57 protein-coding genes (1 of these 57 cut by a window edge) are annotated in these 55,063 nt (G+C 70.6%); 19 read left to right on the plus strand and 38 right to left on the minus strand.

All coding sequences use genetic code 11. The features are described from left to right. Both FXF51_RS32420 and FXF51_RS32425 read right to left on the minus strand, forming a co-directional pair. The coding region (locus FXF51_RS32420; protein ID WP_148438503.1) for a questin oxidase family protein at nucleotides 1–1,118 on the minus strand (1,118 nt) is incomplete at its 3' end. Nucleotides 1,119–1,301: 183 nt separating this feature from the next. Beyond that, complete coding sequence (locus FXF51_RS32425; RefSeq protein ID WP_411268397.1) at nucleotides 1,302–1,805, minus strand: SMI1/KNR4 family protein; 504 nt, start codon at nucleotides 1,803–1,805, stop codon at nucleotides 1,302–1,304. Nucleotides 1,806–1,892: 87 nt separating this feature from the next. Between FXF51_RS32425 and FXF51_RS32430 the strand changes: the two genes are divergently transcribed. Both FXF51_RS32430 and FXF51_RS32435 read left to right on the plus strand, forming a co-directional pair. Then, complete coding sequence (locus FXF51_RS32430) at nucleotides 1,893–2,411, plus strand: SigE family RNA polymerase sigma factor (RefSeq protein WP_148438505.1); 519 nt, start codon at nucleotides 1,893–1,895, stop codon at nucleotides 2,409–2,411. Continuing rightward, complete coding sequence (locus tag FXF51_RS32435) at nucleotides 2,408–3,619, plus strand: hypothetical protein (RefSeq protein WP_148438506.1); 1,212 nt, start codon at nucleotides 2,408–2,410, stop codon at nucleotides 3,617–3,619. The genes FXF51_RS32430 and FXF51_RS32435 overlap by 4 nt, the downstream gene beginning before the upstream one ends. Here FXF51_RS32435 and FXF51_RS32440 read toward each other — a convergent pair. Then, nucleotides 3,589–3,855 (minus strand): Txe/YoeB family addiction module toxin, encoded by a 267-nt coding sequence (locus FXF51_RS32440; protein ID WP_148438507.1) that lies wholly within the window; start codon nucleotides 3,853–3,855, stop codon nucleotides 3,589–3,591. The genes FXF51_RS32435 and FXF51_RS32440 overlap by 31 nt on opposite strands. After that, entirely contained in the window at nucleotides 3,852–4,103 is a 252-nt protein-coding gene (locus FXF51_RS32445) for a type II toxin-antitoxin system prevent-host-death family antitoxin (RefSeq protein ID WP_316247652.1), read from the minus strand. Before FXF51_RS32445 ends, FXF51_RS32440 begins: the two co-directional genes overlap by 4 nt. Before the next feature lie 65 nt (nucleotides 4,104–4,168). Here FXF51_RS32445 and FXF51_RS62895 point away from each other — a divergent pair, with 65 nt between their 5' ends. Together FXF51_RS62895 and FXF51_RS32450 are read left to right on the plus strand one after the other, a co-directional pair. Continuing rightward, on the plus strand, nucleotides 4,169–4,300 hold the full coding sequence (locus FXF51_RS62895) for a hypothetical protein (protein ID WP_262379993.1): 132 nt from the start codon (nucleotides 4,169–4,171) through the stop codon (nucleotides 4,298–4,300). 84 nt (nucleotides 4,301–4,384) lie between these two features. Next, nucleotides 4,385–4,759, plus strand: coding sequence for a hypothetical protein (locus FXF51_RS32450; protein ID WP_148438509.1), 375 nt, complete (start codon nucleotides 4,385–4,387; stop codon nucleotides 4,757–4,759). A 91-nt stretch (nucleotides 4,760–4,850) separates the two neighbouring features. On the opposite strand, the gene FXF51_RS32455 is transcribed toward FXF51_RS32450, so the two are convergent. The 4 genes from FXF51_RS32455 to FXF51_RS32470 all read right to left on the minus strand — a co-directional run bounded on the left by FXF51_RS32455 (nucleotide 4,851) and on the right by FXF51_RS32470 (nucleotide 7,774). Further along, nucleotides 4,851–5,621, minus strand: coding sequence for a trypsin-like peptidase domain-containing protein (locus tag FXF51_RS32455; protein WP_148438510.1), 771 nt, complete (start codon nucleotides 5,619–5,621; stop codon nucleotides 4,851–4,853). 303 nt (nucleotides 5,622–5,924) lie between these two features. Continuing rightward, the gene (locus FXF51_RS32460) at nucleotides 5,925–6,494 is read right to left on the minus strand and encodes a hypothetical protein (protein ID WP_222871566.1); all 570 of its coding nucleotides are present in this window, start codon (nucleotides 6,492–6,494) and stop codon (nucleotides 5,925–5,927) included. Between the two features lie 380 nt (nucleotides 6,495–6,874). After that, on the minus strand, nucleotides 6,875–7,306 hold the full coding sequence (locus FXF51_RS32465; RefSeq protein WP_148438511.1) for a hypothetical protein: 432 nt from the start codon (nucleotides 7,304–7,306) through the stop codon (nucleotides 6,875–6,877). Between the two features lie 240 nt (nucleotides 7,307–7,546). After that, nucleotides 7,547–7,774 carry a winged helix-turn-helix domain-containing protein gene (locus FXF51_RS32470; RefSeq protein ID WP_262380013.1) on the minus strand — a complete coding sequence of 76 codons (228 nt, stop codon included), beginning with the start codon at nucleotides 7,772–7,774 and terminating at the stop codon, nucleotides 7,547–7,549. A gap of 694 nt (nucleotides 7,775–8,468) precedes the next feature. On the opposite strand from FXF51_RS32470, the gene FXF51_RS32480 reads away from it, so the two are divergent. Continuing rightward, a complete protein-coding gene (locus tag FXF51_RS32480) occupies nucleotides 8,469–8,654 on the plus strand; it encodes a hypothetical protein (protein WP_148438514.1) in 186 nt (61 codons plus the stop codon). A 377-nt stretch (nucleotides 8,655–9,031) separates the two neighbouring features. Here the strand turns inward: FXF51_RS32480 and FXF51_RS32485 are convergent, their stop codons facing one another. Next, on the minus strand, nucleotides 9,032–10,195 hold the full coding sequence (locus FXF51_RS32485) for an acyl-CoA dehydrogenase family protein (RefSeq protein ID WP_148438515.1): 1,164 nt from the start codon (nucleotides 10,193–10,195) through the stop codon (nucleotides 9,032–9,034). A gap of 125 nt (nucleotides 10,196–10,320) precedes the next feature. On the opposite strand from FXF51_RS32485, the gene FXF51_RS32490 reads away from it, so the two are divergent. Continuing rightward, entirely contained in the window at nucleotides 10,321–11,634 is a 1,314-nt protein-coding gene (locus tag FXF51_RS32490) for a UDP-glucose dehydrogenase family protein (protein ID WP_148438516.1), read from the plus strand. A gap of 107 nt (nucleotides 11,635–11,741) precedes the next feature. Here the strand turns inward: FXF51_RS32490 and FXF51_RS32495 are convergent, their stop codons facing one another. The 3 genes from FXF51_RS32495 to FXF51_RS32505 all read right to left on the minus strand — a co-directional run bounded on the left by FXF51_RS32495 (nucleotide 11,742) and on the right by FXF51_RS32505 (nucleotide 14,418). Next, on the minus strand, nucleotides 11,742–12,695 hold the full coding sequence (locus FXF51_RS32495; protein ID WP_148438517.1) for a GNAT family N-acetyltransferase: 954 nt from the start codon (nucleotides 12,693–12,695) through the stop codon (nucleotides 11,742–11,744). An 86-nt stretch (nucleotides 12,696–12,781) separates the two neighbouring features. After that, nucleotides 12,782–13,273, minus strand: a complete 492-nt coding sequence (gene purE / locus FXF51_RS32500) for a 5-(carboxyamino)imidazole ribonucleotide mutase (RefSeq protein ID WP_148438518.1) — start codon at nucleotides 13,271–13,273, stop codon at nucleotides 12,782–12,784. Beyond that, nucleotides 13,270–14,418, minus strand: coding sequence for a 5-(carboxyamino)imidazole ribonucleotide synthase (locus FXF51_RS32505; protein ID WP_148438519.1), 1,149 nt, complete (start codon nucleotides 14,416–14,418; stop codon nucleotides 13,270–13,272). Before FXF51_RS32505 ends, purE begins: the two co-directional genes overlap by 4 nt. A 302-nt stretch (nucleotides 14,419–14,720) precedes the next feature. On the opposite strand from FXF51_RS32505, the gene FXF51_RS32510 reads away from it, so the two are divergent. Continuing rightward, nucleotides 14,721–15,203 carry a GtrA family protein gene (locus tag FXF51_RS32510; protein ID WP_148438520.1) on the plus strand — a complete coding sequence of 161 codons (483 nt, stop codon included), beginning with the start codon at nucleotides 14,721–14,723 and terminating at the stop codon, nucleotides 15,201–15,203. Here the strand turns inward: FXF51_RS32510 and FXF51_RS32515 are convergent. The 9 genes from FXF51_RS32515 to FXF51_RS32555 all read right to left on the minus strand — a co-directional run bounded on the left by FXF51_RS32515 (nucleotide 15,187) and on the right by FXF51_RS32555 (nucleotide 22,351). Then, nucleotides 15,187–16,464 (minus strand): ATP-binding protein, encoded by a 1,278-nt coding sequence (locus tag FXF51_RS32515; RefSeq protein WP_148438521.1) that lies wholly within the window; start codon nucleotides 16,462–16,464, stop codon nucleotides 15,187–15,189. The genes FXF51_RS32510 and FXF51_RS32515 overlap by 17 nt on opposite strands. A 2-nt stretch (nucleotides 16,465–16,466) precedes the next feature. Then, on the minus strand, nucleotides 16,467–17,135 hold the full coding sequence (locus tag FXF51_RS32520) for a response regulator transcription factor (RefSeq protein ID WP_043620820.1): 669 nt from the start codon (nucleotides 17,133–17,135) through the stop codon (nucleotides 16,467–16,469). Between the two features lie 261 nt (nucleotides 17,136–17,396). Beyond that, nucleotides 17,397–17,882, minus strand: a complete 486-nt coding sequence (gene bfr, locus FXF51_RS32525; protein ID WP_148438522.1) for a bacterioferritin — start codon at nucleotides 17,880–17,882, stop codon at nucleotides 17,397–17,399. Between the two features lie 24 nt (nucleotides 17,883–17,906). After that, nucleotides 17,907–18,119, minus strand: a complete 213-nt coding sequence (locus FXF51_RS32530; protein WP_316247653.1) for a bacterioferritin-associated ferredoxin — start codon at nucleotides 18,117–18,119, stop codon at nucleotides 17,907–17,909. An 80-nt stretch (nucleotides 18,120–18,199) separates the two neighbouring features. Continuing rightward, complete coding sequence (locus FXF51_RS32535; RefSeq protein WP_148438523.1) at nucleotides 18,200–18,820, minus strand: MBL fold metallo-hydrolase; 621 nt, start codon at nucleotides 18,818–18,820, stop codon at nucleotides 18,200–18,202. Next, nucleotides 18,821–19,906, minus strand: a complete 1,086-nt coding sequence (locus FXF51_RS32540; protein ID WP_148438524.1) for an S-(hydroxymethyl)mycothiol dehydrogenase — start codon at nucleotides 19,904–19,906, stop codon at nucleotides 18,821–18,823. A 15-nt stretch (nucleotides 19,907–19,921) separates the two neighbouring features. After that, a complete protein-coding gene (locus FXF51_RS32545) occupies nucleotides 19,922–20,893 on the minus strand; it encodes an adenylate/guanylate cyclase domain-containing protein (protein ID WP_148438525.1) in 972 nt (323 codons plus the stop codon). A gap of 20 nt (nucleotides 20,894–20,913) precedes the next feature. After that, the gene (locus tag FXF51_RS32550) at nucleotides 20,914–21,423 is read right to left on the minus strand and encodes a PH domain-containing protein (protein ID WP_148438526.1); all 510 of its coding nucleotides are present in this window, start codon (nucleotides 21,421–21,423) and stop codon (nucleotides 20,914–20,916) included. Between the two features lie 106 nt (nucleotides 21,424–21,529). Then, a complete protein-coding gene (locus FXF51_RS32555; RefSeq protein ID WP_148438527.1) occupies nucleotides 21,530–22,351 on the minus strand; it encodes a biotin--[acetyl-CoA-carboxylase] ligase in 822 nt (273 codons plus the stop codon). Between the two features lie 55 nt (nucleotides 22,352–22,406). Between FXF51_RS32555 and fdhD the strand changes: the two genes are divergently transcribed. Beyond that, entirely contained in the window at nucleotides 22,407–23,246 is an 840-nt protein-coding gene (gene fdhD, locus FXF51_RS32560; protein WP_262379994.1) for a formate dehydrogenase accessory sulfurtransferase FdhD, read from the plus strand. 74 nt (nucleotides 23,247–23,320) lie between these two features. After that, nucleotides 23,321–24,403: an epoxide hydrolase family protein gene (locus FXF51_RS32565; RefSeq protein WP_148438529.1), complete on the plus strand. Its 1,083-nt coding sequence runs from the start codon at nucleotides 23,321–23,323 to the stop codon at nucleotides 24,401–24,403. Between the two features lie 44 nt (nucleotides 24,404–24,447). Here the strand turns inward: FXF51_RS32565 and FXF51_RS32570 are convergent, their stop codons facing one another. The 3 genes from FXF51_RS32570 to FXF51_RS32580 all read right to left on the minus strand — a co-directional run bounded on the left by FXF51_RS32570 (nucleotide 24,448) and on the right by FXF51_RS32580 (nucleotide 29,545). Continuing rightward, nucleotides 24,448–27,069, minus strand: coding sequence for a phosphoenolpyruvate carboxylase (locus FXF51_RS32570; RefSeq protein WP_148438530.1), 2,622 nt, complete (start codon nucleotides 27,067–27,069; stop codon nucleotides 24,448–24,450). A gap of 68 nt (nucleotides 27,070–27,137) precedes the next feature. Then, the gene (locus FXF51_RS32575) at nucleotides 27,138–28,697 is read right to left on the minus strand and encodes a hypothetical protein (protein WP_148438531.1); all 1,560 of its coding nucleotides are present in this window, start codon (nucleotides 28,695–28,697) and stop codon (nucleotides 27,138–27,140) included. Continuing rightward, complete coding sequence (locus tag FXF51_RS32580) at nucleotides 28,694–29,545, minus strand: ABC transporter ATP-binding protein (RefSeq protein ID WP_262379995.1); 852 nt, start codon at nucleotides 29,543–29,545, stop codon at nucleotides 28,694–28,696. The genes FXF51_RS32575 and FXF51_RS32580 overlap by 4 nt, the downstream gene beginning before the upstream one ends. 35 nt (nucleotides 29,546–29,580) lie before the next feature. Between FXF51_RS32580 and FXF51_RS32585 the strand changes: the two genes are divergently transcribed. From FXF51_RS32585 to FXF51_RS32615, 7 genes are all read left to right on the plus strand, one after another. Then, nucleotides 29,581–31,167 (plus strand): acyl-CoA carboxylase subunit beta, encoded by a 1,587-nt coding sequence (locus FXF51_RS32585; protein WP_148438532.1) that lies wholly within the window; start codon nucleotides 29,581–29,583, stop codon nucleotides 31,165–31,167. Continuing rightward, the gene (locus tag FXF51_RS32590; RefSeq protein ID WP_148438533.1) at nucleotides 31,164–31,364 is read left to right on the plus strand and encodes an acyl-CoA carboxylase subunit epsilon; all 201 of its coding nucleotides are present in this window, start codon (nucleotides 31,164–31,166) and stop codon (nucleotides 31,362–31,364) included. Before FXF51_RS32585 ends, FXF51_RS32590 begins: the two co-directional genes overlap by 4 nt. 107 nt (nucleotides 31,365–31,471) lie before the next feature. Next, entirely contained in the window at nucleotides 31,472–32,413 is a 942-nt protein-coding gene (locus tag FXF51_RS32595; RefSeq protein WP_125632505.1) for an NYN domain-containing protein, read from the plus strand. A gap of 74 nt (nucleotides 32,414–32,487) precedes the next feature. Then, nucleotides 32,488–33,900, plus strand: coding sequence for an AlkA N-terminal domain-containing protein (locus tag FXF51_RS32600; RefSeq protein ID WP_148438534.1), 1,413 nt, complete (start codon nucleotides 32,488–32,490; stop codon nucleotides 33,898–33,900). After that, nucleotides 33,897–34,409 (plus strand): methylated-DNA--[protein]-cysteine S-methyltransferase, encoded by a 513-nt coding sequence (locus FXF51_RS32605; protein WP_148438535.1) that lies wholly within the window; start codon nucleotides 33,897–33,899, stop codon nucleotides 34,407–34,409. The genes FXF51_RS32600 and FXF51_RS32605 overlap by 4 nt, the downstream gene beginning before the upstream one ends. 20 nt (nucleotides 34,410–34,429) lie before the next feature. Beyond that, a complete protein-coding gene (locus FXF51_RS32610; RefSeq protein WP_148438536.1) occupies nucleotides 34,430–35,335 on the plus strand; it encodes a hypothetical protein in 906 nt (301 codons plus the stop codon). A 53-nt stretch (nucleotides 35,336–35,388) separates the two neighbouring features. Next, nucleotides 35,389–35,595, plus strand: a complete 207-nt coding sequence (locus tag FXF51_RS32615) for a hypothetical protein (protein ID WP_148438537.1) — start codon at nucleotides 35,389–35,391, stop codon at nucleotides 35,593–35,595. A 42-nt stretch (nucleotides 35,596–35,637) separates the two neighbouring features. Here the strand turns inward: FXF51_RS32615 and FXF51_RS32620 are convergent, their stop codons facing one another. Beyond that, nucleotides 35,638–36,795 (minus strand): MFS transporter, encoded by a 1,158-nt coding sequence (locus FXF51_RS32620; protein ID WP_148438538.1) that lies wholly within the window; start codon nucleotides 36,793–36,795, stop codon nucleotides 35,638–35,640. A 92-nt stretch (nucleotides 36,796–36,887) separates the two neighbouring features. On the opposite strand from FXF51_RS32620, the gene FXF51_RS32625 reads away from it, so the two are divergent. Then, nucleotides 36,888–37,319, plus strand: a complete 432-nt coding sequence (locus FXF51_RS32625; protein WP_148438539.1) for a MarR family winged helix-turn-helix transcriptional regulator — start codon at nucleotides 36,888–36,890, stop codon at nucleotides 37,317–37,319. On the opposite strand, the gene FXF51_RS32630 is transcribed toward FXF51_RS32625, so the two are convergent. The 12 genes from FXF51_RS32630 to FXF51_RS32690 all read right to left on the minus strand — a co-directional run bounded on the left by FXF51_RS32630 (nucleotide 37,299) and on the right by FXF51_RS32690 (nucleotide 47,885). Beyond that, nucleotides 37,299–38,249 carry a hypothetical protein gene (locus FXF51_RS32630; protein ID WP_148438540.1) on the minus strand — a complete coding sequence of 317 codons (951 nt, stop codon included), beginning with the start codon at nucleotides 38,247–38,249 and terminating at the stop codon, nucleotides 37,299–37,301. The genes FXF51_RS32625 and FXF51_RS32630 overlap by 21 nt on opposite strands. Next, nucleotides 38,246–38,854, minus strand: coding sequence for a hypothetical protein (locus FXF51_RS32635; RefSeq protein WP_148438541.1), 609 nt, complete (start codon nucleotides 38,852–38,854; stop codon nucleotides 38,246–38,248). The genes FXF51_RS32630 and FXF51_RS32635 overlap by 4 nt, the downstream gene beginning before the upstream one ends. Then, on the minus strand, nucleotides 38,851–41,874 hold the full coding sequence (locus FXF51_RS62900) for a BTAD domain-containing putative transcriptional regulator (protein ID WP_262379996.1): 3,024 nt from the start codon (nucleotides 41,872–41,874) through the stop codon (nucleotides 38,851–38,853). The genes FXF51_RS32635 and FXF51_RS62900 overlap by 4 nt, the downstream gene beginning before the upstream one ends. 70 nt (nucleotides 41,875–41,944) lie before the next feature. Continuing rightward, on the minus strand, nucleotides 41,945–42,361 hold the full coding sequence (locus FXF51_RS32650) for a TadE/TadG family type IV pilus assembly protein (protein ID WP_262379997.1): 417 nt from the start codon (nucleotides 42,359–42,361) through the stop codon (nucleotides 41,945–41,947). After that, nucleotides 42,358–42,744, minus strand: a complete 387-nt coding sequence (locus FXF51_RS32655) for a TadE/TadG family type IV pilus assembly protein (protein WP_148438542.1) — start codon at nucleotides 42,742–42,744, stop codon at nucleotides 42,358–42,360. The genes FXF51_RS32650 and FXF51_RS32655 overlap by 4 nt, the downstream gene beginning before the upstream one ends. Next, a complete protein-coding gene (locus FXF51_RS32660) occupies nucleotides 42,741–43,172 on the minus strand; it encodes a TadE/TadG family type IV pilus assembly protein (RefSeq protein WP_262379998.1) in 432 nt (143 codons plus the stop codon). The genes FXF51_RS32655 and FXF51_RS32660 overlap by 4 nt, the downstream gene beginning before the upstream one ends. Further along, nucleotides 43,169–43,405, minus strand: coding sequence for a hypothetical protein (locus FXF51_RS32665; protein WP_148438543.1), 237 nt, complete (start codon nucleotides 43,403–43,405; stop codon nucleotides 43,169–43,171). The genes FXF51_RS32660 and FXF51_RS32665 overlap by 4 nt, the downstream gene beginning before the upstream one ends. Then, nucleotides 43,405–44,325 carry a type II secretion system F family protein gene (locus FXF51_RS32670; protein WP_148438686.1) on the minus strand — a complete coding sequence of 307 codons (921 nt, stop codon included), beginning with the start codon at nucleotides 44,323–44,325 and terminating at the stop codon, nucleotides 43,405–43,407. The genes FXF51_RS32665 and FXF51_RS32670 overlap by 1 nt, the downstream gene beginning before the upstream one ends. Nucleotides 44,326–44,348: 23 nt before the next feature. Next, a complete protein-coding gene (locus tag FXF51_RS32675) occupies nucleotides 44,349–45,200 on the minus strand; it encodes a type II secretion system F family protein (RefSeq protein WP_148438544.1) in 852 nt (283 codons plus the stop codon). A 3-nt stretch (nucleotides 45,201–45,203) separates the two neighbouring features. Further along, entirely contained in the window at nucleotides 45,204–46,499 is a 1,296-nt protein-coding gene (locus FXF51_RS32680) for a CpaF family protein (protein WP_148438545.1), read from the minus strand. Continuing rightward, nucleotides 46,496–47,212, minus strand: coding sequence for a hypothetical protein (locus tag FXF51_RS32685; protein ID WP_148438546.1), 717 nt, complete (start codon nucleotides 47,210–47,212; stop codon nucleotides 46,496–46,498). Before FXF51_RS32685 ends, FXF51_RS32680 begins: the two co-directional genes overlap by 4 nt. A gap of 1 nt (nucleotide 47,213) precedes the next feature. Further along, on the minus strand, nucleotides 47,214–47,885 hold the full coding sequence (locus FXF51_RS32690) for a hypothetical protein (protein ID WP_148438547.1): 672 nt from the start codon (nucleotides 47,883–47,885) through the stop codon (nucleotides 47,214–47,216). Nucleotides 47,886–48,188: 303 nt separating this feature from the next. Between FXF51_RS32690 and FXF51_RS32695 the strand changes: the two genes are divergently transcribed. Further along, nucleotides 48,189–53,003: an FtsK/SpoIIIE domain-containing protein gene (locus FXF51_RS32695; RefSeq protein ID WP_148438548.1), complete on the plus strand. Its 4,815-nt coding sequence runs from the start codon at nucleotides 48,189–48,191 to the stop codon at nucleotides 53,001–53,003. A 72-nt stretch (nucleotides 53,004–53,075) separates the two neighbouring features. Continuing rightward, nucleotides 53,076–54,485: a type VII secretion protein EccB gene (gene eccB / locus FXF51_RS32700; RefSeq protein ID WP_148438549.1), complete on the plus strand. Its 1,410-nt coding sequence runs from the start codon at nucleotides 53,076–53,078 to the stop codon at nucleotides 54,483–54,485. Between the two features lie 37 nt (nucleotides 54,486–54,522). Here the strand turns inward: eccB and FXF51_RS32705 are convergent, their stop codons facing one another. After that, nucleotides 54,523–55,063: the 3' portion of a hypothetical protein gene (locus tag FXF51_RS32705; protein WP_148438550.1), read on the minus strand. It continues 239 nt past the right edge of the window; 541 of the gene's 780 nt are visible here — the last part of the coding sequence; its start codon lies off the right edge, out of view; its stop codon occupies nucleotides 54,523–54,525.

Raw genomic sequence — 55,063 nt, forward strand, 5'->3', positions numbered from 1 at the left:
GGGAAGAAGGGGCTGATCAGCGTGGCCGCGCGGGTCACCGCGGCGAGGGCTGCGGGGTCGCCGGTGCGGCGGTGCACGTCCAGGGCGGTGTCGGCGAGCTTGATCACGTGTTCGTCCCCGTGGCGGACGGCCAGCTCGAACACTTCCTCCGGCTGGCCTGGGCCGTGGGAGGTCTCCCTGCCGCCTTCGGTGGGGCCGTCGGACAGGGCACGGCGGGCTTCGGCGGGGGCGGCGGGCAGATCGTGACGGGCCTCGGCGGGGGCGTACGCGGCGGTCACCGCGGCGCTCGCCGCCCACGCCGCGTTCAGCCCCGCTTCCCACAGGTGGGGCGGCAGCGCGGGCAGCGTCCGGAGCACCGCTGTCGGCGCGGTCGCGGCGTGGACCAGCATGACGGGGTTGCCGTGGGCGTGGGTGAGGTAGCGCAGGGTCGCCGCGTCCGCCAGCTCGCCCAGGCGGGCGCGCGCCTGCTCGGGGCCGTCTGCCGGACGGAGCGCGGCCACGGCCGGGGCCCAGCCCGGGACCTCGGCGAGCTGGCCGAGACGGTGGTTGATGCCCTGGCTCTGGTCCGGCACGCGCGGGACCCCGGCGATGGCGTGCTCAGGGTCGGCGGTGCCGGACGGCGCGCCGAAGGCCGCGATGGGCTGCCAGCGGGCCGCCCAGTAGCCGAGCGCCTGCCCCAGCTCGGCCAGCCGCGCTTCATCCTGCTGCTCCTGGCCCGGCTGCTGGAGCAGGGCGTGGACCGCGTGGCCCGTGCGGATCACCCCGTGCGTGGCTCCGGCCGCGATCCCGGGCAGCAGGCGCGGCCACCACGTCTCCAGCACCTCCCGCCACGCCCGCTCCCGCAGCTCCCTGTCGAAGAACGCCAGCCAGTCCCCCAGCCGCCGCGCGTCGCCCAGCGCCTCCCGCCACTCCCCCGCCCCGATCGGCGAGCCGCCGCCCGGCAGCTCGTCCAGCCGGGCGACGTAACCGTCGAGCCAGCGGTGCACGTCACGGTCGTGCCCGTGCCTGACCATCGCCTCGACCGCCATCGGCCCGTGGTTGGACAGCCACCCCTCGAACTCGGGGCCGGTCCTGTGCAGCCGCTCGTACGCTTCTTGCAGTGTCCCGCTCTCGTTCATGACATCGGACGCTAATCGCCGGCGAGCGCCACGCACGTCGGTCGCGCGATCGAACACCCCTACTCCATTAGGCCTAAGCCCCGCCGGCACATACCCTGTGCCGGTGTCCTGGGCCCCGCCACGACCGGGCTACCGGGCTTCAACACCGTTTCCGCGACTTCTGCCACCGGGCCAAGGACGGTTTCACCGTCTCGTGACGCGCTCATTCCCGATGAGATCCCAGAAGCACCTGTAACGCCTCGCGCCGGGCACCCAGGACGCGAGATACCACGCTTCCCACTCGCCCTCGGCGGTCCTGACGTGGGGATTGAGGAGGACCATTCCATCGTCCCAACGCCCGATCAGAAGGGTGTCAGGCACGTATTCCCTTCTCAGGTTGACGCTCTCCTGCTCCTCCCCGTAGACGAGATAGAGCTCGTCGGGCACGCTCCGCACCTTCCCGCTCTCGGCACCCGACCAGACCTCGGCGGCCAAGGGCTCCAGGTCACGCAACCAGCCGGCTTCCCCGGCACGCAGCAAACAACAGTCCCCCCATCCGTCGGAGAACAGGAGGAACTGCCGGTAACCGCCCGGCAGCTCCACCCCCAACCGCTCTTCGAGCAGGCGAACGTCCGCCTCAGTAGCCGGAGGGTGCAGACCGCCCGCAAGGAGCCGCTCGGACCACGGGGTGCTCATGTCCGAGAACATATCCGTCACGGCCGACTCCCCCGCATGCAACAGTTTCCGGCGATGCCTCCTCTTGGGATTGATGGATTCAACGAAGGGTCGGGGCAGTTGGACGGTGATCCCCGCTACGCGGACTTCGTCGCCGAACGGGGTGACGCGCTCCTGCGCTACGGCTACGTACTGGCCGGAAATCCGCACGACGCGGCCGATCTGGCGCAGGAGGCGCTGCTGAGGCTGCGCGGCGCCTGGCCGAGGTTACGGGCCAAGGAGAGCCCCGAGAGTTACGTCCGCACCACGATGGCCAGGCTGCACCTGTCGTCGCGGCGGCTGCGCCGGCGCGAGCTGCTCGCGTGGGACCTGCCCGAGGGCACCCACGAGGACGCGCTGCCGCGCGGCGACGAGCGCAGCCTGTGGCTGGCGCTGGCGGACCTGCCGCGCAAGCAGCGCGCGGTGCTCGTGCTGCGCTACTACGAGCAGCTCTCGGACGCGGAGATCGCCGCCGTGCTCGGCATCTCCCGGGGGACGGTGCGCAGCCAGGCCTCCCGCGCGCTCGACAAGCTGCGCGCCCGCGTACCGGCCGATGGCGCACCGTTCGGCAATCCACATCTCGGAGGGAGCGCGCGATGAACGACGTTGAGGAGACGCTGCGCAGGACGCTCGGCAGCGCGTCGCAGCAGGCGCCCCGCATGCCGATCCACCTGCCCGCCCAACTGGAGGTTGCCTACCGGCGCCGGCGCCGGCGCAACCTCGCCCAGGTGGTCCTGGCGGCCGCCGCCGTGGTGGCCGTGGCCGTCGGAACAGCCGCCGTACTGCGCCACGGCGACACGACGATCACAACCTTGAGCCCGCCCACGTCCGCTCCTGACGCCCCGGAAGCCTGGCCGCTGCCCGAACCTGTGGCGCGGGTGTGGCCGGAGGCGGTGCACAAGGTCCCCGCGCGCGGGCCCGGCGGGACGAAGCTGATGCCCCAGACGTTCATCGACGACCGGACGGTGCTCGTCACCACCTGGGGCGGCTTCGAGAAGACCAACGCCCTCCACACGTACGACCTCGTCACCCACGACCTCCGCAAGATCACCGACGTGCCCACACCCGCCGGAACGGTTGTGTTCGCCTCGGACTTCACGGTCGGCGACGGCCGGGTGGTCTGGTGGACCGCCACGAAGGACGCCCAGGTCCACGTGTGGACGGCCCCGCTGAGCGGCGGCGACGCCACGACGGTCGCCGACGTCGAGGCGGGAACCGCTCCCGGGCTCGACGGCCTGGCCGTCGAAGGCGACCGGATCGTCTTCTCCCCGACCAGCGGAGGGGTCTTCACCGTTCCCGCCGTGGGCGGAGCCGTGCAGGCGGTGCCGGGCGGCGAGGGGATGCACCTGCTGGAGTGGCCGTGGGTCGGCTCGCCCGGCGCCGCGGCGGAGGGCGACGGGACGCGGTTCACCACCATCTCCAACGTGGAGACCGGGGAGACGAGCGTCGCGGTGCGCCATAACGGCGAGCACACCCTCGCCTGCGGCGTGCGGCTCTGCGCCGGTGTGCGGGAGGACAGGAAGAGCTTCTACCGGCTGCGGGACGGCTCGCAGGAGAAGGAGCTGCCGATGCACGACCTCTCGCCGGACGGGCTGGCGCGCGAGCGCTTCCTGGTCGCGATGGTCACGGCCGAGGGCGCGGGGCACATCCCGATCCTGTACGACGTCTCGGCGGGGACGGCGGCCGATCTCGGCGTACGGGCCAAAGGCGGCAGCTTGTCGATACCGGGGGTGGCGCGTGATGGGCGGCTGGTGTCGTACCAGGTGGGTGACGACCTCTACGTCATCGACCTGGCCAAGATCGGGTAGGCGGCGACCAAGACGATGTCGTCGTTGAGGCGGTGGACAAGCCGATGTTTCGAAGTGATGCGCCGGGACCAGTAACCGGACCATTCGTACTTGAGCGGTTCTGGTTTGCCGATGCCTTCATTCTCGTTTCGCGCCATGTCAGCGATCAACTGGTTGATCCTCTCAAGGATGCATCGATCCTCCCGCTGCCAGTAGCAGTAGTCCTCCCACGCGAGTTCATCGAAGAGGATCGTCAAGAGGTGGTGTCCTCATCGGCCAGCTCGCGGGCGGTGCCGCCGCTGGCCTCCAGCCGGGCGACCGCGTCCGACAGCCGCCTCCGGTTGGCGGAGGAGGCCATCAGGTAGAGCGTTTCACGCATTGATTCGTATTCGCGCTGCGACACCATGACGACGCCTTCCCTGCCAGGGCGGGTGATGAGGACTTCTTCCTGGTCGTCGATGACGGAGTCGAGGGTGGCGGCGTAGTTGGCCCGCGATTCGGACATGGTCATCACCTTCACGACCCGCAAATGTACATGATCATGTACGCCTTGCCATGGCATGAAGGCGCATGTCACGCCCGCTGCCCGAACTCGTCCCGGTCACCGGCGAGCTGCGCGCCGCGCTCGCACCGACAGCCCAGTCCACCGGCCACCCTGCCGCCAGGCGCTTCAGCAACCCGTTGGTATCCGCGGGCCACTAAAGTGCGAGATGCCGGGCTTCCTCCCGCCCCCTTGTCCAAACCAGCAACGGCCGTCGCCCCCGGAACCACGCAGGAGGTTCGCGCATGGCAATTCCGAAGAAGTACTCGCGGCTCATCACCGTCGACGGCACCGTGTTCCGCTGGCGCATCCGGCGTAGGCCCACCTATTGCCAGGAGGGCAGCTGGGGCCCGATGACATTCACGGTGGAACAGGCCGACGCGTCGGGGCGCGCCCTCCTGGTGTCGCTTCCCTGCTCGCGACCGGACGCGTTCTTGGGAGAGCGGACGATGGCCGTGCGGCCGGCTCTGGTGGCGGCGACCATACGCAGGGCGATCGGCGGCGGCTGGGAGCCACGGCAGGCAGGTAACGCCGTCGAGCTCGACCTCACCGACGAGGACCTGACCGAGCTGATGAACGGCCGACCGCCTGTCTATGACGTCCCTTCGATGCGGAGATAGCCTCCGGCCCCGGCGGCGGTCCTTGGTGGTCACTCCATCGCCCTCGCGTCCAGGCTCCTGACCGGCTCGACCGAACGCGCCGGAGCCCCGATCAGCCGTCCTCATCACACTTCTGCGTCGAGACGTGCTTCGTGGCCTCAGCCGCCCTGTCGGCAACCCTCAGAACTTCTTCTCCGGCCAGCGCGAACCCCTGCCCCGGGTCCTCCTTGCCCGAAGCGAACACCATCCCAGCCACCGTGCCCTCTTCAAGGATCAACGGAGCGCCGCTCAGCCCCGCGTCCGCCTCGGCAGAGAACCCGAGAACCTCTCTGGCGACCTGGCCTTCGCGGTAGATGTTCGGGCCTTCCGCCTTGAACCGCCGCTCGATCTCGACCGGCCGCCTCTCGAGCCGCTTCGCCCCCTCCGGGAAGCCGACCATGTCGGCCTCCCCCAACGACAACCAGGGAAGGCTCAGCAACGGCTCGGGCACCGAGGTGATGCGCAGCGCAGGCGCGGGCAGCTTCGGCACGTAGAGCACCGCGACGTCGACATCGGGATCGAACGCCACGACCCGCCCCTCGTACGCCTCACCATCGGCCGTGGTGACGACCAGCGACACCGGCACGGCCCCGGCCACCACATGCGCGGCGGTCACCACCCGCTCCTGCGCGTAGACGAACCCCGTCCCGTCGATCTGCGTGGAACACGACGGCGCGATCGCCGACAACCGCACCACGCTCCGCTCGGCATCCCCTGCCTGCGACGAGACGGCCACCTCATTCCCGGCCGCCTGTGCGCTGCCGGGCATCGGCACCTTGGGTGCCGAGGTGGAGCAGCCTGCGAGGACAAGGACGGTGATGGGTAACCAGATCCAGCGCGTCACGCCCGCTCAGTCCCCCTTGGGTCGTTCCGCCCAACTACCTCAAGACGAGGGTGGCTCACCTCGCACGATTGATCAAGTTACCGTCGCCAGATGACCGTCGTGTCACGCTTCGCTCGCGTGAGCAGCTCACACCGCAGCCGACTGGCGTAGCCGTACCATCACAGCGAGTGTCACCATTGCCTGTGGCCGAGATAGTGCCCGAGTTGTCCGTTCTCTCGCTCGCGCCTGGTGCTCGCACACTTCGCTCCGCTCGTACGGTGGCGCCTCTCGCCTTCCTGCTGCCACAGGCGCGAATCGCGCTTTCTACAGTCCAGCCGGGTGCGTAGACAGCCAGTCTGAGTAACGATGCTTGAGGACATCACGGTCATGGGCGGTGGGGGCGATGACGTCGGCTCCGCCGTCGTAGGGGTGATAGAGCCACCGGAGATCCAGCGGAGCGATGATCACATCGAAGATCTCCCCGTCGGCCACGCCTCGCAACAGCGGATCCAAAGCAGGCTGATCGAAGGAGGCCCTGCTGGCGTAGAGCTTCGACGTGGCCGCAAGGGACGACTCGTCTCCAGGAGCGATCGTCAGCCAAGGGACGGCACCCAAATGACGCGGATCGGGTGAGACCGTCCCCTCCTCATCCTCGAAGTAGGCGGCGATCACATAGAGACCCTCCTGCGTCCCGAACTCGTCAAGCACCCGATGATGACGTTCAAGGATGAGCTGGTATTCGTCGTCGGTGTCCGCGTACCGCTTGGACCCTGGAAGACTGTGGAAGCGGACCCAGCGGTCGGCATACCAGCCGCGGAGCTGGTAGGCGATCGGGCTTCTGTCCCACCGCGTCCGCCACGCAGTGGTGAGCACCTCCACCTCGTCCTCCGTCACGGCGATTCCCCTTCACAAGCAACGGCGGGCGACCCTGTTCTCAGCCGCAGAAGAACGATAGATCATCCAGCTGGAGCGCAACCCGCCTCCCGAGCCGGATCTGTCGCGCGGGTCCTGCGACTTGACATGACAACGCAAGCTGAGGATTACGCGTTGGCAGGAGGGCGGCGCCTACTTGAGAAGTCGCCCGGCCATGACTCTCACCACCCTGCCCCCCTGTGGCGATACCGACGACCCATCAACGCCGACAGCACCGCCTTCGCTGGCGTGTCCGGCCACATACTCCTGGACTGCTCTCGCCTTCCCCTCGAGCCAGGATGAAACTCGGGGGCCAGGCCGGATTCACCCTCACCATCAGCGAGGGCGATTGGCCCCCTCCTCTACCGCTGATCCACGACAGGGGCCAGACCTATGAAATGAGAACGCTCCTGCTCAAGCCACTCCTGGCTCAACCGGGACTTGGTTGTCAGCTCGATCGTCGCCAGCGCCGCCGCTCGCCAGCTTTTCCCATTCCTCCACCTGAAATGCGGCGCCATGGCCGTCAGCTCCGGCCAGCGCGCGACATTCGTCTCCTGCACCCAACGCTCCGGATACATCGCATCGACCGCGAGCAGCATCTCCCCGTCGGCCGCGAAGGCGATGTGATTGCCGGCGTTCACGTTCCAACAGACGTTGTAGGCACGGGCGCCGACGCTGAGACGGGGCAGCACGGGAGGGAAGGCGCCGTGGAACCCGTACTCGAACAACTCGGTCACCGAGCCGGACCGGCCCGCCAGCACCGCCCAGGCCGCCTCGCCCGGAAAGGCGTCCACGGGACGCGCCAGCTCATGAACCACCTGACTCGCGCCGCCACTCAGCCGTTCGCCGATCTCGGTGAGCGTGAGCGGCTTCTCATCGTCGGGAACGACAACGGTCCAGCAGGCTGCCGTTCCCTAGCCAGTGATTCTTGAGAAGGCGCTGATAGTAGCGGTACACCTCAGAGCCCGCAGACCGGTCATCACGCAATTCACGGCACTCCGTCGCTTCAGGTGGATTCTCCGAAAGATCGAGTATCACTCCTGCGGGGCCACGATTGAGCCCTTGCCCGGCTTGGTGGTGATCAGACCACGTTCTCGCAGTGCCTCCATCGCCTTGCGCACCGTCACTCGCGCCACGTCGAACTCCTCCTGCAGCTTCACCTCGGAGATGAGAGTCAGAGCCGGGTACGTGCCGTCTTCGATGCGCTCAGCGACCAGGTTGGCTATCTGCTCCCACTTGTAGAGCCGGGGATCCCATTCCATCACGGGGCAACTCTAGGTATCCCTGCACCTAGTGGCATAGAACAGCCATTGCCAGCAATGGGGCAGACAGCATAGGACAGGTTAAGATAGGTTGACGACATGCCGTTGATGAGCGATGGCCCAGGGCCGCCTCCAACTACAGCTTCATACCTGCTCCGGCCTGCCGCCCCGAGAGCGCATGCTGCATCTGGAGTTACCTCCTCGCTCATCAACGCCTGTTCATCGGTTCCGGCTTCAGCCGGAGAGCGAAGGCAAGACGCCGGGAGCCACATGGCCATGAAGGACGGTGAGCCCGATGTCAGATGACTACGATTTCCACGGTACACACCCCGCCCCGCCCGACCCGGAGGCAGTGCCCGTGCGGTGGACGCCGGTTCAGCAGCGTGCAGAGCCAGCGCGCGTCAAGGACTACACCTGCGAATGTCTGTCGCTCGTCTTCGAGGACTGCCGGGCCGGCGGGCAGGGCTTCATTCGGCGCTACGACCGATCCGTCCAGCCCTGGGCCATCGCCGAGAGTCCACGGGTGCGGGCCAGTGAGGCAGAGATGCTGTGGCGACAGCTCATCAACGGAAAGGCGAGGTAAGGACACACGGTCCGGCCTGCCGTGGTCGGCCGATCGAGTGGGCTGCTTGGCGGCCTGGCTTTACCTCGGTACGCAACCTGACTGACGCGTGGCGAGCAGGGAGGACAAGCATTGAGCCCAGGACGTAACTGGCGTGAGGTCAAGGCGGAAGCACACCGGCTGTACCCCGAACTGGCCGACCCACAGCGGCAGGCCGTCGCCGCTGCGCAACTGGATGCCTACATCGCCAGCCACCGCCCCACGGACCTGCGCGAGTCTGTCGGTAAGACGCAATCCGAGGTGCGTGATCTGGATTAGACGGAAAATGGAACCGTCCGTGCTGGGCGGCCTCGCGGCTCAATCGGACGGATGTCGCCTACGCGAGGCTGCCAGATGGCAGCGCGGGGCGGAAAGGAACGCTTGAGTCGCGAGGACTGACCGATCGAACGGGTTGTCAGTAGGTTCCGACACCCGGCCAACGAGGCGGCGCGAGCGGGGTTTGAGCTGGGGCTTTGGGGGGCCGTGCCCCCCAATGTCACAGCCCGACCCGCATGGCGCGAAGCGCCCGAGGCGGGAGGACCTCGCTTTTGGACTGGGGGCTTGGGGGGCGGTGCCCCCCAATTTCACAGCCTGAGCTTCCTTGCGCGAAGCGCCTCCCTTGCGAAGACCATGCGTTTCCCCCGGACTCCCTAGGACTACTTGAGGAGCTGACGGGCCATCACCATGCGCTGGATCTGGTTGGTGCCCTCGTAGATCTGGGTGATTTTGGCGTCGCGCATCATGCGTTCCACCGGGAAGTCCTTCGTGTAGCCGTACCCGCCCAGCAGCTGCACCGCATCCGTAGTGATCTCCATGGCCGCGTCGGAAGCCGCGCACTTGGCCGCGCTGGACAGGAACGTCAGGTCCTTCTGCGGTTCGCCGTGCATGGCAAGCTCCGACTTCGCAGCCGCGTGGTACGTGAGCTGCCGCGCCGCCTCGAGCTTCATCGACATGTCGGCGATCATGAACTGCAGGCCCTGGAAGTCGGCCACGGCACGGCCGAACTGCTTGCGTTCCTTGACGTAGCCGATGGCGTAGTCGAGGGCGCCCTGGGCGATGCCGAGGGCCTGGGCGGCGATGGTGATGCGGGTGTGGTCGAGGGTGGCGAGGGCGGTCTTGAAGCCGGTGCCGGGGGCGCCGATCATGCGGGAGGCAGGGATGCGGACGTTGTCGAGGATGACCTGGCGGGTGGGCGAGCCCTTGATGCCGAGCTTCTTCTCCTTGGGGCCGAACGAGACGCCTTCGTCGGACTTCTCGACGACGAAGGCGGAGATGCCGCGCGCGCCGGCCGAGGGGTCGGTGACGGCCATCAGGGTGTAGTACTCGGAGACGCCGGCGTTGGTGATCCACATCTTGACGCCGTTGAGGACGAACGAGTCGCCGTCCGCGACCGCGCGGGTCTTCATGGCGGCGGCGTCCGAGCCCGCTTCGGGCTCGGACAGCGCGTACGAGAACATCGCCTCGCCCCTGGCGACCGGCGCGAGGTAGCGGGACTTGAGCTCCTCCGAGGCGGAGAGCAGGAGCGGGACCGTGCCGAGCTTGTTGACCGCCGGGATGAGGGAGGAGGACGCGCAGGCGCGGGCCACCTCCTCGATGACGATGACCGTGGCCAGTGCGTCCGCCCCGGCTCCGCCGTACTGTTCGGGCACGTGTACGGCGTGCAGGTCAGCCGCCACGAGCGCTTTGTAGACGTCCCAGGAGAACTCCTCGGTCTCGTCGATCTCGGCGGCGTGCGGTGCGATCTTCTCGTCGGCCAGGGCGCGGACCGTCTCCCTGAGCATGTCGTGCTCTTCGGCGGGCGCGTACAGAGGGAAGCTCATGGAATAGATACTAGGACGTCCGACCATCTTGTTACCAGTCAGTACGGTTTGCGAGGAGATGCAGGTGGCACGTAGGAGGTAGCGGGGGCCGGTAGCATGCCTGCGCGATCGAAAGGAGCTCCCTCGTGCCATATCGCCTCACGGTGATCGGGACCGGATATCTGGGTGTCACCCATGCGGCCTGCATGGCTGATCTCGGGTTCGAGGTCCTGGGCCTGGACGTGGACGCGGACAAGATCAACCGGCTCAACGCGGGCGAGCTCCCCATCCACGAACCCGGCATGGAGCCCGTGCTCCGCCGCGGCCTCGACTCCGGCAGGCTCCGCTTCACCTCCTCGTACGAGGAGGTCGCCGCCTTCGGCGACGTGCACTTCGTCTGCGTGGGCACCCCGCAGAAGCGCGGCGAGTACGCCGCCGACGTGACTTACGTGGACGCCGCCATCGAGTCCCTCGCCCCGCTCCTCGACCGCGAGTGCCTGATCGTCGGCAAGTCCACCGTGCCCGTCGGCACGGCCGAACGACTCGCCGACAAACTGGCCAGGCTCGCCCCGGCCGGCACCGAGGCCGAGCTGGCCTGGAACCCCGAGTTCCTGCGCGAGGGCTTCGCCGTCCAGGACACCCTGCACCCCGACCGCATCGTCCTCGGCGTGCGCAGTGAGCGGGCGGAGAAGATGCTGCGCGAGGTGTACGAGCCGCTGGGCGAGGTGCCAATCGTGGTCACCGACTTCGCCACGGCCGAGCTGGTCAAGACGGCCGCCAACGCGTTCCTGGCCACCAAGATCTCCTTCATCAACGCCATGGCCGAGGTCTGCGAGGCCGCGCACGCCGACGTGGAGCTGCTGTCGGAGGCGCTGTCGTACGACGACCGCATCGGCGGCCGGTACCTCAACGCCGGGCTCGGGTTCGGCGGCGGCTGCCTGCCCAAGGACATCAGGGCGTTCATGGCGCGGGCCGGCGAGCTGGGCGCCGACCAGGCGCTCACGTTCCTGCGCGAGGTGGACGCGATCAACATGCGGCGCCGCGCCCGCATGGTGGACCTGGCCAGGGAGCTGGCCGGCGGCTCCTTCCACGGGTGCACCGTGGGCGTGCTGGGCGCGGCCTTCAAGCCGAACTCCGACGACATCCGCGACTCCCCCGCCCTCGACGTCGCCGTCACGATCGGGCACCAAGGCGGGCAGGTCACCGTGTACGACCCCATCGCCCTCGATAACGCCCGTAAGGCGCATCCCGAGCTGAACTACGGCACCTCGGCCGTCGAGGCTGTTCGGGGGGCGCACGTGGTGTTGCTGCTCACGGAGTGGCAGGAGTTTCTGCAGCTCGATCCGGTGGAGCTGGGGGCCGTGGTGGCGACCCGGCGCATCGTGGACGGCAGGAACGCGCTCAACGCCGAGATGTGGCGCTCCGCCGGATGGCACTACCGCGCACTCGGCCGTCCCTGACGGCCGCTCACGACGGCCGCCCATGAAGGTTGCTCGTGGCGGCTGCTCATGGCGGCCGCTCACCACGGCTGCTCGCGGCGGCTGCTCATGAAGACTGCTCACGGCGGCTATTGCAGGTGGCGGACCCACTGCGTCATGAGCGGGCGGTAGCCGCGCCGTGCCCAGAAAGGCGTCGAGAGCGGGTTCGGCAGCGCGTGATGCAGCAGCATGGTCGACGCGCCCTGCGAAGCCGCCGCGGCGTGCGCCGCGTCCGTGAGCGCCGCCCCGACGCCGCGCCCCCGTACTGACGGCTCCACGTACATGACCCCCAAGTACGTCACCGGCGCCTCGTTCACGGCGTGCGAGATCCATCCGGAACGCCCTGGCGGCTCCACGATGACGCACCCCACCGGCTGCCCCTCCGCCTCGGCCACCCAGCACCAGTTCAGCGGCAGGACCTCGCGCTCCACCGACTCCCTGAGCCGCTCGCTGGTGGACGCCCGCACGGTCACCCAGCCCCACTGCGCGTCGTACGCCACCAGCCGCTCGTACATCGCCGTCACCACGTCCACGTCGCCCGGCCGGGCTGGGCGAATGACCACGTCGTCGTCAGGAGCAGCATGAGTGCGGGGGTGGCGGGCGGCCGACGAGGCGTCGGGAGCGAGCCCTCCCACGGAGGGTGACACGACGGGAGCGAGCCCCCGGACGGCCAGCGAGGTGATGGGCGCGAACCCGCGTACGGCCAGCGCCCGGACCGGGGCGGTGTCGCGGCTCGGCCACAACACGCTGAGCGCCTGCCCCGGCCGCCCGCCGCGCGGCATCGCCAGCCAGAGGTCGAGCAGCGCCCCCAGCGCCGCCTCGGGGTCGGGACCGGCGGCGCGGGCGCGCAGCCGGTGGACGACCAGCGGAGACCAGCAGGCCGGCAAGGTGTCGGGGTGCAGCCGGTCCACGGCGGCCAGGCCGATGGCGTCGGCCGTTTCGAGCCACTCCTCGCCGCGCTTGGCGGTCAGCTCGTCCTGGCCGGACAGGAGGGGGTCGGCGGCGTACACGCGGGCGGCGTGCGCCTTGGTCGGGTCGTCCATGGCCGCACCCTAGCCGCCTGGATCCCCAGGAAAAAAGCCTTGCCCGCAACTCGGCCGCTTCCACGCTGAGTCGCCGGAAACCTCGCCTACAGCTCGGCGGCCTCCGCGCGGAGCCGCTCGCCCTTGGCGTACGCCTGCTCCTTCAACTCCCCCTGAAACCGCACCATCTTCTCCCGCAACCCAGCATCGGACGCGGCAAGAATCCGCACGGCGAGCAGCCCCGCGTTGCGGGCCCCGCCGACGGCCACGGTGGCGACCGGCACCCCGGCGGGCATCTGCACGATCGACAGCAGGGAGTCCATGCCGTCGAGGTACTTCAGCGGCACCGGCACCCCGATCACGGGCAGCGGGGTGACGGAGGCCAGCATGCCGGGCAGGTGGGCGGCGCCGCCCGCGCCGGCGATGATGACCTGGACGCCCCGGTCGGCGGCCTGGCGGCCGTAGTCGATCATCTCGGTGGGCATGCGGTGCGCGGAGACCACGTCGGCCTCGAACGGCACCCCGAACTCGGCGACCGCCTCCGCGGCGGCCTTCATGACCGGCCAGTCGGAGTCGCTGCCCATCACAATGCCAATCATGTGTACTCCCCGGTCATGAGGTAGACGGCGGCGTGGCGGGCGCGGGCGCGGACCTCGTCGAGGTTGGAGCCGAGGGCGGTCACGTGGCCGATCTTGCGGCCCGCCCGCACCTCCTTGCCGTAGAAGTGCAGCTTGATGCCGGGGTCGTGGGCCAGCACGTGCTCGTACCGCTTGAACAGGTCGGGGTCGTCGCCGCCGAGCAGGTTGGCCATGACGACGTGCTGGGCGGTCATCCTGGGCGTGCCGAGCGGCAGGTCGAGGACGGCCCGCAGGTGCTGCTCGAACTGGGAGGTGGTGGAGCCCTCGATCGTCCAGTGGCCGCTGTTGTGCGGGCGCATGGCCAGCTCGTTGACGATCAGCCCGGTCTCGGTCTGGAACAGCTCCACGGCCAGCAGCCCGGTCACGCCGAGCTCGTTGGCGATCGTCAGGGCGATGCGCTGGGCCTGCGCCGACTGCTCCTGGTCGAGGTCGGACGCGGGGGCGATGACCTCGACGCAGATGCCGTCCTGCTGGACGGTCTCCACGACGGGGTAGCTCACGCCCTGCCCGTGCGGCGAGCGGGCGACGAGCACCGCGAGTTCCCGTTCGAACGGCACGAACGCCTCGGCCATAAGCTCGACCCCGGTCGCGAACGCCTCGGCGACGTCCTCGGGGGTGCGGCAGACCCACACGCCGCGGCCGTCGTAGCCGCCGCGTACGGCCTTCAGCACGACGGGCCAGCCGTGCTCGGCGGCGAAGCGGGCGGCGTCGTCGGCCGTCGGGACCCGCGCCCAGGCGGGGCAGGGCGCGCCGATCCTGGTCAGGCGCTCGCGCATGACGGCCTTGTCCTGGGCGTGCACGAGGGCGTCGGCGCCGGGGTGCACGACGTAGCCGTTGGCGGCCAGGGCGCGGATGTGCTCGGTGGGCACGTGTTCGTGGTCGAAGGTGATGACGTCGCAGCCCTTGGCGAACTCGCGGAGATCACCAAGATCGCGGTAGTCTCCGATGCGCGTGTCGACGATGACCCGGGCGGCGCTCTCCCCGGGGTTGTTGGCCAGCACCCGCAGCTCCACGCCGAGCGCGATGGCGGGCGGCTGCGACATCCTGGCCAGCTGGCCCGCGCCGACGATGCCGACGACCGGTCCGATGGGGCTGTAGGAACTCACGCCAGGTGAGCTTACCGGGGCGGAACGACTGTCCAGAAAGCCGCCCCACCCGGTGACGAGGGCTGGACGGCCGTTCCGGGTCGCCCGGCGGGCAATGCCGCCCGGCGGGCACGACCGTCCAGCGTTCGCGTGCCCTCGAACTGCTCAGCAGCGTAAACCCTTTAAAGCGGGTATGTCGGATATCAGATGAAGTTTCTGAAAGCCCATTTTCTGGGCTTTGTTCATCCCTCTGACACCCGTGCTCCAACATGGCCGGTACGCTGGGGGCGCAAGCTCGACTAGGGAAGGGACCGAGCAGAGACGTGGACTTCGCCAGACGCCTCTACCAGCGGTTCTCGTCCCTCGTGCACGAGCTGGCCAAGTTCGGCAGTATCGGCGCCGTCGCCTTCCTCCTCGACACGGGCCTGCTCAACCTCTTCAACGTGGTCGTCGGCTTCGGCCCCCTGACCTCGAAGGTCATCGCGACGACGATCTCCACCACGTTCGCGTACGCGGGTAACAGGTTCTGGACGTTCCGGCACCGCGAGCAGAGCGGCCTGCGCCGCGAATACTTCCTGTTCTTCCTGCTCAACGGCATCGCCCTACTGTTCGGCATGCTGACGATCGGCTTCGCCACCTACACGCTCAACCTGCACGACGCGCTCAGCTTCAACATCGCCAACATTGTGGGCGTGGGGCTCGGCACGCTGTTCAGGTACTGGTCGTACAAGAAGTGGGTGTTTCTGGAGGCCACCGACCCGATCCCGGTCGAGCTGCCCGAGGGCGGCGTCAAGCAGGACCGCTGACCACCCGGTTCCTGCCCTCGTCCTCCGCGGGGCGCAGGAAGATGGCGAACGTCGCCGGGCGGCGCCGTACCAGCTCCAACCGGCCGCCGTCGGCGGCGGCCAGCGCGCGGGCCAGCGTCAGCCCGAGCCCGGTGCCTCCGCCGCCGCTGACGTTCCTTTCGAAGATTTTGGGGGCGATCTCGTCGGCGATGCCGGGGCCCTCGTCCGCGACCTCGACCACCACGTAGTTGTCGCCGCACGTGGTGGTGACGGTGACGGCGCCGCCGCCGTGCCGCAGCGAGTTCTCCAGCAGCGAGGCGACCACCTGGCCGAACCCGCCCGTGGTGGCCATCGCCTTCAGCCCGCGCGAGCCTTCGAGCTGCAGCGTGCGGCCCGCGTCCCGGAAGACCGGCTCCCACTCGGTGATCTGCTGGACGAGCACCTCGTCGATCGCGACCGGCTCCGCCTGGGCGTGCCGCTGGCGGCGGGCGGCGGCCAGCAGCTCGTCGATCACGGCGGTGAGCCGCTCGGCCTGGACGATCGCCGCCTCCCCCTCCTCCCGCACCACGTCGGGCTCGGCCGCGGAGGCCACGATCTCCTCCAGGCGCATGGTGAGCCCGGTCAGCGGGGTACGGAGCTGGTGTGAGGCGTCGGTGGCGAACTCGCGTTCGCGCGTGAGCAGGTCGGAGATGCGGGTGGCGCTGCGGTCGAGCACCTGCGCCACGCGGTCGAGCTCGGGGATGCCGTAGCGGTGCTTGCTCGGGCGCGCGTCGCCCGAGCCCAGCCGTTCGGCGATCTTCGCCAGGTCCTGCAAGGGCAGCGTCAGGCGGCGCGACTGCACGACGGCCAGGCTCACGGCCACCGCCAGGGCGGCGCCGGCCAGGGCCACGATGAGCAGCAGGCGGGCCCGTACGTCCTGCTCGACCTGATCGCGGTCGCGGCTGATCCGCACGTAGACGCCGGTGTTGGTCTGGGCGTCCTCGGTCATCAGGTGACCGGACGGCGGGGGGTCGCCGACGACGGTCACCCTCAGGGGGGTTCCGCGCTCCCAGATCTGGATGAACCTGCCCGGGTACTTTTGCTCCAGTTGCTGGGGGTCGAGCGGCGTCTCCTGGACGCGGGCGTACTCCACCTCTCCCACGAGACGCTTGGCTTCCGCCCCGAGCTCCTGAGCCGCCTCATCGACGATCAGACGGCTGACGACGACGCCCAGGGGGACCCCCAGCAGCAGGACCGCGATGACCGCGACGACCAGGGTGGAGGAGAGCAGTCGGCGGCGCATCCCTACTCGCGCTCGAACCGGAAGCCGACTCCCCGGACCGTCGTGATGTAGCGCGGCTTGGCCGCGTCGTCGCCGAGCTTGCGGCGCAGCCAGGAGATGTGCATGTCGAGGGTCTTGGTGGAACCCCACCAGTTGGTGTCCCACACCTCGCGCATGATCTGCTCTCGGGTGACGACCTTGCCCGCGTCGCGGACCAGGACGCGCAGCAGGTCGAACTCCTTGGTGGTCAGATGCAGCTCCTTCTCCCCCATCCAGGCGCGCCGCGAGTCCGCGTCGATGCGCACACCCTGGACGACCGGGGTCTCGGAGGTGCCGCGGCGCAGCAGCGCCCGCACCCGGGCCAGCAGCTCTGCCAGCCGGAACGGTTTGGTCACGTAGTCGTCCGCGCCGGCGTCGAGGCCGACGACGGTGTCCACCTCGTCGACGCGGGCGGTGAGTATCAGCACAGGAGTGCCGTGGCCCTCAGCCCTTATCCGGCGGGCGACCTCAAGGCCGTCCATCTCCGGCAGCCCAAGGTCAAGAACGATCAGGTCGATGCCGCCCGACAGTGCCCTCTCCAGGGCCTGCGGGCCGTCGGGGCTCACCTCGACCTGATAGCCCTCGCGGCGCAACGCACGCGCGAGTGGCTCTGAGATCGAGGTGTCATCCTCGGCGAGAAGTACGCAGGTCATGAAGCGATCGTAGGACCTTAGGCGATCGTTTCCCGGGCACAGCGCGCGGTTTGACTCGTCGTTGACCTATCCATTGACCTGGGCAAACACGGCTAAAATACGGTACGTCGTGATTAAAGCACCGCCGTTTTCGGCCCGGAATTCATCGGACGATCATGTATCGTCGCGTGTCCCTCGCCACGCCTCCGCGAAGGGAAGGTGCCCGGAAAATGGAGAAAGGTGAGCCCCTGGCCCACCTCATCCCCTGCGTTGGTGCTCGGATCAGTCGTCGCTGGACGCCGGCTCGGCGTACCGGGCCAGGTAAAGCTGGATCCCCAGGCTGTTGATCAGCCCCAGCTCCGTCTCCAGGTAGTCGATGTGCTCTTCCTCGTCCTTGAGGATGTCCTCGAAGATGTTCGCCGAGGTGATGTCACCCTTCTCACGCATGAGCTGGATGGCCGGCCGCAGCCGCTGCACCACCGACATCTCCACTTCGAGGTCGGCCTTGAGCTGCTCCTCGACGGTCTGGCCGATGTGCAGGGTGCCCAGGCGCTGATAATTGGGCAAACCCTCCAGGAAGAGGATGCGATCGGTGAGGCGCTCGGCGTGGCGCATCTCGTCGATCGACTCGTAGCGGGTGTGCTCGGCGAGCTTGGTGTACCCCCAGTTCTCCTGCATCTTGGCGTGCAGGAAGTACTGGTTGATCGCGGTCAGCTCCGCGGTCAGCTGTTCGTTGAGCAATTCGATGATCTGTTTGTCGCCCTGCATGGCGGGCCCCTCATCGCTATCCGGCTATGCGGTCGTCAGTTCGTCAGACCGCTTCAGGATCGCACAGATCTTCCGGACGCAGCGGGCACAGTCCCCACCAGCACCGGTGGTGTCGCGGATCTGCTTGGCGCTCGTCGCCCCGGCGGCGATGCAGTCGTGGACCTCATTCTCGGTCACAGCACGACAAATGCATACGTACATCCAGGGACAGGCCTTCCGCGAGGGGTTGGACGCCATAAGGTTAGGCACACCTAAGATAACCCACTTTGGTTAGGCTTGCCTACGTTGGGTGGGTCACAAAAGCCTGTCCCCTGCTGTCAGTGACCTCGGGAGATCCACTCCTCCAGGTGCGGAGCCTCCGCTCCGATCGCGGTCGAGTCGCCGTGCCCGGTGTGCACGACCGTCTCCGGCGGAAGCGTCAGCAGCCGCTGCCTGATCGACTCGATGATCGTCTCGAACGAGCTGTAGGACCGCCCTGTCGCGCCTGGGCCGCCCTTGAACAGGGTGTCGCCGCTGAACAACGCGCCCAGCTCGGGCGCGTACACGCAGACGGCGCCCGGCGAATGGCCCGGCGTGTGCAGGATCTGCAGGGCCACGCCGCCCACCACCAGCTTCTCCCCGTCCGTCAGCGGCTCGTACGCCACCTCCGGCCCGTACACCTGCTCCCACAGCACCTGGTCGGCGGGGTGCAGCCGGATCGGCGCCCCCGTCAGCGCGGCCAGGTCGCGGGCGGCGTTGATGTGGTCGTTGTGCGCGTGCGTACAGACGATGGCCTTGACCGCGCGCCCGCCGACCCGCTCCGCGATCGGCGCCGCGTCGTGCGCGGCGTCGATCACCACCACCTCGCGCGCGTCGCCGACCAGCCAGACGTTGTTGTCGACGTCCCACGTCCCGCCGTCCAGCGAGAACGTCCCCGACGTGATGACCCGATCGATCATTTAGAGGACCACCACCGAACGCAGCACCTCGCCCCGGTGCATCTTCCCGAACGCCTCCTCGACCTGGTCCAGCCCGATCGTCTCCGACACGAACTTGTCGAGCGGCAGGCGGTTCTGCAGGAACAGGTCGATCAGCATGGGGAAGTCGCGGCTCGGCAGGCAGTCGCCGTACCAGGAGGACTTGAGCGCGCCGCCGCGGCCGAACACGTCCAGCAGCGGCAGGTCGATGCGCATGTCCGGGGTCGGCACACCGACCAGCACGACCGTGCCGGCCAGGTCGCGGGCGTAGAAGGCCTGCTCGTACGTCTCCGGCCGGCCGACCGCCTCGATCACCACGTCGGCGCCGTTGCCGCCGGTCAGGTCGCGGATCGCCTCGACCGGGTCTGCGGAACGGGAGTTGACCGTGTGGGTGGCGCCGAACCCGCGCGCCCACTCCAGCTTGCGATCGTCCACGTCCACCGCGATGACCTTCGCGGCGCCCGCCAGCGAGGCGCCCAGGATCGCCGCGTCGCCGACGCCGCCGCAACCGATCACCGCCACGCTGTCGCCGCGGGTGACCCCGCCGGTGTTGACCGCCGCGCCGATGCCCGCCATCACGCCGCACCCGAGCAGGCCCGCGACCTGCGCCGGGGCGTCGGCCGACACCTTCGTGCACTGCCCGGCCGCCACCAGCGTCTTCTCCAGGAACGCGCCGATGCCCAGCGCGGGCGACAGCTCGGTGCCGTCCTTGAGCGTCATCTTCTGCTTGGCGTTGTGGGTGGCGAAGCAGTACCAGGGACGGCCGCGCAGGCAGGCTCGGCACTGGCCGCACACCGCGCGCCAGTTGAGGATGACGAAGTCGCCCGGCTGCACCTCGGTCACGCCGGGGCCGACCGCCTCCACCGTGCCCGCCGCCTCGTGTCCCAGCAGGAACGGGTAGTCGTCGCTGATCCCGCCCTCCCGGTAGTGCAGGTCGGTGTGGCACACGCCGCAGGCCTGCACGTTCACCACCGCCTCGCCCGGTCCCGGGTCCGGCACGAGCACCGTCTCGAGGGAAACTTCCTGGCCCTTGCCCTGGGCTACCACGCCCTGCACTTCGTACGGCATGCCAGTCATCTTGGGTCAGGAGGATGATCTCCGCAAGACATAGGGCTGCACCACGCCGAGGCCTCTCGCCGGACGGCGCCTGATCCGGTGCGCCTCGTACGGTTCGCCGTCGAGCCCGCCGGCCAGCGCCTCGTCCACCAGGATCGTGCCGGGCCTGGCGATCGCGGTGAGCCGGGCGGCGAGATTGACGGTCGTGCCGAAGACGTCGCCCATCATCGGCACCACCGGCCCGTACGCCATCCCGATGCGCAGCTCCTCGGTCTCCACCAGGTCGAGGGCGATCGCCGCGGCCTGCTCAGGGCCCTGCGCGGTGAACAGCACCTCGTCGCCCAGTGTCTTGACCAGCCGGGCGCCGTGCGTGGCCACCACGTCGGAGGCCCGCGATTCGAACCCCTCCACCAGCCCTGCCAGCTCCTTCTCGTCGAGCTCGCGGCTGCGCCTGGTGAACGACACCAGGTCCGCGAACCCGACCGCCATCGTCACCCGGGTCGGCACCAGCTCGTCGGTGCCGTCGGCGATCGCCAGCAGCCGGGTGCCCGCGGCGGCGAGCTGGGCCCGCCAGACGTGGATGAGCACGTGCTCGAAATCGGGCATCAGCCCCTGGGCGGCGTCGAGCACCGCCGCCACGTCGTCCTCGGCGAAGTCGGGGGGCAGCATCGTGCCGATCATGATCTCGGCCTGCCACTGCGCCAGCCTGGCCGTGGTCTGGCCGAGCGCGCGGGCCATGCGGATCACCGTCTGCTCGTCGAGCAGGCCGCCGTCCAGCATGCTGCGCACCCGGCGCAGCGCGTCCACGTCCGCCTCGGTGAACGCCACGGCGTCGTCGGCCCGCTGCGCGAAGCCGAGCGCGCGCCAGATGCGTTCGGCCAGCTCCCTGGGCACCCCGCTCCTGGCGGCGACCTCCACCCGCGTGTACCGGGGCGGCAGGCCGACCAGCAGTCGCTCGATCTCCTCGGCGCTCGGGCGGCCGGGACGGGCTTCGCTCACCCGAGCGAGGCTACTTCACTTCAACGTCCGTCGACCTCGCCGTCGGAGGCGTCCTCGACGAGCCTGAACAGGTCGGTGCGCACGTCCTGGATGCGCGGGATGTCCTTCAGCACGATCTCCCCGCGGTCACCGGCCGACTCGACCGTGAGCGTGCCGCAGCCGAGCAACCGCTCGGGAAAGGTCTGGTCCGAGCTCACCGTGTTGACCTTGGTGATCGGGATTTCGTCGGTCGACTTGTTGAGCACGCCCGTGCTGATCGTGAAGCGGTGCGTGGTGAGCACGTAGCCGGTGTTCTTCCACTGCAGGTACGGCACGAACGACCAGATCGTGAGCAGGATGAGCCCGATGACGACGACCGCGATCCTGGCGTAGGACACGTACTCGAAGTCCGGGATGAAGTACAGCGCCGCGCCCGTGGCCGCGGCGATGAGGACCAACGCGATGAAGGGGACGACGAGCCGCTTCCAGTGGGGGTGGAAGGATCGGACGCGCCGCTCACCCTGCGTCAGATGATGGTCGGGAAGGGTCATGGGCAGCATCGTGCCACCATCGGGAGGCCGGGGCCATGCCCATGACAGATCGAGCAGCTCAGTCCTCCGCGCGCACATGCACTCAGTTCTCCGCGCGCACGTGCACTCAGTCCTCCGCGCGCACATGCACGACGTCGCCCGCGCTCAGCGTGTACCGCTCGCCGCCGGACTCCACCTGCAGATGGCCCGCGCCGTCGACACCGGTCGCGAGCCCGCTCAGCGCCTGCCCGCCCGGCAGCTCCACCCTGACCCGGCGGCCCACCGTGGAGCTGACCGCCAGGTACGCCGCGCGCAGGCCCGACGCGTCGGCGTCGCCCTTGGCCTCGCCCCACTCGCGGTAGTGGGTCTCGACCTCCCTGAGCACGGCGCGCAGCAGCGGATCGCGGTCGAGGCAGGCGCCCTCCGCGATGCTCAGCGAGGTGGCCGTCTCGGTGGGCAGCTCGTCGGGCCGCAGCGTCACGTTCAGGCCCATGCCGATGACGACGGCGTCGTCCACCCGCTCGGCCAGCACGCCGGCCAGCTTGCGCTCGCCGATCAGCAGGTCGTTGGGCCACTTGAGGCCCACCTCGACCTCCGCCAGGCGGCGTACGGCGGAGGCGGCGGCGACGCCGTACAGCAGCGACAGCCAGCCCTGCGCGAGCGGCGGCACCTCGGGACGCAGCAGGATCGAGAACGTCAGCCCCGATCGGGGCGGCGCCGACCAGGTGCGGCCCAGGCGCCCGCGGCCGGCCTGCTGCGCCTCCGCGACCAGCACCGTGCCCTCGGGCGCGCCGTCCCTGGCGGCCTGGGCCAGGTCGGCGTTGGTGGAGCCGGTGCTGTCGACGACGGTGACAGCCGTCCACAGCGAGCCGGGGCGGACCAGGGCCCGGTTGAGCGCCGTCTCGGACAGCGGAGGGCGGTCGAGGTCGGAGTAGCGTGAGTCGGCCATCCCCCCATCTTCCCTGATGGCGGGCTCCCGGGAGCGGAGGAGGCAAGATGGTGGGGTGAGTGAGCGCCCCGGGCCGACCACCCGGATCAGAGTCACGGAGCTGTCCGGCCCGTCCGCCAGGCAGCGGCGCGACGACCTGGCCACGGAGGAGCCGCTGGAGATCCGCCTCACCGCGCCCGACGGCACCCGCAGGACCGTGGCCATCACCATGCGCACGCCGGGCCACGACTTCGAGCTGGCCGCCGGGTTCCTGCACGGCGAGGGCCTGGCTCGGCACGGCGACGTCGCCTCGATCGCGTACTGCACCGACGAGGACCTGCCGCCCGAGGCCCGCTACAACACGGTCACGGTGCGCCTGCGCGTCCCGGTGCCCGAGCTGCCCGCTCTCGACCGGCACTTCCTCACCTCCAGCGCCTGCGGCGTCTGCGGCTCGGCGAGCCTCGACGCGCTGCGCGACCGGTGCGCGCCCGTCCCGCCCGGTTCGCTCAAGCTCACCCCCGAGCTGCTGTACGGGCTGCCGGACGCGTTGCGCGCGGCCCAGGGCGTGTTCGGCAAGACGGGCGGGCTGCACGCCGCGGGGCTCTTCTCCTCCGGCGGCGGCCTGGCGGCGGTCCGGGAGGACGTGGGCCGTCACAACGCGGTGGACAAGCTCGTCGGCTGGGCGTCCATGGCGGGGCGGCTGCCGCTGTCGGAGCACGTGCTCATGGTGAGCGGGCGGGCCAGCTACGAGATCATGCAGAAGGCGCTGGCCGCGGGCATCCCGGTGGTGTGCGCGGTGTCGGCGCCGTCGTCGCTGGCGGTGGAGCTGGCCAGGGGGTTCGGGCTGACGCTGGTGGGCTTCCTGCGCGGGGAGCGCTGCAACGTGTACGCGGGAGCGGAAAGAATCATCGCCTAACAGTGGAATGAAGCATTCCGTTCTGCTACTCTTAGAACAGAACGAAACATTCCGTTCCTTTCGGAGGCCTGATCATGAGCACCATCTCCCCCTTCCGCGTCGAGATCCCCCAGTCCGACCTCGACGACCTCCAGACCCGCCTCCGCCTGACCCGCTTCGCCGACGAGATCCCCGGCGCCGACCAGGGCGTCGGCGTCGAGCGGGTCAAGCGCCTGGTCGCCCACTGGCGCGAGAGCTTCGACTGGCGGGCCGTCGAGGCCACCCTCAACGCCCACCCGCAGTTCACCACCGAGATTGACGGGCAGAACATCCACTTCCTGCACGTCCGCTCCAGCAACCCCGACGCGCTCGCCCTGATCCTCACCCACGGCTGGCCCGGCTCCATCGCCGAGTACCTGCGCGCCATCGAGCCCCTGTCGCGCCACTTCCACCTGGTCATCCCGTCCCTGCCCGGCTACGGCTTCTCCGGCCCGACCCACGAGCTGGGCTGGAACAACCTGCGCATCGCCAAGGCCTGGGCCGAGCTGATGGCCCGCCTCGGCTACGAGCGCTACGGCGCCGTCGGCAACGACGCCGGCTCGATGGTCTCCCCCGAGATCGGCAGGATCGACCCGGCGCACGTCGTCGGCGTGCACGTCACCCAGCTCTTCTCGTTCCCGTCGGGCGACCCGGCCGAGTTCGCCGAGCTGACCGAGGAGGAGCAGGCGGGGCTGGCGGTGCTCGACTGGTTCTGGAAGGAGAAGGGCGCGTTCAACGTGCTGCAGTCACAGCAGCCGCAGACCCTCGCCCACGCCATCACCGACTCCCCCGCCGGGCTGATCGGCTGGCTGGCCCAGCTCCTCGACGACGACCTCGACGACGACTTCGTGGTGACCAACGCGGCCATCTACTGGTTCACCGGCACCGCCGCCTCGGCGCTGCGCCTGTACTGGGAGAACGCCCGCGCCGAGCACCCCAAGGAGCCGACGACCGTGCCGACGGCGCTGGCCATGGGCGAGGGCGACTTCAAGTCGATCCGCCGCTTCGCCGACCGCGACCACAGCGGGATCGTCTCCTGGAAGACCCTCCCGGCTCCGGCCCGCGGCCACTACACGGCCCACACCGCAACGCAGGCGCTCACCTCGGACGTCATCGGCTTCTTCCAGAGCCTCGGCTGAACGCGGGAGGCCCCCTCAGGGGGGCACCTCCCGCGCCGGGGGCGTCAGCCGGTGTTCTGCAGGCCCGCCGCCACCCCGTTCACCGACAGCAGCAGCAGCGTGGAGAGCCGGTCGCGCTCCTGGTCCGACAGGGTCTCCGTGCGCAGCGCGCGCAACGCCCGCAACTGCAGGTGCGACAGCGCGTCCACGTACGGGTCGCGGAGCTGGACGGCCCGGGAGAGCACCTTGCGGTTCTCCAGCAGCCGCGTGTGCCCCGTGACCCGCAGCACCAGCTCCCGCGTCCGGTCGTACTCCTCCATCACCTGCTGGGCGAAGTCCTCCCTGCCGCCCAGCGCCAGGTAGCGCTTGGCGATGGAGCGGTCGGTCTTGGCCAGCGACATCTCGGCGTTGTCCAGCATCACGTTGAACAGCGGCCACTCCGCGTACGCCGCCCGCAGCTCGTCGAGGGAGTCGGCGGCGGCCAGGCCGGTGCCGAGGCCGTACCAGCCGGGGAGGTTGACGCGGGTCTGGGCCCAGGCGAAGACCCAGGGGATGGCGCGCAGGTCGTCGAGGGAGCGGGGGGCGCCCAGGCCGCGGCGGGCCGGGCGGGAGCCGAGGCGGAGAGTGCCGATCTCCTCCAGGGGGCTGACCAGGCCGAACCACTCGGGGAAGCCAGGGGCCTCCGTGAGCGCGCGGTAGGCCTGCTCGGAGGCCGTGGCCACCTGCTCCGCCAGGCCGCGGAAGCGTTCCGCGGCGGTCGCGGTGCGGGCGCCGACGGTGGGCGAGGAGGCCAGCAGGACGGCGTTGGCCACCTGCTCCAGATGGCGGCGGGCGATGGCGATGTGGCCGTAGCGGGCGAAGATGACCTCGCCCTGCTCGGTGACCTTGAAGCGGCCCGCGACCGAGCCGGGCGCCTGGGCCAGGACCGCGCGATTGGCCGGGCCGCCGCCGCGGCCGAGCGCGCCGCCGCGGCCGTGGAACATGCGCAGCTGGACGTCGTGCTCGGCGGCCCAGGTGGTCAGCTCCTCCTGCGCCTCGTAGAGCCGGAGCGTGGCGGCGGCGGGGCCGAGCTCCTTGGCCGAGTCGGAGTAGCCGAGCATGATCTCCATCCGCCGGCCGGTGCCGGCCAGCCGCCGTTGCACCTCGGGGATGTCGAGCATGCCGGAAAGCACCAGCGGCGAGTTGGCCAGGTCCTGGCCGGACTCGAAGAGCGGCACCACGTCGAGCACCGGCGCGCGGTCGCCGAGCGCGTGCCTGGCCAGCTCGTACACCGCCGCGATGTCCTCGGCGGTGCGGGTGAAGGAGACGACGTAGCGGGAACAGGCGGTGACGCCGAAGCGCTCCTGGATCCAGCCGATCACCCGGATCGTGGCCAGGACCTCCTCGGTGCGCTCCGACAGCTCGCCGCCGGCCCGCAGCTCCTCCAGAGCGGCGGCGTGCACCTGCGAGTGCTGGCGCACCTCCAGCTCCGCCAGGTGGAAGCCGAACGTCTCCACCTGCCAGATGAGGTGCTGCAACTCCCCGTACGCCTGCCGCGGCGCGGAGGCGGCCAGCGACTCCTGGGCCAGCCGCAGGTCGGCCAGCAGCTCGTCGGGCGAGCGGTAGGCCAGGTCGGCGTTGCGGCGGTGGGTGGCGGCGATGCGCGCGCCGACGAACAGCAGCCACTGCCGGTGCGGCTCCCGCGGCGAGCGGGTGGCCAGCTCGGACACCACGTCGGGGTGCCCGTCCACGGCCGTCGCCAGCGCGGTCTTCAGCTCCTGCGAGCAGGGCGCGAACTGGGCGGACTCGGTGAGCGTGCGGGCGATGCGCGTGCAGGCGGTCTCCAGGGCCGTCAGCACGTGCTCGGACTGGATCTGGATGGTCTCGCGGGTGACCTTGGAGGTCACGTTGGGGTTGCCGTCGCGGTCGCCGCCGATCCAGCTCCCGTACCGGATGAAGGGTCTGGCCAGCGGCGGACGGGTGCCGGTGCGCTCGTCGAGCGCGGCGTCGAGCGAGCGGTAGACCTGCGGCACCATGCGGAACAGCGTCTCGTCGAAGGCGGCCATGGCCGTGCGCACCTCGTCGAGCGGGTCCAGCTTGGTGGAGCGGAGCTGAGCCGTCCGCCACAGGATGTCGATCTCCTCCAGCATGCGCCGCTTGCTCTCGGCGCGCTCGGAGGCGCCGCGGCCGGGCGCGTTGTACTCGGTGAGCTGGCCGCTGATGCGCTGGATCGCGGTGACGACGGCGCGCCTGCGCGCCTCCGTCGGGTGCGCGGTGAGCACCGGATGCAGCTCCAGGCCCTCCAGCAGTTCGGTGACGCGCTCGTGCCCGAGCTCGTGCACGGCCTGTGCCAGCGACTCGCGCTGCACCCTGCCCTCGGCGTCCCGCTCCCGCAGGGTGCGGATGCGGTAATGCTCCTCGGCCAGGTTGGCCAGGTGGAAGTAACAGGTGAACGCGCGGGCCACGGCCACGGCCCGCTCGATCTCCCATCCGGCGACCATCTCGGTGATCACGTCGGCCGAGATCTCACCCTTGCGTGCCGCGATGACGGCCTTGCGCAAACGTTCGACATCGGCCAGCAGGTCCTCGCCACCCTGTTCGGCGAGCACCTGGCCGAGCAGTTTGCCCAGCAGACGCACATCGTGGCGTAGCTCGTCCGGCATCTCGGTTACGGCGGCACTGCGACGCTCGAGCCCCTGGTCAATCATGTTTCGAAGGGTATCGAGTCGATTCGGGCCGACGTAGACCGGTCTCAGTTATTGGACTAGACCACTGGTCAGGTGGGCTTCGAGACCGCCGCGAGCAGCTCGGGGGTACGGGCGAAGCCGATGCGGGCGGCCAGCCGCCGGCCGAGCACCTCCGCCAGCAGACCGTAGAACGGCGCCAGGATGGACACCCACAGGAGCCCGAACAGGAGCGGCACCACGAACGGCAGCACGATCAGCCCGATGCCGACCGTGGCGCCCATCGCGGACGCGAACGCCAGCCCGCCCTGGCCGGGCGCGGCGCCGCTGAAGGCGTTCATCCGCTCGGGCGCCGTGTACGGCAGCACCACGCTCGTCACGGAGCCGACGCCGAGGCCGACCCCGAGCGCGCCCCAGCCGGTCAGCATGCCGGGCAGGATCGCGCCCGGCTGGCCGGTGAGCAAGCCGGTCGCGACCGCGATCACGGCGATCACGGGCACCGCGATCAGGGCGTTGGCCAGGTGACGGCCTGCCAGGTCGAGCTTCAGGCCGCGCTCGGACCCGAAGGCGACGGCGTTCATCCACAGGGAGCGGCCGTCGATGCCGAACGCGTTGATCGACTGCAGCGCGATCATCAGGGCGCCCATGCACGACAGGGTGATCGGCAGCCCGGCGCCCGCTTCGGCTGTCCTGGTCAGGGAGAACGACAGCACGACCGTCACCAGGATCGCGCTGAACCAGCCCACCCGGTAGCGGGGGTCGCGCCTGATGTACTTCAGCTCCTTGGTCACCACCGCGGCCAGCGGCCCGTCCGGCAGGAACCGGTCGGCGAGACCGCGCTCCCTGCGCACGGAGGCGGCCTGGGTGGAGACGTCCGGCGTGACCAGGGCCCGCGCGAGCGCCTTGATCCACAGCCAGGCCAGCGCCACGGTGAACAGCGCCACCAGCACCACCTCGGCCACCCCGACCAGGCCGCCGTCGGCGATGGCGTGGGCCAGCATGCCGGGCGGGGACCAGCGCAGCACGCCCGCCATCGCGTGCAACATGGTGGCCGGGTCGCCGAAGCCGCCGTTCATCAGCAGGTTGGGCAGTTGCGCGAGCAGCACCACGAGCAGCGCGGCCACCGCGAGCACGTCGCGCCCGCGCCGGGTGCGCAGCGCGCTCGACAGCGCGGTGGTGATCAGCCGGGACGCCACCACGCACAGCGCGAACTGCACCAGCACCGCCGGCACCCCGAGCAGCCAGCCGCCGGCGCTGGAGGCCAGCCCGACCAGGGCGCCGAGCGTCACGATCAGCATCGCCACCGGCCAGGCGCCCGTGACGGAGGCGGTGAACAGGCCGATCGCCAGCCGCCGCGTGCCCAGCGGGAACAGCGACAGCTTGGCCGGGTCGAGCGTGTCGTCCAGGCCGAACGCCATCAGCGGCACGACCATCCAGCCGAACAGGAACGCGGCGAACGCCATGATGACCAGCGAGGCCGCGATGTCCGGGGGCGCCAGCCGCAGCAGGCTCATCAGGAAGAAGCCGAGCACGGCCAGGCCCGCCGCGGCGAGGAGGGTGAAGATGAACCCGAGCTTGCGCTGGAGGTCGCCGCGCAGGTTGCCGGCCATCAGGCGCAGCTTGAGCTGGGCGAAGAGGGCGACGGTGGTCATGGGGAGGCCTGCTGCTGGGAGTCGCTGGGGGCTTGTGCCTGCTCGGCCACCTGTTCGGCCGTCTGCTCCCGCGCTTGTTCGCGTGCTCTGCCGCCGAGCCAGCCCAGGCCCGGCTCGCCGCTCTGGGGCGCGCCGCCGACCAGTTCGAGGAACGCCTGGTTGAGTGAGGGACGATCACCGCGTACGTCCGCCAGCGCCCCCTGCGCGACGATGTGCCCCGCGCTCATCACCGACACCCAGTCGCACAGCCGCTCCACCAGGTCCATCACGTGACTGGAGAAGATGACGGTGGAGCCGGAGGCGGTGAAGCGCCGTAACACCTCGGTGAGCGTGTTCGCGCTGACCGGGTCGACGCCTTCGAACGGCTCGTCGAGGAAGAGCACGGACGGGTTGTGCAGCAGCGCCGCGGCCAGGCCGATCTTCTTGCGCATGCCGGTGGAGTAGTCGACGACGAGCTTGTCGGCGGCGTCGGCCAGGTCCATCACGGCCAGCAGCTCGCCCGCGCGCTGCTCGACGTCCGCCTTGGGCAGGCCGCGCAGCCTGCCGTTGTAGATGAGCAGCTCGCGGCCCGACAGCCGCTCGAACAGCCGCAGCCCCTCGGGCAACACGCCGATGCGCGCCTTCACCTCGACGGGGTCGCGCCAGACGTGGAAGCCGTCCACCTCGGCGGACCCGCCGTCGGGACGGAGCAGCCCGGTGATCATGCTGAGGGTGGTCGTCTTGCCTGCTCCGTTGGGCCCGACCAGGCCGGCGAAGCTCCCGGCGGGGACCACGAGGTCCACCCCCGCGACGGCGATCTGCTGCCCGTAACGCTTGAACAGGGCGTGCGTGCGAACCGCGTCCGACATGGCTTCACTCTAGGAGGAGGACTAGCCTTGCGCGCATGAGCACTGCGGAGGCGATGCCGGAGGAGCCGGATATCCACACCACCGCCGGGAAGATCGCCGACCTGGAGCGGCGACTCGACGAGGCCGTGCATGCGGGCTCGTCGGCGGCGGTGGACAAGCAGCACGCCAAGGGCAAGATGACGGCCAGGGAGCGGGTGCTGGCGCTGCTGGACGAGGGCTCGTTCGTGGAGTTCGACGAGTTCGCCAGGCACCGGTCCACTATGTTCGGGATGGAAGAGCGCCGGCCGTACGGCGATGGCGTCATCACCGGGCACGGCACGGTCGACGGCCGCCAGGTGTGCGTGTTCTCGCAGGACGTGACGGTGTTCGGCGGCTCGCTCGGCGAGGTGTACGGCGAGAAGATCGTCAAGGTGCTCGATCTGGCGATCAAGACCGGCTGCCCGATCATCGGCATCAACGAGGGCGGCGGCGCGCGCATCCAGGAGGGTGTGGTCGCGCTCGGCCTGTACGCGGAGATCTTCAAGCGCAACGTGCACGCCTCCGGCGTGATCCCGCAGATCTCGCTCATCATGGGCGCGGCGGCCGGCGGCCACGTCTACTCCCCCGCGCTGACCGACTTCGTGGTGATGGTGGACCAGACGTCGCAGATGTTCATCACGGGTCCCGACGTGATCAAGACGGTGACCGGCGAGGAGGTCACGTTCGAGGAGCTCGGCGGGGCCCGCACGCACAACACCAGGTCGGGGGTGGCGCACTACCAGGCCGCCGACGAGGAGGACGCGCTCGAGTACGTCAAGGCGCTGCTGTCGTACCTGCCGTCGAACAACCTGGACGAGGCTCCGGCGTACGAACCGGCCGCCGACCTCGACCCGGACCCCGGCCTGGACGAGGTGATCCCCGACTCGCCGAACCAGCCGTACGACATGCACCGGGTGATCGAGCACGTGCTGGACGACGGGGAGTTCCTGGAGGTCCACGCGCTGTTCGCGCCGAACATGGTGGTCGGGTACGGCCGGGTGGACGGCCAGCCGGTGGGCGTGGTGGCCAACCAGCCCATGCATTTCGCGGGATGTCTGGATATCAACGCATCCGAGAAGGCCGCCCGATTTATTCGAACATGTGATGCGTTTAATATTCCGATCCTGACTTTTGTTGATGTACCGGGTTTCCTTCCCGGCACCGATCAGGAATGGAACGGAATCATCCGTCGCGGGGCCAAGCTCCTGTACGCCTACGCCGAGGCGACCGTCCCGCTGATCACCGTCATCACCCGCAAGGCGTACGGCGGCGCGTACGACGTCATGGGCTCCAAGCACCTCGGCGCGGACATCAACCTGGCCTGGCCCACCGCGCAGATCGCGGTCATGGGCGCGCAGGGCGCGGTCAACATCCTCCACCGGCGCAGGCTCGCCGCCGCCGACGACCCCGAGGCCGAGCGGGCCGCCCTCGTCACCGAGTACGAGGACACGTTGGCCAACCCGTACATCGCGGCGGAGCGCGGCTATGTGGACGCGGTGATCCGGCCATCCGAAACCCGGCCGCAGGTCGTCAGGGCGCTGCGAGCCCTCAGGAACAAGCGGATGACGCTGCCGCCCAAGAAGCATGGGAACATTCCGCTGTGACGACTGACCTGCGCATTGTCCGGGGCGACGCCACGCCTGAGGAGATCGCCGCGCTGGCGGCCGTCCTGGCGTCCCGGCGCGCCGAACGGCAGGCACCACCCGCACCGGGAAGACAAACATGGCGAAACCCGGCTAGAGCTATGCGTAAGCCTGTCGCGCCAGGGAAGTCGGCATGGCGGATGAGCGCACTACCCTAGATAGATCCTGGGAATCGGGTGTCAAGTTCCCCGGGAGTTGGGACTATCTAGAGAAAGTAGGCGTATATAGTCGGCCGATCAACTAACACCGCGGCCTGGAGGACGACATGGCCATCCCAGACCTCATGCCGCATCCTGTGGCAGCCAAGTACGCCGTCCTAGTGGATGTCGGTTATCTGTACGCTGCGGCAGGCGAAGTGCTGCTCGGCGCGAAGGAGCGCAAGGAATATCGGGTGGCCGCCGATGAGCTCATCCAGAGTCTACAGAAACATGCAGAGGAACGCATTTCGGGCGAACTTCTGCGGATCTATTGGTATGACGCAGCCCGTGATCGCGTGCCTACCGTCGACCAGCGTGTCATCGCTCAGCTTCCGTGGGTCAAGGTGCGACTTGGCAACCTGAACGCCCGCGGCCAGCAGAAGGGCGTGGACGCACAGATCCGGAGTGATCTGGAGGCACTGGCCAGGCATCATGCGGTCACTGACACGATCCTGCTGGCGGGTGACGAGGACATGGTCCCGGCGGTGGAGGCGGCGCAGGCGTACGGCGTGCGCATCCATCTGTGGGGCGTCGAACCGCCGTACGGCACCAACCAGGCCGAACGGCTGGTGTGGGAGTCCGACACCGTCGAAGTGATCAGCGCCGATTTCCTAAGACCGTTTTTCAGCCGTGCTCCCCAGCCCGTCCCTGTCACTCCACCCGCCGCCGCACCCTCGCCCGCCCAGGTCTTCGCCGGGCGCGCCCCCGTCAAACCGCACGCCAAACCGGGCCAGGTCGCCAAACTCGGGCCGAGCAGACCTCGGGTCGAGGACGTGGGTGAACATGTCGCGCAGAAGTGGATACTGACGCGCGGGCGCGACAACATCCGCGATCTGCTTCCCGGGCCGATCCTGCCCACCGTGATCGACACCGAGCTGCTGATCGAGGCCGAGAAGGAGCTCGGGCACTCGCTGCGGCCCTACCCGGAGGCGCGGGTGTGGCTGCGCGACGGGTTCTGGGCCCGGGTCTACCGGGAGTTCGACCTGGGGGTGGGCGTCTCCTCCAAGTAGCCGTCCCGGTGGGCTGACGTTGGCGTCTGATTTCCGCCAGTCAGTCCCCTTGGGGAGCGCATACTGTCGGAGGCATGTCACCAGTAGAACTCGACTTCGACTCCTGTTACCGGGCCGTCTCCGCCAGGGACGCCCGGTTCGACGGGCGCTTCTACACGGCGGTGACCACCACCCGCATCTACTGCCGGCCGATCTGCCCCGCCCGCACCCCGTCGGCGCGCAACGTGCGCTTCTACCGGCACGCGGCGTCGGCGGAGGCCGCCGGATTCCGCCCCTGCAAGCGCTGCCGCCCCGAACTGTCGCCCGGCGACCCCGGCTGGGACGTGCGCGGCGACCTCATCGGACGGGCGCTGCGGCTCATCGACGACGGCGCGGCCGACGAGCAGGGCGTCGCCGGGCTCGCCCAGCGGCTGCACATCACCGAACGGCACCTGCACCGGCTGTTCGTGGCCGAGCTGGGCGTCGGGCCGCTGGCGGTGGCGCGGACGAAGCGGCTGCTGCTGGCCAAGCAACTCCTGACGGAGACGGGGCTGCCGGTGACCGAGGTGGCGTTCGCCGCCGGGTTCGGGAGCGTGCGGCAGTTCAACGCGACCATGCGGGAGACGTACGGGTTCACGCCGAGCGAACTGCGCGCCACGGCGGGGCCGCGAGCGGTCGTGGCCAACGGGGCCGCAGTGGCCGGGGGTGCGACGTTGCGGCTGCGGCTGCACCGGCGGGAGCCGTACGACGCGGACGGCGTGCTCGCCTTCCTGACCTCCCGCGCGATCCCCGGCCTGGAGGTGGCCGACCACACGAAGTACACCAGAGCAGTACCAGGCGGCACGCTCACCCTCACCCCCAAGCGCGACCACATCGCCCTGGACGTGACCGTCGACGACACCCGCCAGCTCGCCCGCCTGGTCGCCCGCTGCCGCCGACTCCTGGACCTGGACGCCGACCCCGACGCCATCTCCGAGGTACTCGGCCAAACCTCGCTCGCCCCGCTGGTCGCGGCCAGGCCCGGGTTGCGGGTGCCGGGGGCGTTCGACGGGTTCGAGCTGGCCGTGCGCGCGGTCGTCGGCCAGCAGATCTCGGTGGCCGGCGCCCGGACGCTGCTCGGCCGCATCGTCGCCAAGGCCGCCGCGCCCGGCGGGCTCTTCCCCACCCCGGCCCGCCTCCTGGACACCGACCTGACCGGTCTCGGCCTGACCAACCGCCGGATCGACACCCTCAAGGACCTCGCCGCCCGCCTGGCGGAGGGTCACATCGACCTGGACGGCGGGCAGGACCCCGCGGAAGCGGTGGCGGCGCTGCTGGAGGTTCGCGGCATCGGCCCGTGGACGGCCAGCTACATCGCGCTGCGAGCGCTGCGCGACCCGGACGCGTGGCCGACGGGCGACCTCGTCCTGAACAAGCGCATGGCCGCCCTCGGCATCTCTCACGACCACATCGAGCGGTGGCGCCCGTGGCGGGCGTACGCCGCCCTGCACCTCTGGAGCTCCTCATGATCGCTGCTCAGCTCGTTCCGACGCCGGTGGGGCCGCTGGCCCTGCTCGCCCGCGAGGGAGTGCTGGTCGCGGCCGGCTTCACCGCCGACCCGACGGAGATGTTCGTCCGGCTCACCCCCGCGCTGCAGGCCGAGGGGCTGGAAGTCGTCCCCGACCTCGGCCTGGCCGCCGAGGCCACCCGCGCCTACTTCGACGGCGACCTGCACGCGCTGGACACCGTCCCCGTCTCGCAGCCCGGCTCGCCCACACGTAAGCGGCTGCATGCGGCGTTGCGGGAGGTCAAGGCGGGGACGACCGTCTCCTATGCGGAGCTGGCGGAGCGGGCGGGGATGCCCAAGACGGCGGCCCGGGTGGCGGGGTCGGCTTGTTCGCAGAACCTGATCGCGCCGTTCGTGCCTTGTCATCGGGTGTTGCCCAGCTCGGGGGGATATGGCGGGTATTACTACGGCGTACCGGTAAAAGAGTGGCTGATCGCCTACGAAAGTGGAGGAATCGTTAACTCCGTGTAATGTATTCGCTGCTCTAGGTAATGTATCCGTCCATGGCAGTGACTTTAGAACATGAGTACCTGATCGAGCTCGTCCGCAATCGCCCGTCCCTGGTCACGGCTCTGCTGACGGAGCAGGGAATCGCCGTGCCGGCCTGCGATGAGATGTCGCTCGGCAACACCGACTTCACCGACTGCAGACCGACGGAGTACCGCGCCGACTCCGTGATCGTCATGACCCGAGGCGGGACGCCGGTGAGCGCGGTGGTGCTGGAGATCCAGCGGGCGCCCGACAAGCGTAAACAATGGTCCTGGCCGGTCTACCTGAGCACGCTGCGGGCACGTACCAAGTGCCCGGTGCTGCTCGTGGTCTTCTGCCGGGACACCGCGACAGCCAAGGCCTGCGCCGAAGCCATCGACATGGGGCATCCGGGGTGGGTGCTGGTGCCTGTCGTCGTGGGTCCGGAGGAGGTGCCGCCGATCATCGACGCAACGCAGGCCGCCGCCAACCCCGAACTCGCCACCCTTTCGACGATCGTGCACAGCACCCACGCGTCCGAGCTACGAGACAAGATCGTGCAAACGTACGTCCAGGCCATAGCCGAGAGCCCGAAGGATCGGCCAAGCTATATTGAGCTGGTACTCAGCTCGGTGCCCCGGTCCGTCGCCAAGAAGATCTACGAGGAGCTCGAGATGACCGTGGACCACGACTACCTCATGACCTTCGACTTCGTCCGCGAGTGGGTCGAACGGGGGGAGGCCAGGGGCGAGGCCAGGGGCGAGGCCAGGGGCGAGGCCAAGGCCATCCTCGGCTTCCTCGAGAGCCGAAACGTACCCGTACCGCAGGAAGCACGGGAGCGCATCCTCGCCTGCACCGACGAGGCGACGCTGATGACATGGATCAGCAGAGCCGCCACCGTCACCACCGCCGACGAACTGTTCGATTGATCCCCCCGTCACGGCCGGCGCCACGCAAGACGGCCGTAAATCGCGACTACCTCATGACCTTCGACTTCGTCCGCGAGTGGGTCGAACTGGGCAAGGCTAGGGGCAAAGCCAAGGCCATCCTCGGCTTCCTCGAGAGCCGAAACGTACCCGTACCGCAGGAAGCACGGGAGCGCATCCTCGCCTGCACCGACGAGGCGACGCTGATGACATGGATCAGCAGAGCCGCCACCGTCACCACCGCCGACGAACTGTTCGACTGATTCACCCCGTCAGGGCTGGCACCACGCCAGCCCTGACGGCGATCAAGCGGGAACCAGCCGCCGCCGGGCCTGCATCCCCGCGACCCCGGCCACACCAAGCCCCACCAGCCCGAGCAAAGCGGCCGTCCAGGCGGGGGCCGTGTAGCCGAGGCCGGCGTCGATGGTCAGGCCGGCCGCGAACGAGCCGATGGCGTTGCCCAGGTTGAAGGCACCGATGTTGGCGGCCGAGGCCAGGGTGGGGGCGCCCGCCGCCGCGTCCAGGACACGCGTCTGCAGGGGCGGGACGGTGGCGAAGGCGGCCACGCCGAACAGGGTGATCGCGACGACGAAGGCGATCTGGCTGGACGAGACGAGCGCCACCACGACGGCCAGCAGGGTGAGCAGGCCGACGGAGCCGTAGATGCTGGGCATGACGGCACGGTCGGCGAGCTTGCCGCCGATGAGGTTGCCGGCGACGAGGCCGACGCCGAAGACGGCCATCACCACCGGCACCGCCCCCGGCGAGAAGCCGCCGACGCCGGTCATGATCGGCGCGATGAACGTGATGACGGCGAAGACGGGGGCGAAGCCGAAAACGGTCATGGCCAGCGCCAGCCAGACGCCGGCCGTGCGGAAGGCGGCCAGTTCGCGCAGCAGGCCGCCGCCCGAGGGCCGGGGCTGGCGCGGTACGAGGGCCAGGACGCCGGCGAGGCCGGCCACGCCGATGGCGACCACGACCCAGAACGTGGCGCGCCAGCCGAACGCCTGCCCGATCCACGTGCCCAGCGGCACGCCGAGCACGTTGGCCAGCGTCAGCCCCGTGAACATCAGGGCGATCGCGCTGGCCCGCTTCTGCGGCGCCACCAGGTCGGCGGCCACCACGGAGCCGACGCCGAAGTAGGCGCCGTGCGCGAAGGCCGCCAGCACGCGTCCGGTCATGAGCACGCCGTACGAGGGGGCAAGTGCTGACAGCAGGTTGCCCGCGATGAACAGCACCATCAAAGCCAGCAGCATGGTCTTGCGCGACAGGCGCCCGCCGAGCATGGTCAGCGGCGGCCCGCCGACTGCGACGCCGAGGGCGTAGCCGGAGACCAGCAGGCCGGCGGCGGGGATGGTCACGCCGAAGTCCGTGGCCAGCTCGGGCAGCAGCCCGTTGATGATGAACTCCGTGGTCCCGATGCCGAAGGCGCTGATCGCGAGGGCGAACAGGGCGAGAGGCATAGAATTCTCCTCAGACGACGTTAGTAAGCGTAGACATTATTTGCACACGCCGACTAACTGACCATACAACCATGCCGGAGGAGGCTGTCCACATGCCCATAGCCGATGACGCCGCCGAGGCGCGCGCCCAGGGCTGGCGCACCCTCGCGGCGCTGCACGCCAAGATCGAGGATCGGCTGGAGAAGGCCCTGCAGAAGGCGCACGAGCTCAGCGTGAGCGAGTACACCGTGCTCGACGTGCTCGCCAGGCAGGACGGCTGGCACATGCGCATGCAGCAGCTCGCCAGGGCTGTGGTGCTCAGCCAGAGCGCGACCACGCGGCTGGTGACGCGGCTGGAGAACCGGAGGCTGCTGCACCGGTACCTGTGCGAGGACGATCGGCGGGGGATCTACTCCGAGGTGACGCCTGCCGGACGGGAGTTGCTGGAGCAGGCGCAGCCGACGCATGACACCGTGTTGAAGGAGGTGCTGGCCGAGGCCGCGCAGGAGCCGGAGCTGGCCCCGCTAGCCGCCGTTCTGTCCTGAGGGAGGGGTGACGTTGCTCTGGATCTCGCCGACCGGCACGTCACGCGAGGTCTCCAGCTCCACGGGGTCGAACTGGAACGGCACCACACCGCCCTGGGCCTGGATGTCCACCGGCCACAGGGTCGTCACGGTCAGCGTGTACTTCTCGCGTGGCTGGTCGATCGACGAGCGCAGGTACCGCACGCCGCACGAGAACTCCCCGCCCTTCGTGTACGGCTTCCCGGCCGCCCCGCAACCGCTCTCGGTGACCTCCGCCCGCTCACGTGTCGTGCCCGGGTCGATCTGGATGTCGTCGAGGGTCGCGACCAGGGTCACGCTCATGACGCCCGACAGCTCGGCCGTGACGGTGCGGGTCTGCTCGCCGACGCCTTCGAGCCAGACCCAGGTGGGCAGGTTCACGTAGCTCTTGGCGTCGGGGTTCAGCTTGACGGCGGGCTCCGGCACGGTGAGCGCGGCGCGGGCGATCTGCGCGAGCTGGTCGATGGTGAGGCCGGAGGGCGGCGTCGTCCCCGTGGGGACGAAGATGAACTGCTCCAGGTTCGTCCAGCAGGCCACGCCGTTGGGGTCGGCCTCGTTCAGGCCGGGCAGCCACCAGCGGCCGTCCTTGCCGATCTTGTCCTTGAACTGCTGGATGAAGGCCTGGTGGCCCTCCTCGTCGATCCGCGCCCTGTTCGCCGCGTCGCGGCCCTCGCTGCGCTGGCGGAGCATCTCCTCCGGGGTGGGGCCGGGCTCGTACCAGCACGGCTGCGGGATGCGGTAGCCGTCGCCGCTGCCGCCGACGTCGCCGCTGACCCTGATGCTGGTGTGTTTACCCCTCCACCCGACCGTGTTGCCGGTCTGTTCCTTCTCCTGGGTCGTGTTGTCGCCGGGGCCGGGGATGGGGTCGAGGAGCAGCGGTGCCATGAGCAGGGCCGCTAGCCAGGCTTTCATCGGGTGCATCTCTCTCTGGAGGGAACGTAGGTCCTGATGCGCCACACCCCGTCGTCACCTCGGCGGGCGGCCACGCTCTGGCCGTAGGGGGTGCGCAACCACTCGGGCTGGGGGCTGACGGCCTTTCCCGTACGGGTGGAGACCATCCGGACCCCCGATTCGTCCACACAGGCGTCTATCTGGGCGCCTTTGCCCACGCGCGCGCTGACGCGCAGGTTGTACAGCCGTCCGACGCCGCGCATCGACCACTGCTCGTCGGCGAACGACTGCACCCACTTCGTCGCCTGCACGGCGGCGTCGAGCTCCATGCCGTCCTTGTAGACGCGCTCGCTCTCCGCGACGGCTCTGCGGGTGCCGACGTACTGGTCGACCATGACCTTCAGCAGCGGGTCGGGGTCCGCGGGCCATTCGATGCGGGCCTTCAGGCCGTCGGCGACCCGGACCAGCGCGGGCCCGGACGACGGCTGCGCCTTGGGGGTGGCGGCCCGCGCGGAGGCCGCCGGCGGCGGGGCGCCCTCCTGGGGCCGGTACGGCCGCTCCTGCGCTCCGCAACCCGCCGCGAGCAGCGAGCCCAGTAGGCACAGCACTATCGCCGCACGTCTCATGCCGACGACTCCCTCACCACATGAATGCGCCACGTGGGCAGCAGCTCCTCGATCAACGCCTCGGTCTCGGGGGCCATCGCCCCGCCGTACGAGTGCGAGGCGGCCCGTCTGGTCAGGCCCTCGACGACGGCGCGCAGGCGTACCGTGTCCTCCGTCGCGTGCGTGGCCCGCAGCAGATCGCGCCACAGGCCCTCGTCGTCGGGGGCCAGCAGCAGCGCCGCGCGGACGGCGGCCACCGCGGCGTCCGGCTGGCCGTGCGCCAGCCGCAGCTCACAGAGCTGGTGCGCGGCGTCGGCGACGGCCGCGCTCACGTCGTACTCCAGGTCGTCGGCCGCCAGCCAGGCGTACCTGCCGGGGCCGCGCGCGGCCAGCAGCGGGCCCCTGACCAGGCCGAGCGCCTTCTCCAGCAGGACGGCCCTGGCCGTCGGGTCGTTCTGCGAGCGGCGGACCAGCTCGCGGAACAGCACCCAGTCCGTACGGACGTCAGGTCCCAGCCGCAGCCTGCCCGCCTCGTCGGTGAGCAGGTGCTCCGGCCCCAGCCATTCGGCGACCCTGGCGATCGTGGCATCCCTGACCATGTCCTGCACGCCGCGCGGCCACAACACGCCGCCGAGCACCACCGGGTGCACGCCGCCGACGTGCGTGGCCAGGTACACCACCAGCTCCGTGGCCAGCTCCATCCGGCCCTCCTCCAGCGGAGGCAGGCCGGCGATCTCGACGGGGCCGAGGATCCTGATTTCGACGGCGGGCGGATGCAGCCCCGCCAGCGGCTCCGCCTCCGGGATCGCCTCGCCCTCCAGGCGTCCGGCGGTGCGGAACAGGTCGATGAGCGCCTGGTAGTGGCGGCGCGGCAGAAGCTGGGCGTCCACCTCGAAGCCCAGCTCGGCGATCCTGGCCCTGCCGTCGTCGCCGATCTCCAGGGTCCACGTGGCGTGCGGGACCTCGCCGGCCACCACGTACCCGGCGGTGTCCCTGCGGGCCAGCAGCGCCAGGCGGCGGGCCTCCTCGTGCGTGGGCGCCACCGCGGACAGCAGGTAGTGGGCGCTGCGCGGGCTGCCGGTGATGCGGCCGGTCAGCACCTCCCTGCGGGGTGCGGCGCTCGCCTCCAGCTCGGGCAGCACCTCGGCCAGGCTGCCCACCGCTCTCACCCGGCCCGGCGCGATGGCGGTCAGCTCGCCGCCGAAGCCGACGAGGGTGATGCGCATGCGGTCGGACCACAGGTTGGTGGCCAGCTCGACGGCGAGGGCGGCCAGGGCGGCGGTGGTCTGGGCGCCTCGGACGTTGATGAGGCCCTGGGCGGCTTCGAGGTCGATCAGGACGCGGCCCGCGGCGTCGGTGCCGATGGAGACCAGCCCTGGATACGGCGCCCCGCCGGGTCGCAGCCCGGCGTCAGGTCCGCCGAGGCCACTGTCGGGTTGCGGCACCCCACCGGCGCGCACGCGGGCGTCGGACTGCGCCGCCCTGGCCGGGCGGACGCGAGCGTCGAGCTGCGGCCTGCTGTCGGAGTACGGTGCCCGCCCCGACGGCGTCTGGTTGCCGGACGAGGAAACACGGCCTTCCTGGTCGCCGGAGGAGGACGCCCAGCCCGACGACGCCTGGCCGCCGGAAGCAGCGGGTTGGGTCCTGGGGTCGGGCAGGTGGCGGCCCTCGTGAGCGGGCAGCCGCCAGATCTGCCCACCGTCCGCCGCCGTCCACGGCGCGGGCGGATCATCATCGGCCGGATGAATCCACAGGTCGAGCGACCGCGCGGACAAGTGAGCCCCGTACACGACAGGCGGGGTACGACGCTGGGCGGCCAGCTCGGCACCGAGCATGCGCAACCCGACGTCCAGGATGCGGGCCCCCGGCGCGTCGCTCCCGAGCCGCAGCGCGATCTCGGCCTGCGCGGCGTCGTCGCGCGGCCGGACGATCCGCCGGCCGAACAGCCGCCGCCAGAGCTGCTCCCTGCGCCGCCTGGCCAGCACGAGCAGCAGCCCGGCCGCGGCCAGCGAGGCGGCGGCGAGGTACTGGGTCAGCTCGCCGCCCTGCGGCTCGGAGATGACGACGGGCTGCCGGTCCGTCGGCGTCTCGTCCTCCTGGTCGGCGCGCTTGCCCTCCTGCTGGGCGTGCTTGCCTTCTTGCCGGTCGGCGTGCTTGCCCTGCTGCCCCTCCTGTTGCTCCGTGCGCTCGCTCTCCTGCTCGGGCTGGCGGTGCTTGGCCTCGCCCCGCTCGCCTGGCTCGGGCCGGTCCACGTGCGCCCGGCCAGGGTGCTCGCGCAGCGTCTGCTCGCGCGCCTGACCGGCGGGGACGATGTGCACGTTGCGCGCGTCGTCCGGCATGTCGAGCACCCAGCCGGGCCTGATCAGGTCGGCCATCCGCAGGCGGGTGCCGTCGGGCTGCTCCTTGGCCTGGTTGAGCCGGTAGATCTCGGGGTATCGGCGGCCGTCTCCGAGGCACTTCTCGGCGATCTCCCACAGGCTCTCGTGGTGGCGGCCGTGCGGCGGCTGCACCACGTACACCTTCTTGGTCTTGGGCGTCTCCAGCGTCTGCTCGACGAGCGGCGCCGAGTAGGCGACCGCCGTCACCGGCGGGGCGGCCGGCGTGGGCGCCAGCTTGACCAGCGGCACCACCATCGCCCCCGCGGTGAACAGCAGCAGCACGGCCGAGACGAGCTTGTTGGCGAGGAACTGCATCCCGCCGGAGAGCGGCACTCGGGCGGGCATGCCGACCCGGCGGACCCCGGCGTACACCTCGACCATGACGCACACGAAGAGCTGGAACCAGGCGCCCCACACCATCAGCACCAGCACGGCCATGATGGTGCTGTAGCCGACCTTGCCGGTCCACACGTCGAGGTCGAGCAGCTCGGGTCTGACGGGCGGGCCGACGTAGCTGAGCAGCGCGTACGGCACGCCGCCCACCAGCGCCACCAGCACGACCAGCGCCCCGATCCCGGCGAGCACGTCGCCGAAGCTGCGCCTGGCCGGCACGCGTACGGGAACGTGACGTCCGGGTGGACGCGCGGGCTCTCGCGTCGGCATCGCCTCTCCTTTCCCCGGTCCAGCGTCGTGCCTGGTGGTGTCCCGCTTCCATCGAGTGGCGGGATTCGGTCTATCTCGCTTCGGGCGCCGCCGTGGCCTCGCCGGTCATCTCGGAGCCGGGGAAGCCGATCGCGCCGAGGAAGAAGGCCTCCCACCGCACCGCCACGGTGACGGTCACAGTGGCCTGGCCCTGGCCGATCGCGCACTCGCCTGACGACACGTCGTCGCCGCCCTGGGCCGCGACGATCTCGTCGGCCCTGGCGCACACCTGCGCCTCGCCGAGCAGCCGCGCCTCCCCCGTCGCGCGGAGGTGGTCCACGTCGAGCTCGTCGGCGCCGGCCCGCGCGGCCTGCTCGGCCACGTCGGCGGCGCGCAGCCGGGCGTTGATCGCGGAGCCGCCGTCCACCAGCAACCCGGCCAGCAGGAACACGACCACGGAGAACAGCACGGTGAACACCGACATGGAGCCCCGCTCGCCGGCTCTCATTCGACCCTCCTGAACTGCTCGATCGGCACCACCGCCGTGCCCGTGAGCCGCTTGGTGCCGCCGAAGCCGAGGAAGGCCAGGTCCAGCTCGCACGACACCTCGGCCTGCACCTGGCCGCCCTGCTCCCATGCGGAGCCGTCCAGGGTGACCGCGGCCGACTGGCAGCGGCCCTCCAGGACGCTCGTGGTGATGCCTTCGGCGGCGGCCTCCGCGTCGTCGAGCGTGCGCTGCACGGACGCGGCGCGGGCGGCGTCGCGGGCGGCCCCGTTCACCCGTCCCTGCGACTCCACCAGCACCCCGGCGCCGGCCAGGAACATCAGGAACAGCAGGAAGACCGGGGCCAGCATGACGGTCTCCACGGCCATCGAACCCCGCTCGTTCATGCGCAGTCCTCGCCGCCGTTGTCGGGGCGGAAGCACTCGACGGGGCCGCCGGCGGTGGCGGTGATGGTGAAGGCGAGGTCGGGCAGCAGCGGGATGACCTGCACGGCGCTGCCGGTCACCGTGACGAAGCGCTCGTCGGGCTCCTTCTCCGAGGTCGTGGCGGTGGCCTCCTGGAGCAGCCGGGGCCCGACGGCCTGAATGATCTCGGTGGCCTTGCCGGTGGCCTCGCCCTGCCAGGCGCCCGAGTCGAACGGGGCGGCCCTGGCCACGCGCGCGCCCTCCCTGGCCGCCGCCTCGGCCACCTCGCGGGCGTGGAACCAGAGGGCGACCTGCACGATGAGCAGCACGGTCGCGAGGATGACCGGCATCAGCAGGGCCAGCTCGATCACTGTCGCGCCGCGCTCGTCCCGAGGCGGCCTGACTCTCACGGCTGGCCGCCGCCACCGCCGTCTCCGCCGCCGCCGAAGGTCTGTTCGAGGTTGCCCTGCTGCTGCTCCACCAGGGTTCTGATCAAGGTGGCCAGGCCGAGCGCGACACCGGCGATGATCGCGGTGATGATCACCCATTCGACGGCGGAGGCGCCCCTGGTGGGCGCGGTGCGGGCGCGGCGGACGCGCTCGCCCAGGCAGGCGTTCAGATAGACGATCCAGGGGTGGTTCATCAGACTCCCAACATTTTCATCGCGGCGGGATAGCTGAGGAAGATCACGAAGCCGGCGCAGAGCAGGAGCTGGGCCACCAGCATCGACTGGGAGCGCTCGCCCGCCCGGCCCTCGATCTCGGCCAGCTCACGGCGGCGCAGCGTGGCGGCCCTGGCCGTGAGCGAGGCACGTACTTTGGCGCCGTCGTCGGCCACCAGGCCGAGCGCGGCGGACAGGTCGCGCAGCTCGTCGACGTTGATCTCCTCACCGAGCTGGCCGAGCGCCTGCCAGGGCGTGATGCCGACGATCCTGGCGCCGCTGAGAGCGTCGCGGATGCGGCCCATCGCCCAGTTGGGCTGCTCGCCGCTGACAGAGACGGCCATCATCAGGGCCTCGGGGACGCCCCGGCCGCCCGCCAGGTTCATGGAGACTAGGTCGAGGAAGGCGCCGACGACGTGGCGGAAGTCGCGCCGCTTGGCCGCCGCGTCCCGCTTGACCTGTAGGTCGGGCAGGAAGAAGAAGACGGCGGCGACGAGCACGGCCGTCCAGAACGGGATGGCCAGGGAGACGCCCCACTCCATGAGCACCAGCCAGGCCAGCAGCAGCGGGAAGGCCAGCAGGCCGCTGGCCGCCAGCAGCACCTTGGTGGCCAGGAACGCCTCGAACGAGCGGCCGACCAGGGCCAGGTCCGACTTGACCGACCTGGCCTCCCAGCCGCGCGCGCCGTACAGGGCGGCCAGGCGGGCGCCGAGGCCGCGCCGGAACGCGCTGACCTCCTCGTCGGGCAGCACGAGCTGGATGCGGGGCGCGCCCGTGTCCTCGCGGACGGCGTCGAGCGCGAGCAGCCGCGCCACCAGCCCGGGACGGGCCGGGAACAGCGCCCTCAGCAGCACGAACAGGCCGAGCCCGAGCCCGGCGCCGGCGAGTGCGCTCTCAACCATCCCGCTCACCACACCTTCGGTCGTCAGCCATCGCCGCCGCCTCCTCCCGTGAGCAGCCGCGTGGGCTTGTCGAACCTGGCCAGCCGCCGCATCCAGGCGAAGCCCGCGCCGAACAGCCCGGCGACGACCACCAGGACGGCCTGGCCCAGGTAGCCCTCGTACTCCTTGACGTACTCCGGGTTGAACAGCACGAGGATCCCGGCGAAGACCAGCGCCGTGATCACCACGATCTGCACGCTGCGCCTGGTGGCGCGGCGCTCGGCCTCGACGCGGCGGCGCATGTCGAGCTCCTCGCGGGCCGAGACGGCCAGCGCGCCGAGCACGTCGCGCAGGCCGGGGCCGCGCAGCTTGGAGTTGAGTATGAGCGCGGCCACGACCAGGTCGGCCGAGGGGTCGTCGAGCTCGTCGGCGAAACGGGCCAGCGCCTCCGGCAGCGCCATCCTGGTGTGCAGCCGGTCGATCAGCGCGCGCAGGTGCGGCCTGAGCATGGGCGCGGCGGCCCTGATGGAGGAGGGGATGGCCTGTTCGAGGCCGGCGGCTCCGGCGATCGTGTCGCGCAGCGACTCCGTCCAGGCGGCCAGGCCCTCCAGGCGGCGCATGGCGGCGCGCTCCTCGGCGGCGCCGCCCGCCAGGCCGCGCCAGGCGAACACCAGCAGCACCGTGCCGACCGCCATGACCGGCCAATGGGTGATGATCAGGACCAGGGTGGCGGCCACCGCCGCGACGGCGCCGCGGGTGGTGAGCGCCTTAACCAGGTTGCTCTTGGGCCGGGTGGGGCGGGGGCGCAGGCCGTACAGGGACAGGAGGAACAGGAACAGGCCGCCGCCCGCGGTCGCGCCGGCGAGCAGCGCCAGCGGAGAGATCGTGATCGGCATGTCTCACCAGCCTCCTGGGGTGTAGCCGTGGGCGGCGAGCTCCTCCAGGCAGGACAGCGGGGCGTGCGGGACGGCGGCGCCGTCGGGGCCCGGCACGAACACCTCGCTGGACAGCACGCGGCCGTCGCAGCCGTTGACCTCGCGGATGCTGGAGACGTAGCGGCGCAGCCGGCCGCCCACGTGGTAGTCGTTGCGCTTCTCGATGAAGACCACGAAGTCGATGGCGCCGGCGATGAGCATGTGGGTGGCGTCGATGGGCAGCCGCTCGCGCGCCTGCAACGCGTAGGTGGAGATGCGGTTGAAGACCTCCATGCTGGAGTTGGCGTGGATGGTCGACAGAGAGCCGTCGTTGCCCTGGGTCATCGCGTTGAGCATGGTGACGATCTCGTCGCCGAGCACCTCGCCGACGATGACGCGGCTGGGGTTCATCCGCAGCGAGCGGCGGACGAGCTCGGCCATGGAGATCTCGCCCTGGCCCTCGGAGTTGGGCAGGCGCTGCTCGAAGGCGACGACGTTGGGGTGCAGCTCGGGGAACTGGTCGAGGCCCAGCTCCAGGGCGCGTTCGACGGTGATGAGGCGCTCGGCGGGCGGGATCTCGTTGGCCAGGGCGCGCAGCAGGGTCGTCTTGCCCGCGTTGGTGGAACCGGCGATCATGATGTTCTTGCGGGCGCCGACCGCCGCCTTCATGAATCGCGCTATGTCCTGACTTATCGTGCCGTTGCCTACGAGATCGGACATGAAGACCTTGCCCAGGCGGGCGCGGCGGATCGAGACGGACGGCCTGACCGTGACGTCCATGACGGCGCTCAGCCGGGAGCCGTCGGGCAGGCGCAGGTCGAGTTGCGGGTTGGCGGTGTCGAACGGCCTGCTCGACAGCCCCGAGTACGCCGCCAGGATCTGGATCAGCTCGATCAGCTCGTCGTCGGATTCGGCGACCGGGTCGTGCATGAGCTCCTGGCCGTCGGCGTAGCTCACGAACACCCTGTCGCAGCCGTTGATGTCGATGTTCTCGACCTCGGCGTCGTCGAGCAGCGGCTGCAGCCGCCCCACCCCGAACAGCGCCGCGTGGATGCCGGCCGCGAGCGCCTCTTCCTCCTCCACGGTGGGCGGCGTGCGGCCCAGGCCGATCTCGCCGCGCGCGTGCTCCTCCAGCACCTGCGAGATCAGCGCCCTGGCGAACTGGCGCTCGTCCTCGCCGGTCATCGGGGGCAGGCCGTTGGCCTGGTCGAGCCGCCGCTGGTGGGCCAGGCGGTCGCCGACCTCCTGGCGGAAGCGTTTGACGAGGGAATGGTCGATCATCGGTGGCTCACCAGCCTCGCCGCCAGGTCCCGGGCCGTACGGATGAGCATCGAGCGGTCCAGCCGGCCGCCCCACTGGCCGCGCAGCAGCTCGGCGCCCTTGGGGTCGTAGGCCAGGCCGTGCACGAACTGCACACTGGGGCCGACGATCCTGCGCACGTCCTCGATGGAGCCGCGGTAGTTGCGCGGGTCGGCGATCACGACGACGCCGTGCGCCTTGGTGATCTGGAGGCGCTCGCGCAGGTGAGCCACGTGGTCGAGGGTGGCCCTGGTGAGCAGCACGACCTGCTCGGACTCGGCCATCAGGTCGGCGATCTGCGGGTGCGCGCCCAGGCGTCCGCAGTCGGCGATCACGTCGGCGTTCGGGACGGCCGCGAGCGACCTGCCGAGCGGGCCCCACAGCCAGGTGAGCCCGGCGGCCTGCTCGCCGTGCGTGAGCCCGACCAGCACGTCGAGCCCGCCGACGATCTTCTGGGTGTGCTGGTGGAGCTGCGCGGTCTCCAGGCCGCGCCGCGCGGTGGCGCCCAGCGTGAGCAGCCCCCTTCCGGGGTTCAGCACGCCTCCGCCCGCGGCGGGCAGCCGGTAGGCGAGGTCGCCGCCCGCCGGGTCACATTCGGCCAGCAGCACGGGACGGGGCCAGACCGCCGCGAGCGCCGTGGCGGCGGTGGTCACCCCCGGCGCGCCCTTGTCGGCCGCCAGTACGATCAGCGCCACGTCAGCGTGCCCCCGGGAGCTCGGCCACCGCGATCTGCCCGCTGGAGGCGGCGGCCACGATCTCCGGGGCCGCGGGAGCTTCCACGACCACGGTGAGCTGGCCGGAATTTCCCGTTCTGGACTTGTCTCCGACGGCGAAGACAAGTGCGCTCGCGGCGAGCACGCGGCTTTCTCCCTCACTCGACCGGCTCGGTACGAATATCACCTGCACGCGGTCACCCTGCTGCACGCCCGCCGGTATTTGACCGGGTTTGAGTGCCAGCCCGACAGTGGCCTTTCCCGGCCCCAACTCGCTGCTGGCGCGTACGCCCATCTGATTGGTGAGCAGCGTGCCGGGCAGGATCGTGACGGCCGCGAAGCTGTCGAGCACCTGCTGCCGCTGCGACCACGAGACGAAGTCGACGCCGTCATTGGCGATCTTCACTTCCTCCAGCGCCTGCGGGGTGAACTTCTGCCCCGCGCCGACCTGCTGGACGACGCGGATGGCGGAGACGCGGTTGCCGCTGTTCAGCACGAGCAGGGTCGTGGCCAGCGCGCCGCCCAGGATGAGCAGGACGGCCAGCGCGGCCAGCGCCGGCTTGCGTTCCCTGGGCGGGACGGGGAGCTTGCGCGAGGCCGGCCCGGACAACCCCGCCGCCGCGTTGGCGGCAGGCTGCTTTTCACTGGTCCTCATGGGTGGGGGGCTCCCGGAAAGGTGAATTGCGGAATTCACGCCATTATGTGGGGATCATCCGAGCGGCGGAGGCGGAATTCGAAGACCCATGCTTGTTTCGCAGGTGACATGATGTCAAGCGCACATAATCAATGCCTATTGTTTCTACCGAGTTGACGGATACCGATTTATTGGGTTAGTCGCCTCTTCAATAACTTCTGTCACATCCATCACCGGGCCATGCCATTGGCGTCAACCGGCGCACCCCGCCACGTTCCGGACGCTACTTTGGCGCCCGACAGTCGACCGAGGAGAGACGGCACCATGCGGATCATGCTCACCGTGATCGGCGGGCAGGGCGACCGTGACGTCGTGATCGACGGCGACGACGGCGCCACGGTGGCAGGGCTCAGCGCGGAGCTGAGCGACCACGGCCCGCTGGCGGAGGTCGTCCGGCTGCCCAAGGCCAGAGCCCCCTACGGCATGACGGGGGGCGGGACGGCAGGCGGCGACGGCCCCCGGGTGCCGCGGCCGCGCAGGCCCGAGCGGTCCGACATGGGGCCGCCCACGCTGTGGCGCGACGGCCGCCCGCTCGACCCGCTCGCCCCGGTCATCGCCGTGCTGCGCGACGGTGACAAGGTCACGATGGAGGCCCACCTGGCCCGCGCCACCATCGTCGAGGAGCCCGGCGGGGTCGCCGAGGTGCGGGTCGTGGGCGGGCCCGCCGCCGGGGCGGTGCACCGGCTCGGGCTGGGCGCGCACGTCATCGGCGCCGACCCCATGTGCGCGATGGCCGTGGGCGATCCCGCGCTGGCTCCCGAGGCGGTGACCGTACGCGTCACGCCGGAGGCCATCACCGTGGAACGGACCTGGCAGCCGCCGGCCGACACGCCCAAGCTCAAGCTCAAGGGCCGCTGGGCGGAGGAGGTCGCCGAGCTCACCGCCCGCACGGCTGAGCGGGAGGCCGCGGCGCTCGCCGCCGGCTACGGCGAGGTTCCCGAGCTCGACGGCCGGCCGCTCACCGAGCCGGTCGAATGGCCCGACCAGGCCGTGCTGACCTGCGGCTCCTCGGTGTTCGTGCTGACCTCGATCGAGCCGAGGGACGCCCACCTCGCGCCGCGCAAGGAGGGCGGCGTCGCCTACAACCGGCCGCCCAGGCTGCGGCGCCCCGAGCCCCGGCGCACGTTCGTCCGGCCGAAGGAGCCGACGAGGAACGAGGGGATGCGCCTGCAACTGCTGGCCGCGCTCCTGCCCGCCGTGCTCGGCGTCACCCTGGCCTTCGCGCTCAAGCAGCCGTTCTACCTGCTCGTCGCCCTCATGACGCCGGTCATCATGATCGGCCAGTGGTGGAGCGACCGCCGCCACGGCAAGAAGCAGCACAAGAAGGCGCTCAAGGAGCACAAGGAACAGCTGCGCGCCTACGACGAGGAGGTGGAGCAGGCCCGCGTCGCCGACGAGGCCGCGCGCAGGGACGACGCGCCCGACCCCGCCCGCGTGCTGCTGACCGCCACCGGGCCGCGCAGGCGGCTGTGGGAGCGCAGGATCCACGACACCGACACGCTCCGGCTGCGCATCGGCCTCGCCGACCTGCCCGCCGACCTGGAGCTGTCCGAGGAGCAGGGCGGCCGCATCGACCCGCCGATCTGCCGGTCCGTGCCGGTCGCGCTGCCCATGCGGCGGCTCGGGGTGGCAGGCGTCACGGGTGACCGTACGGCCGCCGCCGGCCTGGCGAGCTGGCTGATAGCCCAGGCCGCCACCCTGCACAGCCCGCGCGACCTGGCCATCGTCATCGTGTCCGCGCACCCCGGCGCCGAGCGGCAGTGGGGCTGGATGCGCTGGCTGCCGCACTGCGCGCCCCGGGCGGGCGAGGACTGCGTGGCGCTCGTCGGCGCCGACCCCGACTCCGCCGCCCGCCGGGTCGCCGAGCTGGCCGCACTCATCGACGAACGCCAGAACACCGCCATCCCCGAGCTGGGCAAGGTCCCCACCGGCTGGGACGACCTCGGCGGGCCCGAGAAGCCCACCTTCTCCTCCTACGACGTGCGCCCCTACGACGTGCTGGTGATCCTCGACGGCGCCCAGGTGCTGCGCGGCCTGCCCAACATGCCGCAGGTGCTGCGCCAGGGGCCGCGCTGCGGCGTGTTCACCCTGGCCATCGACGAGGACCAGCGGCTGCTGCCCGAGGAGTGCCAGACCGTCGCCGACTGCGGCCCCGACGGGCTGGTCCGCCTGCGCGGCGGCGGCCTCGACGTCCTCGGCCCCCTCCTCGGCGACCTCGTCTCCCCCGCCTGGTGCGACCGCCTCGCCAGGGCGCTGGCCCCCATCCGCGACGTCAGCAGGGACGACCCCGGCGGCAACCTGCCCGACGCCGCCCGCCTGCTCGACCTCATGGGCCTGACCGTGCCCACCGGCGCCGAGCTGGCCTCCCGGTGGAACGCGCACGGCAGCACCGAGGCGCTGATCGGCGTCGGGCCCGACGGGCCGTTCACCGTGGACCTCAGGCTCGACGGCCCGCACGGGCTCATCGCCGGCACCACAGGAGCGGGCAAGTCGGAGCTGCTGCAGACCATGATCTGCTCGCTGGCGGTGGCGAACCGGCCCGACCAGCTCACGTTCGTGCTGATCGACTACAAGGGCGGGGCGGCCTTCAAGGAGTGCGTACGGCTGCCGCACACCGTCGGCATGGTCAGCGACCTCGACGGCCACCTGACCCAGCGGGCCCTCGACTCGCTCGCGGCCGAGATCCGGCGGCGGGAGCGGCTGCTGGCCGCGGCCGGGGCCAAGGACATCGAGGACTACACCGGGGCGGGGATGCCCCGGCTGGTGTTGATCATCGACGAGTTCGCCGCGCTCGTGGCCGAGTTGCCGGACTTCGTGACCGGGCTCGTGGACATCGCGCGGCGCGGGCGGTCCCTCGGGATCCATCTCATCCTGGCCACGCAGCGGCCTGCCGGGGTGGTGACGGCCGACATCCAGGCGAACACCTCGCTGCGGATCGCGTTGCGGGTGACCGAGCCCGCCGAGTCTGCGGACGTGATCGATCTGCCGGACGCCGCGCACATCTCCAAGTCGACGCCTGGGCGGTGTTACGTGCGGTCGGGGGTGGGGGCGGCGGTCGCGGTGCAGACGGCCCGGGTCGGGGGCCGCAGCCCGGTCCTGCCTGTGGTGGGCGGGAACGGCGCGGGCGGGGCGGGTGGCGGCGGCGTCGCAGGTGGCGGTTCGGCGGGCGGCGGGAGTCTGCGGGTGCTTGAGGTGGAGTGGCGCGCGCTGGGCAAGGCGTTGCCGCCGCCTCCGCGTCTGGACGACGAGGAGTCCACGACCACGGACCTCACGCTCGTCGCCGACGCCCTCATCGAGGCCGCCGGCCTGGCCGGCGTGCCCACGCAACCGAGCCCCTGGCTGGATCCCCTGCCTTCGCACCTCGTCCTCGACCTCCCCGGGAACCCCCCGGAGGCCGCCGGCGGGTTCGCCGAGGTGGAGCCGCTGCCGTTCGGGATCACCGACCGGCCGTGGGCCCAGGACCGGCGCCCGCTGACGCTCGACGTCGCGCACGGCGGTCACCTGCTCATCGCGGGCGCGGCCCGCAGCGGGAGATCGACGGCGCTGCGGACCATCGCGGGCTCGATCGCCGCCCACGCCTCCCCCGAGGACGTGCACCTGCACGCCGTGGACTGCGGCTCCGGCGCGCTGCTGCCGCTGATGGCCATGCCGCACTGCGGCGCCGTGGTGACGCGCGACCAGCTCGACCGGGTGGAGCGGCTGCTCACCCGGCTGCGGGCGGAGGTGGGGCGCAGGCAGCAGCTACTGGCGGAGGCCGGGCACGCGTCGCTGGCCGAGTACCGGCAGGCCGGTCATCGGCTGCCGTGGCTGGTGTTCATGCTCGACAGGTGGGAGGGCTTCGTCGCGGCCTTCGAGGGCTACGACTACGGGCGGCTGATCGAGGCGGTGCTCCAGCTTCTGCGGGAAGGGCCCGCGGTGGGGCTGAGGGGGGTCGTGAGCAGCGATCGGTCCGGGTTGCTCGGGCAGGTGTCGACCGTGTTCGATGATCGGCTGCTGTTGCGGTTGTCCGACAACACGGACTACGGGCTGGCCGGGTTCCCGCTCAAGGGGCTGCCCGCCGTCATGCCGGCGGGGCGGGCGCTGTCCATGGGCGAGCACGGGATCGTGGAGCATCACGTCGCGCTGCTGGCCGCCGACCCGGCCGGTCCGGCGCAGGTGGCGGCGCTCCAGGCGCTGGCCCGCACCGCCACCGCGCACGACGGCGCCCACGACGGCGCCCACGACGGTGCCCACGACGACGTCCACGACGACGTCCACGAGGGCGCTCACGGGGGCGCTCACGGGGGCGCGCGCGACGGCGTCCACGGGGGCGCGCGCGACGACACAAGGCGGCCGAGCCCCTCGCACGTCCTGGGCGTCGGCAGGGGCCCCTGGCGCTGGGGCGGGTCGCCGCCGTTGCGGGTGGACGCGCTTCCGATGCGCATCACCGTCCCCCAGACGATGGCCCTGGATCCCGGGTTCACGCCACCGTCACCGCTGTGGGCGCTGGTCGGCGCGGGCGGCGACGCGCTCGCGCCGCTCGGGTTCGACCTCCAGGCCCAGGGCCCCGGCGCGGTGATCGCCGGCCCGTCCCGCTCGGGCCGCTCCTCTGCGCTGCTGACGGCCGCTCGTTCGCTGATCGCCCAGGGCACCCCGGTGGTGGCGGTCGCGCCCAGGCGCAGCCCGCTGCGCGACCTGGAGGGCGCGCTGGCCGTGCTGAACGGCGACGCCACGGACCTGCGGGAGCTGGTGGCCGAGCACGAGCACTACGTGGTGCTGGTGGACGACGCCGAGCTGGTGAACCCGGACGGCCCGCTGGGGACGGCCCTGGAGGAGGTGATCCGGTCGGGTCGCGACGGAGACCACGGCCTGCTGATCGCGGGCACGACGGGCGACCTGACCGTGGCCTACCGGGGGTTCGTGGCGGAGGCCCGCAAGTCACGTACCGGATTGTTGCTGGCGGTGCAGGGGCAGACCGACGGCGACCTGTTCTCGATCCGGCTGCCGCGCGGAGCGGGCGGCGGGCCGTCCGGGCGCGGCCTGCTCGTGACGACCGGCACCATCACCCAGGTTCAGGTGGCTTTGCCGGACAACGACTGATATTCACCGGATGACCGAAACTCGGCCCATGTGTGCGCTCTATGCTGATGCCTGCGACACGTGGGGAGAGAGATGCAGACCCGGAAGGACCTCTACCAGGCGCACAAGCTGATGCAGCAGCGCCTGGGGATGGCACTGCTGCAGGCTGAGCCGGACGTGCCCGAGTCCCCGATGCGGCGGCACAACGTGGCCATGTTCTGCGGGATCATCGTCGCGCTGCTGGTCACGGCGGCGTTCGGGATCTGGGGGCTGATCAAGCCCGGCGCGGCGACGAACCTGGAGGCGGCCGGGCAGCTCCTCGTGGAGGAGGAGACCGGCGCCAAGTACGTCTACAGCCAGGAGCAGAAGCGGATGCTGCCGGTGGCCAACTACGTCTCCGCGCTGCTGCTGCTGGACTCCACCAACTTCGAGGTCAGGAACATCTCGGCGGCCTCGCTCGCGAAGTACCCGCGCGGGCCGCTCGTGGGCATCGCCGGCGCCCCCGACTCACTGCCGCCCAGGGAGAAACTGGTCAAGGGCCCGTGGTCGGTCTGCGTGACGGAGGCGCCCGACGCGACCGGCACGGCGGTCCCGTACGTGACGCTCGTGGGCGGCAGTGACGTCGGCGGGACACCGATCGGCACCGGCGCGCTGGTCGTCACGGACGGCCAGGAGAGCTGGGTGGTCTGGAACGACCAGCGGATGAAGACGAGCGACGCCGGCGTGCGGGTGCTCAACGCGCGCCCCAAGAAGGTGCCCTCCACATGGATCAACGCGATCCCGTCCGGGCCCGACTTCAAGGCGCCGGGGATCCCCGGCATCGGGAAGAAGCGGCGCGGCCCCGACGGCCGCAACGCCGCCATCGGGCGCGTCTACACCGTGAAGGGCGTCGGCGGCGCTCCCGACCGCTGGTACGTGCTGCTCGCCGACGGCCTGGCCGCCCTCAACGTCACGCAGGCCACGCTGCTGCTGGAGGAGCCGGGGCTCAAGCGGGCGTACGGCGGGAAGGCGGCCATGCCGCTGGAGCTCGACGCGGCCACGGCCAACGCCGCGAGCAGCGGCCGCAGCCTCGTCGTGGGCGGCATGCCGACCAGCCTGCCCAAGGCGGTCGCGTCCTCTGCGTCGCCGCTGTGCTCCGTGTACGCCGACACCCAGAACGGCTCGGCCAAGGCGAAGCTGACGGTCGGCGGCACCATGGCGATCCCCGCACCCAGCGTGCGGGGCGATCAGGAGCACTTCGACCAGGTGCTGATGCCGTCGGGCTCGGCGTCGCTGGGCGGGCTGCTGCCGGGCGACGGGCAGAAGTCGTCCGTGCAGACCTACTTCCTGATCAGCGATCAGGGCAGGCGGTATCAGCTGCAGTCCGGGGATCAGATCAACAAGCTGGGGTACGGGGCCGAGGACGTGGCGCCGATCCCCGGCAACCTCGTCCATCTGCTGCCCGAGGGGCCGGCGCTGGACCCGCAGGCGGCGCGTTCGCCGTTGCAGGTCACCGCGCAGTGACCGCGCCGGGGGCCGAGCGGGCCCCCGGCGGTTCCGGCTAGATGAGGGCGCTCATGCCGCCCGTGCCGGTGGTGGGGATGCTCGGCATGCCGCCGTTCTTGGGTTGCAGGGTGCCCACGCCGGTGGTCTCGTCGCCCACGTACTCCAGGTCGGCCGGCGCGAAGTCCGGCCGGGGGCGGTTCTTCTCCATGAACTGGCCCAGCGACATGCACATGAAGTTGATGCCGCCCACGAGGGCGGTGAGCATCGCCACGGACTTCATCTGCTTGCCCAGCATGCCCCTGACCACCATGCCCATGCGGGTCAGCGCGACGAAGATGGCCAGGGCGATGGCCGCCTGGGCTCCGGGCCAGGGAGCGAAGATGGGCAGGAGCTTCTTCCAGCCGGCGAGCAGCAGCATGACGGTGGCCACGACCGTCGCCACCTCCGCGGCCCAGTGGTAGGCGGTGGCGATGCTGCCCATGCCCTGGCCCACGCCCTGGTGGTACTGCTCGGCCGTGCCTATCTGCTCGAGGAACGTGTCCACCGACTCGTTGAACGCCTCGCAGGCGGGCCCCTTCCACCACTCCTTCTCGTTG

Origin of the sequence: Nonomuraea sp. PA05, from assembly GCF_008086045.1 — a bacterium.
GTDB lineage: Bacteria > Actinomycetota > Actinomycetes > Streptosporangiales > Streptosporangiaceae > Nonomuraea > Nonomuraea monospora.

Excerpts from the sequence above, each read along its gene's own strand:
- FXF51_RS32550 (WP_148438526.1), bottom strand. The coding sequence starts at position 21,423 with ATGACCCTTCCCGACCATCATCTGACGCAGGGTGAGCGGCGCGTCCGA.
- FXF51_RS32630 (WP_148438540.1), bottom strand. The coding sequence starts at position 38,249 with ATGAAAGCCTGGCTAGCGGCCCTGCTCATGGCACCGCTGCTCCTCGAC.
- FXF51_RS32445 (WP_316247652.1), bottom strand. The coding sequence starts at position 4,103 with ATGTCCGAATCGCGGGCCAACTACGCCGCCACCCTCGACTCCGTCATC.
- FXF51_RS32605 (WP_148438535.1), top strand. The coding sequence starts at position 33,897 with ATGATCGCTGCTCAGCTCGTTCCGACGCCGGTGGGGCCGCTGGCCCTG.
- FXF51_RS32435 (WP_148438506.1), top strand. The coding sequence starts at position 2,408 with ATGAACGACGTTGAGGAGACGCTGCGCAGGACGCTCGGCAGCGCGTCG.
- FXF51_RS32690 (WP_148438547.1), bottom strand. The coding sequence starts at position 47,885 with ATGAGGACCAGTGAAAAGCAGCCTGCCGCCAACGCGGCGGCGGGGTTG.
- FXF51_RS62900 (WP_262379996.1), bottom strand. The coding sequence starts at position 41,874 with ATGCCGACGCGAGAGCCCGCGCGTCCACCCGGACGTCACGTTCCCGTA.
- purE (WP_148438518.1), bottom strand. The coding sequence starts at position 13,273 with ATGATTGGCATTGTGATGGGCAGCGACTCCGACTGGCCGGTCATGAAG.
- FXF51_RS32520 (WP_043620820.1), bottom strand. The coding sequence starts at position 17,135 with ATGACCTGCGTACTTCTCGCCGAGGATGACACCTCGATCTCAGAGCCA.
- FXF51_RS32675 (WP_148438544.1), bottom strand. The coding sequence starts at position 45,200 with ATGCCGATCACGATCTCTCCGCTGGCGCTGCTCGCCGGCGCGACCGCG.
- FXF51_RS32485 (WP_148438515.1), bottom strand. The coding sequence starts at position 10,195 with ATGAGCTTCCCTCTGTACGCGCCCGCCGAAGAGCACGACATGCTCAGG.
- eccB (WP_148438549.1), top strand. The coding sequence starts at position 53,076 with ATGCAGACCCGGAAGGACCTCTACCAGGCGCACAAGCTGATGCAGCAG.
- FXF51_RS32470 (WP_262380013.1), bottom strand. The coding sequence starts at position 7,774 with ATGGAATGGGATCCCCGGCTCTACAAGTGGGAGCAGATAGCCAACCTG.
- FXF51_RS32580 (WP_262379995.1), bottom strand. The coding sequence starts at position 29,545 with ATGTCGGACGCGGTTCGCACGCACGCCCTGTTCAAGCGTTACGGGCAG.
- FXF51_RS32595 (WP_125632505.1), top strand. The coding sequence starts at position 31,472 with ATGGCCATCCCAGACCTCATGCCGCATCCTGTGGCAGCCAAGTACGCC.
- FXF51_RS32515 (WP_148438521.1), bottom strand. The coding sequence starts at position 16,464 with ATGCGCCGCCGACTGCTCTCCTCCACCCTGGTCGTCGCGGTCATCGCG.
- bfr (WP_148438522.1), bottom strand. The coding sequence starts at position 17,882 with ATGCAGGGCGACAAACAGATCATCGAATTGCTCAACGAACAGCTGACC.
- FXF51_RS32670 (WP_148438686.1), bottom strand. The coding sequence starts at position 44,325 with ATGGTTGAGAGCGCACTCGCCGGCGCCGGGCTCGGGCTCGGCCTGTTC.
- FXF51_RS32655 (WP_148438542.1), bottom strand. The coding sequence starts at position 42,744 with ATGAACGAGCGGGGTTCGATGGCCGTGGAGACCGTCATGCTGGCCCCG.
- FXF51_RS32535 (WP_148438523.1), bottom strand. The coding sequence starts at position 18,820 with ATGATCGATCGGGTCATCACGTCGGGGACGTTCTCGCTGGACGGCGGG.
- FXF51_RS32615 (WP_148438537.1), top strand. The coding sequence starts at position 35,389 with ATGACCTTCGACTTCGTCCGCGAGTGGGTCGAACTGGGCAAGGCTAGG.
- FXF51_RS32695 (WP_148438548.1), top strand. The coding sequence starts at position 48,189 with ATGCGGATCATGCTCACCGTGATCGGCGGGCAGGGCGACCGTGACGTC.
- FXF51_RS32650 (WP_262379997.1), bottom strand. The coding sequence starts at position 42,361 with ATGAGAGCCGGCGAGCGGGGCTCCATGTCGGTGTTCACCGTGCTGTTC.
- FXF51_RS32600 (WP_148438534.1), top strand. The coding sequence starts at position 32,488 with ATGTCACCAGTAGAACTCGACTTCGACTCCTGTTACCGGGCCGTCTCC.
- FXF51_RS32495 (WP_148438517.1), bottom strand. The coding sequence starts at position 12,695 with ATGGACGACCCGACCAAGGCGCACGCCGCCCGCGTGTACGCCGCCGAC.
- FXF51_RS32585 (WP_148438532.1), top strand. The coding sequence starts at position 29,581 with ATGAGCACTGCGGAGGCGATGCCGGAGGAGCCGGATATCCACACCACC.
- FXF51_RS32625 (WP_148438539.1), top strand. The coding sequence starts at position 36,888 with ATGCCCATAGCCGATGACGCCGCCGAGGCGCGCGCCCAGGGCTGGCGC.
- FXF51_RS32620 (WP_148438538.1), bottom strand. The coding sequence starts at position 36,795 with ATGCCTCTCGCCCTGTTCGCCCTCGCGATCAGCGCCTTCGGCATCGGG.
- FXF51_RS32450 (WP_148438509.1), top strand. The coding sequence starts at position 4,385 with ATGGCAATTCCGAAGAAGTACTCGCGGCTCATCACCGTCGACGGCACC.
- FXF51_RS32425 (WP_411268397.1), bottom strand. The coding sequence starts at position 1,805 with ATGTTCTCGGACATGAGCACCCCGTGGTCCGAGCGGCTCCTTGCGGGC.
- FXF51_RS32680 (WP_148438545.1), bottom strand. The coding sequence starts at position 46,499 with ATGATCGACCATTCCCTCGTCAAACGCTTCCGCCAGGAGGTCGGCGAC.
- FXF51_RS32665 (WP_148438543.1), bottom strand. The coding sequence starts at position 43,405 with ATGAACCACCCCTGGATCGTCTATCTGAACGCCTGCCTGGGCGAGCGC.
- FXF51_RS32575 (WP_148438531.1), bottom strand. The coding sequence starts at position 28,697 with ATGACCACCGTCGCCCTCTTCGCCCAGCTCAAGCTGCGCCTGATGGCC.
- FXF51_RS32530 (WP_316247653.1), bottom strand. The coding sequence starts at position 18,119 with ATGGCGTCCAACCCCTCGCGGAAGGCCTGTCCCTGGATGTACGTATGC.
- FXF51_RS32610 (WP_148438536.1), top strand. The coding sequence starts at position 34,430 with ATGTATCCGTCCATGGCAGTGACTTTAGAACATGAGTACCTGATCGAG.
- FXF51_RS32635 (WP_148438541.1), bottom strand. The coding sequence starts at position 38,854 with ATGAGACGTGCGGCGATAGTGCTGTGCCTACTGGGCTCGCTGCTCGCG.
- FXF51_RS32555 (WP_148438527.1), bottom strand. The coding sequence starts at position 22,351 with ATGGCCGACTCACGCTACTCCGACCTCGACCGCCCTCCGCTGTCCGAG.
- FXF51_RS62895 (WP_262379993.1), top strand. The coding sequence starts at position 4,169 with ATGTCACGCCCGCTGCCCGAACTCGTCCCGGTCACCGGCGAGCTGCGC.
- FXF51_RS32570 (WP_148438530.1), bottom strand. The coding sequence starts at position 27,069 with ATGATTGACCAGGGGCTCGAGCGTCGCAGTGCCGCCGTAACCGAGATG.
- FXF51_RS32565 (WP_148438529.1), top strand. The coding sequence starts at position 23,321 with ATGAGCACCATCTCCCCCTTCCGCGTCGAGATCCCCCAGTCCGACCTC.
- FXF51_RS32540 (WP_148438524.1), bottom strand. The coding sequence starts at position 19,906 with ATGCCGTACGAAGTGCAGGGCGTGGTAGCCCAGGGCAAGGGCCAGGAA.